The 57,135-nt window shown below is 70.3% G+C and carries 50 protein-coding genes and 1 tRNA gene (1 of these 51 only partly in view); 18 read left to right on the forward strand and 33 right to left on the reverse strand.

Annotated features, from left to right (window positions below):
- Positions 1-207 precede the first annotated feature (207 nt).
- The gene (locus D456_RS0111710; RefSeq protein WP_017576371.1) at positions 208-2,187 is read left to right on the forward strand and encodes an acyl-CoA dehydrogenase family protein; all 1,980 of its coding nucleotides are present in this window, start codon (positions 208-210) and stop codon (positions 2,185-2,187) included.
- A 203-nt stretch (positions 2,188-2,390) separates the two neighbouring features.
- Here D456_RS0111710 and D456_RS0111715 read toward each other — a convergent pair whose 3' ends face one another.
- The 7 genes from D456_RS0111715 to D456_RS0111745 all read right to left on the reverse strand — a co-directional run bounded on the left by D456_RS0111715 (position 2,391) and on the right by D456_RS0111745 (position 10,830).
- A complete protein-coding gene (locus D456_RS0111715) occupies positions 2,391-2,747 on the reverse strand; it encodes an antibiotic biosynthesis monooxygenase family protein (protein ID WP_017576372.1) in 357 nt (118 codons plus the stop codon).
- 60 nt (positions 2,748-2,807) lie between these two features.
- A complete protein-coding gene (locus D456_RS0111720; RefSeq protein WP_017576373.1) occupies positions 2,808-3,404 on the reverse strand; it encodes a hypothetical protein in 597 nt (198 codons plus the stop codon).
- Between the two features lie 127 nt (positions 3,405-3,531).
- Positions 3,532-4,143 carry a TetR/AcrR family transcriptional regulator gene (locus tag D456_RS0111725; protein WP_017576374.1) on the reverse strand — a complete coding sequence of 204 codons (612 nt, stop codon included), beginning with the start codon at positions 4,141-4,143 and terminating at the stop codon, positions 3,532-3,534.
- A gap of 70 nt (positions 4,144-4,213) precedes the next feature.
- Positions 4,214-5,386: an acyl-CoA dehydrogenase family protein gene (locus D456_RS0111730; RefSeq protein WP_017576375.1), complete on the reverse strand. Its 1,173-nt coding sequence runs from the start codon at positions 5,384-5,386 to the stop codon at positions 4,214-4,216.
- Positions 5,386-7,413 carry an ATP-binding protein gene (locus D456_RS0111735; protein WP_017576376.1) on the reverse strand — a complete coding sequence of 676 codons (2,028 nt, stop codon included), beginning with the start codon at positions 7,411-7,413 and terminating at the stop codon, positions 5,386-5,388. The genes D456_RS0111730 and D456_RS0111735 overlap by 1 nt, the downstream gene beginning before the upstream one ends.
- A gap of 67 nt (positions 7,414-7,480) precedes the next feature.
- Positions 7,481-9,082: an acyl-CoA carboxylase subunit beta gene (locus D456_RS0111740; RefSeq protein ID WP_017576377.1), complete on the reverse strand. Its 1,602-nt coding sequence runs from the start codon at positions 9,080-9,082 to the stop codon at positions 7,481-7,483.
- On the reverse strand, positions 9,079-10,830 hold the full coding sequence (locus tag D456_RS0111745) for an acyclic terpene utilization AtuA family protein (RefSeq protein ID WP_017576378.1): 1,752 nt from the start codon (positions 10,828-10,830) through the stop codon (positions 9,079-9,081). The genes D456_RS0111740 and D456_RS0111745 overlap by 4 nt, the downstream gene beginning before the upstream one ends.
- A gap of 150 nt (positions 10,831-10,980) precedes the next feature.
- Here D456_RS0111745 and D456_RS0111750 point away from each other — a divergent pair, with 150 nt between their 5' ends.
- The 4 genes from D456_RS0111750 to D456_RS0111765 all read left to right on the forward strand — a co-directional run bounded on the left by D456_RS0111750 (position 10,981) and on the right by D456_RS0111765 (position 15,362).
- On the forward strand, positions 10,981-11,466 hold the full coding sequence (locus tag D456_RS0111750; RefSeq protein WP_017576379.1) for a hypothetical protein: 486 nt from the start codon (positions 10,981-10,983) through the stop codon (positions 11,464-11,466).
- Positions 11,467-11,545: 79 nt separating this feature from the next.
- Positions 11,546-12,130 carry a hypothetical protein gene (locus tag D456_RS0111755; protein WP_017576380.1) on the forward strand — a complete coding sequence of 195 codons (585 nt, stop codon included), beginning with the start codon at positions 11,546-11,548 and terminating at the stop codon, positions 12,128-12,130.
- A gap of 183 nt (positions 12,131-12,313) precedes the next feature.
- Positions 12,314-13,357: a hypothetical protein gene (locus tag D456_RS0111760; RefSeq protein WP_017576381.1), complete on the forward strand. Its 1,044-nt coding sequence runs from the start codon at positions 12,314-12,316 to the stop codon at positions 13,355-13,357.
- Between the two features lie 610 nt (positions 13,358-13,967).
- Positions 13,968-15,362 (forward strand): HNH endonuclease signature motif containing protein, encoded by a 1,395-nt coding sequence (locus tag D456_RS0111765; RefSeq protein ID WP_017576382.1) that lies wholly within the window; start codon positions 13,968-13,970, stop codon positions 15,360-15,362.
- Positions 15,363-16,070: 708 nt separating this feature from the next.
- Here the strand turns inward: D456_RS0111765 and D456_RS0111770 are convergent.
- The 10 genes from D456_RS0111770 to D456_RS0111815 form a co-directional block, all read right to left on the reverse strand.
- Positions 16,071-17,360 carry a thymidine phosphorylase gene (locus tag D456_RS0111770; RefSeq protein WP_017576383.1) on the reverse strand — a complete coding sequence of 430 codons (1,290 nt, stop codon included), beginning with the start codon at positions 17,358-17,360 and terminating at the stop codon, positions 16,071-16,073.
- Positions 17,361-17,508: 148 nt separating this feature from the next.
- Positions 17,509-17,928, reverse strand: a complete 420-nt coding sequence (locus D456_RS0111775) for a cytidine deaminase (protein WP_017576384.1) — start codon at positions 17,926-17,928, stop codon at positions 17,509-17,511.
- Positions 17,907-19,502, reverse strand: a complete 1,596-nt coding sequence (locus D456_RS0111780) for an ABC transporter permease (RefSeq protein ID WP_017576385.1) — start codon at positions 19,500-19,502, stop codon at positions 17,907-17,909. Before D456_RS0111780 ends, D456_RS0111775 begins: the two co-directional genes overlap by 22 nt.
- Positions 19,499-20,977 (reverse strand): ABC transporter permease, encoded by a 1,479-nt coding sequence (locus D456_RS0111785; protein WP_017576386.1) that lies wholly within the window; start codon positions 20,975-20,977, stop codon positions 19,499-19,501. Before D456_RS0111785 ends, D456_RS0111780 begins: the two co-directional genes overlap by 4 nt.
- Positions 20,974-22,578 carry an ABC transporter ATP-binding protein gene (locus D456_RS0111790; RefSeq protein ID WP_017576387.1) on the reverse strand — a complete coding sequence of 535 codons (1,605 nt, stop codon included), beginning with the start codon at positions 22,576-22,578 and terminating at the stop codon, positions 20,974-20,976. Before D456_RS0111790 ends, D456_RS0111785 begins: the two co-directional genes overlap by 4 nt.
- Positions 22,579-22,778: 200 nt before the next feature.
- Entirely contained in the window at positions 22,779-23,831 is a 1,053-nt protein-coding gene (locus D456_RS0111795) for a BMP family lipoprotein (RefSeq protein ID WP_026115784.1), read from the reverse strand.
- A 369-nt stretch (positions 23,832-24,200) separates the two neighbouring features.
- Positions 24,201-24,935, reverse strand: a complete 735-nt coding sequence (locus tag D456_RS0111800) for an alpha/beta fold hydrolase (protein ID WP_017576389.1) — start codon at positions 24,933-24,935, stop codon at positions 24,201-24,203.
- A gap of 159 nt (positions 24,936-25,094) precedes the next feature.
- Entirely contained in the window at positions 25,095-25,436 is a 342-nt protein-coding gene (locus D456_RS0111805) for a biotin/lipoyl-containing protein (RefSeq protein ID WP_017576390.1), read from the reverse strand.
- A 7-nt stretch (positions 25,437-25,443) separates the two neighbouring features.
- Positions 25,444-26,463 (reverse strand): alpha-ketoacid dehydrogenase subunit beta, encoded by a 1,020-nt coding sequence (locus D456_RS0111810; RefSeq protein WP_017576391.1) that lies wholly within the window; start codon positions 26,461-26,463, stop codon positions 25,444-25,446.
- Positions 26,460-27,497, reverse strand: coding sequence for a thiamine pyrophosphate-dependent enzyme (locus D456_RS0111815; RefSeq protein WP_051049448.1), 1,038 nt, complete (start codon positions 27,495-27,497; stop codon positions 26,460-26,462). Before D456_RS0111815 ends, D456_RS0111810 begins: the two co-directional genes overlap by 4 nt.
- A gap of 598 nt (positions 27,498-28,095) precedes the next feature.
- On the opposite strand from D456_RS0111815, the gene D456_RS0111820 reads away from it, so the two are divergent.
- A complete protein-coding gene (locus tag D456_RS0111820; RefSeq protein WP_017576393.1) occupies positions 28,096-28,590 on the forward strand; it encodes an Lrp/AsnC family transcriptional regulator in 495 nt (164 codons plus the stop codon).
- A gap of 9 nt (positions 28,591-28,599) precedes the next feature.
- Here the strand turns inward: D456_RS0111820 and D456_RS0111825 are convergent, their stop codons facing one another.
- Genes D456_RS0111825 through deoC form a run of 6 tightly spaced genes read right to left on the reverse strand, consistent with a single transcriptional unit; the run spans position 28,600 to position 35,056 of the window.
- Positions 28,600-30,258, reverse strand: a complete 1,659-nt coding sequence (locus D456_RS0111825) for a phospho-sugar mutase (protein ID WP_017576394.1) — start codon at positions 30,256-30,258, stop codon at positions 28,600-28,602.
- Positions 30,255-31,064: a purine-nucleoside phosphorylase gene (locus tag D456_RS0111830; RefSeq protein ID WP_017576395.1), complete on the reverse strand. Its 810-nt coding sequence runs from the start codon at positions 31,062-31,064 to the stop codon at positions 30,255-30,257. Before D456_RS0111830 ends, D456_RS0111825 begins: the two co-directional genes overlap by 4 nt.
- Positions 31,061-31,702 carry a GNAT family N-acetyltransferase gene (locus D456_RS0111835; RefSeq protein ID WP_017576396.1) on the reverse strand — a complete coding sequence of 214 codons (642 nt, stop codon included), beginning with the start codon at positions 31,700-31,702 and terminating at the stop codon, positions 31,061-31,063. Before D456_RS0111835 ends, D456_RS0111830 begins: the two co-directional genes overlap by 4 nt.
- A 42-nt stretch (positions 31,703-31,744) precedes the next feature.
- Positions 31,745-32,674, reverse strand: a complete 930-nt coding sequence (locus D456_RS0111840) for an aldehyde dehydrogenase family protein (RefSeq protein WP_017576397.1) — start codon at positions 32,672-32,674, stop codon at positions 31,745-31,747.
- A complete protein-coding gene (locus tag D456_RS0111845; protein WP_017576398.1) occupies positions 32,667-34,103 on the reverse strand; it encodes an aldehyde dehydrogenase family protein in 1,437 nt (478 codons plus the stop codon). Before D456_RS0111845 ends, D456_RS0111840 begins: the two co-directional genes overlap by 8 nt.
- 5 nt (positions 34,104-34,108) lie before the next feature.
- On the reverse strand, positions 34,109-35,056 hold the full coding sequence (deoC, locus tag D456_RS0111850) for a deoxyribose-phosphate aldolase (protein ID WP_017576399.1): 948 nt from the start codon (positions 35,054-35,056) through the stop codon (positions 34,109-34,111).
- A gap of 299 nt (positions 35,057-35,355) precedes the next feature.
- Here deoC and D456_RS0111855 point away from each other — a divergent pair, with 299 nt between their 5' ends.
- Positions 35,356-36,039, forward strand: a complete 684-nt coding sequence (locus tag D456_RS0111855; protein WP_017576400.1) for a hypothetical protein — start codon at positions 35,356-35,358, stop codon at positions 36,037-36,039.
- Between the two features lie 22 nt (positions 36,040-36,061).
- On the opposite strand, the gene D456_RS0111860 is transcribed toward D456_RS0111855, so the two are convergent.
- From D456_RS0111860 to D456_RS0111880, 5 genes are all read right to left on the reverse strand, one after another.
- Positions 36,062-37,321 carry a heparan-alpha-glucosaminide N-acetyltransferase domain-containing protein gene (locus D456_RS0111860; protein WP_017576401.1) on the reverse strand — a complete coding sequence of 420 codons (1,260 nt, stop codon included), beginning with the start codon at positions 37,319-37,321 and terminating at the stop codon, positions 36,062-36,064.
- A gap of 82 nt (positions 37,322-37,403) precedes the next feature.
- Positions 37,404-39,401: an acetoacetate--CoA ligase gene (locus D456_RS0111865; RefSeq protein WP_017576402.1), complete on the reverse strand. Its 1,998-nt coding sequence runs from the start codon at positions 39,399-39,401 to the stop codon at positions 37,404-37,406.
- Between the two features lie 118 nt (positions 39,402-39,519).
- Positions 39,520-40,194, reverse strand: coding sequence for an HAD family hydrolase (locus tag D456_RS0111870; protein WP_026115787.1), 675 nt, complete (start codon positions 40,192-40,194; stop codon positions 39,520-39,522).
- Positions 40,187-40,921 carry a DUF4126 domain-containing protein gene (locus D456_RS0111875; RefSeq protein WP_017576404.1) on the reverse strand — a complete coding sequence of 245 codons (735 nt, stop codon included), beginning with the start codon at positions 40,919-40,921 and terminating at the stop codon, positions 40,187-40,189. Before D456_RS0111875 ends, D456_RS0111870 begins: the two co-directional genes overlap by 8 nt.
- Positions 40,922-40,996: 75 nt before the next feature.
- Positions 40,997-41,242 carry a DUF2630 family protein gene (locus D456_RS0111880; RefSeq protein WP_017576405.1) on the reverse strand — a complete coding sequence of 82 codons (246 nt, stop codon included), beginning with the start codon at positions 41,240-41,242 and terminating at the stop codon, positions 40,997-40,999.
- A 322-nt stretch (positions 41,243-41,564) separates the two neighbouring features.
- On the opposite strand from D456_RS0111880, the gene D456_RS0111885 reads away from it, so the two are divergent.
- Together D456_RS0111885 and D456_RS0111890 are read left to right on the forward strand one after the other, a co-directional pair.
- The gene (locus tag D456_RS0111885) at positions 41,565-41,855 is read left to right on the forward strand and encodes a metal-sensitive transcriptional regulator (protein WP_026115788.1); all 291 of its coding nucleotides are present in this window, start codon (positions 41,565-41,567) and stop codon (positions 41,853-41,855) included.
- A 43-nt stretch (positions 41,856-41,898) separates the two neighbouring features.
- A complete protein-coding gene (locus D456_RS0111890) occupies positions 41,899-42,555 on the forward strand; it encodes a hypothetical protein (RefSeq protein ID WP_017576407.1) in 657 nt (218 codons plus the stop codon).
- On the opposite strand, the gene D456_RS0111895 is transcribed toward D456_RS0111890, so the two are convergent.
- Complete coding sequence (locus D456_RS0111895; protein WP_040699175.1) at positions 42,546-43,916, reverse strand: NAD(P)/FAD-dependent oxidoreductase; 1,371 nt, start codon at positions 43,914-43,916, stop codon at positions 42,546-42,548. The genes D456_RS0111890 and D456_RS0111895 overlap by 10 nt on opposite strands.
- 297 nt (positions 43,917-44,213) lie before the next feature.
- Between D456_RS0111895 and D456_RS0111900 the strand changes: the two genes are divergently transcribed.
- The gene (locus D456_RS0111900) at positions 44,214-44,636 is read left to right on the forward strand and encodes a hypothetical protein (RefSeq protein ID WP_230480052.1); all 423 of its coding nucleotides are present in this window, start codon (positions 44,214-44,216) and stop codon (positions 44,634-44,636) included.
- Positions 44,637-44,764: 128 nt separating this feature from the next.
- Here the strand turns inward: D456_RS0111900 and D456_RS0111905 are convergent, their stop codons facing one another.
- Positions 44,765-45,337 carry an SACE_7040 family transcriptional regulator gene (locus D456_RS0111905; protein ID WP_017576410.1) on the reverse strand — a complete coding sequence of 191 codons (573 nt, stop codon included), beginning with the start codon at positions 45,335-45,337 and terminating at the stop codon, positions 44,765-44,767.
- A gap of 116 nt (positions 45,338-45,453) precedes the next feature.
- Between D456_RS0111905 and D456_RS0111910 the strand changes: the two genes are divergently transcribed.
- The 5 genes from D456_RS0111910 to D456_RS27090 all read left to right on the forward strand — a co-directional run bounded on the left by D456_RS0111910 (position 45,454) and on the right by D456_RS27090 (position 51,499).
- On the forward strand, positions 45,454-47,064 hold the full coding sequence (locus D456_RS0111910; RefSeq protein ID WP_017576411.1) for a carboxyl transferase domain-containing protein: 1,611 nt from the start codon (positions 45,454-45,456) through the stop codon (positions 47,062-47,064).
- A 5-nt stretch (positions 47,065-47,069) separates the two neighbouring features.
- Positions 47,070-49,190: an ATP-binding protein gene (locus tag D456_RS0111915; protein WP_026115789.1), complete on the forward strand. Its 2,121-nt coding sequence runs from the start codon at positions 47,070-47,072 to the stop codon at positions 49,188-49,190.
- The gene (locus tag D456_RS0111920; protein WP_017576413.1) at positions 49,187-50,344 is read left to right on the forward strand and encodes an acyl-CoA dehydrogenase family protein; all 1,158 of its coding nucleotides are present in this window, start codon (positions 49,187-49,189) and stop codon (positions 50,342-50,344) included. Before D456_RS0111915 ends, D456_RS0111920 begins: the two co-directional genes overlap by 4 nt.
- Before the next feature lie 259 nt (positions 50,345-50,603).
- The gene (locus D456_RS0111925; protein WP_017576414.1) at positions 50,604-51,266 is read left to right on the forward strand and encodes a hypothetical protein; all 663 of its coding nucleotides are present in this window, start codon (positions 50,604-50,606) and stop codon (positions 51,264-51,266) included.
- An 86-nt stretch (positions 51,267-51,352) separates the two neighbouring features.
- Positions 51,353-51,499, forward strand: coding sequence for a hypothetical protein (locus D456_RS27090; protein WP_017576415.1), 147 nt, complete (start codon positions 51,353-51,355; stop codon positions 51,497-51,499).
- 78 nt (positions 51,500-51,577) lie between these two features.
- Here the strand turns inward: D456_RS27090 and thrS are convergent, their stop codons facing one another.
- Positions 51,578-53,551: a threonine--tRNA ligase gene (thrS, locus tag D456_RS0111935; protein WP_017576416.1), complete on the reverse strand. Its 1,974-nt coding sequence runs from the start codon at positions 53,549-53,551 to the stop codon at positions 51,578-51,580.
- Positions 53,552-53,953: 402 nt separating this feature from the next.
- On the opposite strand from thrS, the gene D456_RS0111940 reads away from it, so the two are divergent.
- Positions 53,954-54,268: a PGPGW domain-containing protein gene (locus tag D456_RS0111940; protein WP_017576417.1), complete on the forward strand. Its 315-nt coding sequence runs from the start codon at positions 53,954-53,956 to the stop codon at positions 54,266-54,268.
- A 90-nt stretch (positions 54,269-54,358) separates the two neighbouring features.
- Here the strand turns inward: D456_RS0111940 and D456_RS0111945 are convergent.
- Positions 54,359-54,432: transfer RNA gene (locus D456_RS0111945), tRNA-Val, on the reverse strand.
- Positions 54,433-54,904: 472 nt separating this feature from the next.
- On the opposite strand from D456_RS0111945, the gene D456_RS0111950 reads away from it, so the two are divergent.
- Entirely contained in the window at positions 54,905-55,324 is a 420-nt protein-coding gene (locus D456_RS0111950; RefSeq protein ID WP_017576418.1) for an SsgA family sporulation/cell division regulator, read from the forward strand.
- Between the two features lie 184 nt (positions 55,325-55,508).
- On the opposite strand, the gene D456_RS0111955 is transcribed toward D456_RS0111950, so the two are convergent.
- Positions 55,509-56,351 (reverse strand): aminotransferase class IV, encoded by an 843-nt coding sequence (locus D456_RS0111955; protein ID WP_017576419.1) that lies wholly within the window; start codon positions 56,349-56,351, stop codon positions 55,509-55,511.
- 370 nt (positions 56,352-56,721) lie between these two features.
- On the opposite strand from D456_RS0111955, the gene D456_RS0111960 reads away from it, so the two are divergent.
- Positions 56,722-57,135, forward strand: the 5' portion of a protein-coding gene (locus tag D456_RS0111960) for a roadblock/LC7 domain-containing protein (protein ID WP_017576420.1). 15 nt of this gene lie beyond the right edge of the window; only the first 414 of its 429 coding nucleotides appear in the window; its start codon is at positions 56,722-56,724; the stop codon falls past the right edge of the window.

Here is a 57,135-nt window from a genome sequence, read left to right on the forward strand (position 1 = left end):
CGTCCATGATGGCGGATCTGAGACGAAGAATCAGGAACTTAACAAAGTACTACTAGGTGTGTTGTTCGGTGAGGTTGGTGACGCGGTCGGCTGGGGCCCGGCGCGCGTGTACCACCCCTCCGGCCGGAACCGGCAGGTGGCGGGTCTGACGTCCCAGCGGTCACTCCCCTACCGTTGGGGCACAGGCGCAAGAAGGGGGAGCACATCATGAACGAACAGCCGCTACGAGTCGACGAAGCCGAGCTGCGGGGGCTGCTCGACGGTCAGTGGGCCTATGTGCGCGAACGTGCGCGCGACGTGCTCCAAGGAGAGGACTTCGCTCCCGTGACGGGATTGTCGCTGCAGGAGCACCGGGCGCTGACCACCGAGCGGCTCGGGAAGCTGGCCACGACCGGGATGCAGACCTACGGCTTCCCGGAGGAGGTCGGCGGGTCCGGCGACGTGGGCGCCTCCGTGGTCGCCTTCGAGATGCTGGTCCCGGACCTGTCGCTCATGGTCAAGATGGGCGTGCAGTGGGGCCTGTTCGGCGGAGCGATCAGCGCTCTGGGCACCGAACGGCACCACCGCGAGTACCTTCCGGGCGTGATGTCGCTGGACCTGCCCGGCTGCTTCGCGATGACCGAGACCGGACACGGCTCGGACGTGCAGAGCCTGCGCACCACGGCCACCTACGACCCCAAGACCGAGGAGTTCGTGCTCCACACGCCCGACGAGTCGGCGCGCAAGGACTACATCGGCAACGCCGCGCGCGACGGGCGCATGGCGGTGGTCTTCGCCCAGCTGCACAGCGCCGGCATCGACCACGGGGTGCACGCGCTCATGGTGCCGATCCGTGATGAGGACGGCATGCCCGCCCCGGGCGTGACCATCGAGGACTGCGGCCACAAGGCCGGGCTCAACGGCGTCGACAACGGCCGCATCTGGTTCGACCAGGTGCGGGTACCGCGCACCGACCTGCTCAACCGCTACGGCGACGTGGGGCCCGACGGTGCCTACACCAGCCCGATCGAGAGCAAGAACCGGCGCTTCTTCACGATGCTCGGCACCCTCATCCGGGGCCGGATCAGCGTGGCCGGGGGCGCGGGCAGCGCGACCAAGGCCGCACTGTCGATCGCGGTGCGCTACGGCGACACCCGGCGCCAGTTCACCCGTCCCGGGCCCGACGGGGAACCCGAGCGGGAGGTGCGCATCCTCGACTACCTCGCGCACCAACGCAAGCTCCTGCCGGCCCTGGCCCGCACCTACGCGCTGCACTTCGCGCAGGAGGAGCTGGTCACCCGCCTGCACGAGCTGCACGACTCCGAGGAACGCGACGAACGCGCCCAGCGCGAGTTGGAGTCACGTGCGGCCGGGCTGAAGGCGATGTCGACCTGGCACGCCACCGACACCATCCAGACCTGCCGCGAGGCCTGCGGCGGCGCGGGGTACATGTCGCAGAACCGCATCCCGCAGCTCAAGGCCGACTCCGACATCTTCACCACGTTCGAGGGCGACAACACGGTCCTGCTGCAGCAGCTCACCAAGGGCCTGCTCACCAATTTCCAGGACGCCTTCGGCGATCTCGACCAGATGGGTCTGGTCAAGTTCATGGCGGGCAAGGTGTTCGAGAACGTCATCGAGCGCACGGCCGCGGTCCCGCTCATCGACCGGCTCATCGCGGCCGCTCCGGGCCGGGGAGGCAACAGCAGCCTGTACAACCGCGGCTGGCAGATCGAGCTGCTGGAGGACCGCGAGAAACACGTCGTCGAGGGGCTGGCCGCGCGCATCCGCCGCGCCAGGAAGGACGACGGCAGAGACGCCTTCGAGGTCTTCAACCACGCCCAGGACCACGTACTCCGGGCCGGCCGTGTGCACATGGAGCGTGTGGTCCTGGAGGCGTTCGTGGCCGGGATCGACCGCTGTGGCGACACCTCCACCGCCAAGCTCCTCAACCGCCTCTGCGACCTGTACGTGATGTCGGTGATCGAGGAGGACCGCGCCTGGTTCCTCGAGCACGAGCGCCTGTCCACGGCACGGGCCAAGGCCGTGACCGCGGCCGTCAACGAGCTGTGCCAGGGGCTGCGCCCCTACGCGGTCCAGCTCGTGGACGCCTTCGGTCTGCGCGAGGAGTGGTTGGCCGCGCCGATCGCTCTGGGGCGCGAGCACGACCGCCAGGGGGACCCGGTCCCCGAGCGCGTTCGGAACTGAACCCCCGAACGTGAGGTGTCGGGCGGGCGCGGCCGGTCGCCGGCCGCGCCCGCGGACCGTCGGAGGAGGGGCCTGTCGGTGCCGGCCGTCCGGCTCCTGGTGCTCGGGTCGGTGCGCCAGCACGGGCGGGCAGCCAGTCGGAGTCGGCTACATGGACTGCGGTGAGCCCGCCGCCCCGCAGGAGCAACGGACTCACCCGGATCTCAGTCCCGCGCACCCCGAGGCTCGACCACGGCGGCCACGCGGTAGCGGGGGGACTCTGTCATGCGCAACTCGAGGTGCCCCCCGACCCCGTCCACGGCCCGTCGGATCGCGGCCACACGCCCGTCGGTGTCGGAGTCACGCTCGAAGGCCCGGAAGGCCTCCTCGCTCTCCCAGTGCACGAGATTGAACACACGCCTGCCGTCCTCACTGGCCAGGAACCGGACAGAGAGGAACCCCGGCCAGTGGCTCACCCATTCCCGGGAGAGCTCTTCGAAGGCACGGACATACTCCTGTTGAGTGCGTGCGGAGTCCACGCTGTAGTCGATCACCGAGTAGAAGCCGTACTGGTCGGACACTGCGAGCCCTTCGCCGGGGGTGTGAACGCCTCGAGCCTCACACCTCGAGCAAGGTTGAGGTCAACCTTCCGGCCGGGTCCCCTCCGGCACCGCGTCGACATCGGGGCCCTCGTCCTCGAGCGGCGGGTCGGCTTCCTCCTCCGCACGCAGGCGGATCGGTTCCCACCACCACCAGTGCGAGCGCGGGACCCAGGAGGGCACCTCCTGCTCGGTGGAGATGCCGGCCTCGGCGGCCACCTCGGCCAGGGCCTCGTCGATGCGGGCGATGGCGTCGATGTCCCGGGGGCGCAGGACCGCGCTCCAGGGCACGAACTCGTCACCGAGGATCTGCAGCATCGAACGCCGCCAGCAGGCGGGCCGGTACCCCTCGTGCCGGCCGTTCTCGGCAGCGGTCTGGCTGCGCACCACGTACAGGCCCAGGCGGTCGGGGTTGTTGCCCCCCGCCAGCAGTTCGGCCAGGTCAGCAGTGAATCCGCGGCCGGCGGGGGACTGCCGCTGCGCCGGATTGCTGGCCCGGTACAGGTCGAACAGGGCTGCGAACGCCGAATCCATGAGGGCGTCGCGATCCCTGGTCCGCGAAGCACTCTCCGCGAACGCGTTCAACGCCCGTCCGGCCAGGCCGGGGAGGTCCCTGCCCGTCTCCGCACTCACCGTCACACCGCCTTGTCCAGTTGGATCGCTTTACTCCGCGTTGGGTCGTGCCGACCGGTTCGATGATAAGCCTCCTGGGCACGGCGTACGTCCCTCGGGACCTTCACCCCTGGCGGGACCGTGGGAGGACTTTTCAGGCGTCCGGGCCCCGCCCCAGCTCACGCCCGAGCATCACGGCCCACTGGCGGGCGATGCGGTGCCGGCGGGCCGTGTCGTCGGTGAGCAGGTTGGCCAGCCCCAGGCCGCGGGCCAGGTCGAGGGTGGCCTGGACGGTCTCGCGTACACCGGGCACGGACTCGTCGGCCCCCAGCACCTCGACGGCGGTGCGGTGGGCCTCACGCCCCACCCGCTGCTCCAACGGCACCACCCGGGGATGGAGATCGGGGTCGCTGGCCGCGCCCGTCCACAACTGCAACGCCGCCTGGAACTCGGTCCCGCTGAAGACGTCGAAGAGCAGCACCACCATCGCCTCGACCCGCCCCGGCCCCTCGGGCAGGTCCTCCATCAGGCGGCGCAACCCCTCGATGAGTCCGTCGGCCATGCTGTCGAAGGCGGCCACGAACAGGTCCTCGCGGGTCTGGAAGTGGTGCTGGGCCGCCCCGCGCGAGACCCCCGCGCGCTCGGCGACCGCACCCACCGTCGTTCCGGGCGCCCCCCGCTCGGCCAAGCAGGCCACGGCGGCCTCCAGCAGGCGGGCCCGGGTGGCCCTGCTGCGTTCCTGTCTGGGTTCCCGTTCGGTCCTCACCGGCGCGCCTCCCACGTACGGTGGCCGCCCGGGCGCGCGTCGGTGCGCCCGGGCGGCCCGGTGTCCTCGGTCAGTACGACTTGGGCAGGCCGAGCGACTGCTGTGCCACGTAGTTGAGGATCATCTCCCGGCTGACCGGGGCGATCCTCGACAGACGTGCGGAGGTGAGGGCCGCTCCCAGCCCGTACTCGCTCGCCAGGCCGTTGCCGCCCAACGTCTGCACCGCCTGGTCGACCGTGCGCACACAGGCCTCGGCGGCGGCGTACTTGGCCATGTTCGCGGCCTCGCCCGCCCCCGCGTCGTCGCCGGAATCGTAGCGAAGGGCCGCGAACTGCGTCATGATCCGCGCCTGTTCCGTCTCGATCTTCATCTGCGCCAGCGGGTGGGACAGACCCTGGTGCGCGCCGATGGGGGTGTCGCGCCAGACCGTCCGCTCCTTGGCGTAGTCCACCGCCTGGGCGAGCGCGTTCCGGGCGGTACCGGTGGACATCGACGCGGCCATGATGCGCTCGGGGTTGAGCCCCGCGAAGAGCTGCAGCAGGCCGGCGTCGGGGTCGCCGACCAGGGCGTCGGCCGGCAGGCGCACGTCGTCCATGAAGAGCTGGAACTGGTGGTCGGGGCTGAGCAGGTCCATCTCGATCTGCTGCTTGTCGAACCCGGGGGTGTCGGTGGGCACCACGAACAGCGCTGCGGACAGGCGGCCGGTGCGTTCGTCCTCGATCCGGCCGACCACGAGCACGGCGTCGGCCACGTCGACCCCGGAGATGAAGGTCTTGCGGCCGTTGAGGACCCACTCGTCGCCGTCCTTGCGGGCGGTGGTGGTCAGGCGGTGGGCGTTGGAACCGGCGTCGGGTTCGGTGATGGCGAAGGCCATGATGCTGGATGCGTCGGCCAGCCCGGGGAGCCACCGCTGCCGCTGCTCGGGTGTGCCGAAGCGGGACAGGACGGTGCCGCAGATGGCCGGGGAGACCACCATCATCAGGGTCGGGCACCCCGCGGCACTGAGCTCCTCCAGGACGGCGGCCAGATCGCCGATCCCGCCGCCCCCGCCGCCGTACTCCTCGGGGATGTTGACGCCGAGGTAGCCGAGCTCCCCGGCGGCCTTCCACAGGTCGGTGAGGTAGGCGCCCTCCTTGGCGCGGGCACGGTAGTACCCCTGCCCGTACTCGGAGGCGAAGGCCGACACGGCGGCCCGCAGTTCTGTGCGTTCGGCCGGTTCGGTGAAGGTCATGGCGCCGGTCATCAGTCCTGCCCTTCGTGGTCGAGTACGGCCAGAGGTGTTCCGGCCGCCACCTTCTGCCCCTCCGCGACCGGGATCTCCCGGACGGCACCGGCGGCGGGGGCCGTGACGCGGTGCTCCATCTTCATCGCTTCCATGCGCAGCAGGGTCTGGCCCTCGGTGACCTTCTCCCCCACGGCGACGTCGACGGAAGTGACGGTGCCGGGCATGGGCGCGGGCATAGCGCCCGGGTCCACGAACGCCTCGGGCGAGGGCAGCGGGTCGACCGGCGCCAGGGTCAGGGGGCCGAGCACGGATTCCACGTACACCCGGTCGGACCCGGGGTGGGTGTGCACCTCGAAGGCACGGCGCACCCCTTGGGCCTGCAGGACCACGTGTCCGGGTGCGGCCGAGAGCACCTGTACCGCTTCCTGCTCGGGCAGGTAGGTGCCGCGGGAGGTGCGGTAGGCGGTGGTGAGCTCGTGACCGTCGTCGGTGGTGTGGCGGCGTGTGTGCGCCTGAGAGGTGAGGTTGCGCCAGTTCGCGGTGATCCCGGCGGGCACGGGGGTGTCTCGGCGGGCCGTCTCGGCCGCCGACAGGCTCGCGGCGAGAGCGGACAGGTCCTCGGCGGTGCGGTCGGCCGGCGGCCGGGCCAGATCGGTGAGCCGCGCGCCGGAGAGGAACCCGGTGTGGGGTGCGCCCTCGGCCATGGCGGGGTGGCGCAGGACCCGTACGAGCAGGTCGCGGTTGGTACCGACCCCGTGCACCCGCGCGCCGGCCAGGGCTGCTCCGAGTCGGCGCAGCGCATCGCGGCGGTCGCGGCCCACCGCCACGACCTTGGCGAGCATCGGGTCGAAGTCGGTGCCGACGGTGTCGCCGGCGGCCACCCCGCTGTCCAGCCGTACACCGGGCGTGGTCAGGGGTGTGAAGGCGCAGGTGGCGGCCGGTACCTCGAAGGCGTGCAGTGTTCCGGTGCGCGGGCGCCAGTCGTTGCGCGGGTCCTCGGCGTACAGGCGCGCCTCGACGGCGTGGCCGCTGGGCGCGGGCGGGCCGCCCTCGGGCAGGTGCTCGCCCTCGGCCACCCGGATCTGCCACTCGACCAGGTCGAGTCCGGTCACGCACTCGGTGACGGGGTGCTCGACCTGCAGGCGGGTGTTCATCTCCAGGAAGACCGGGACTCCGGGGCGGCCCTGTCCATCGACGGGGACGAGGAACTCTGCGGTGCCGGCGCCCACGTACCCGATCCGCTCGGCCATGCGGCGTGCGGCACCGTGCAGGTCCTCCCTCAGTTCGGGACCGATCCCGGGTGCGGGGGCCTCCTCCACGACCTTCTGGTGGCGGCGCTGGACCGAGCAGTCGCGTTCGCCCACCGCCCAGACGGTGCCGTGGGTGTCGGCCAGGACCTGCACCTCGACGTGGCGGCCGCGTTCGACGTAGGGCTCGCAGAACACGGCGGGGTCCCCGAAGGCGGAAGCGGCCTCGGCGGAGGCGGCCTCGGCCTCCTCGGGCAGGCGTTCCAGGTCGTGGACGACCCGCATGCCGCGGCCGCCGCCCCCGGCGGAGGCCTTGACGAGCACGGGAAGGTCGCCGGCTCCGACCCGGTCGGCTGCCAGGGCTTCGGAGACGGGGACGCCGGCCTCGCGGGCGAGCTCCTTGGCGCGGGTCTTGGCGCCCATCTCCTCGATGGCTCCGGGCGGCGGGCCGACCCAGGTGAGTCCGGCGTCGATGACGGCGCTCGCGAAGGCGGCGCTCTCGGACAGGAACCCGTAGCCGGGGTGGAGGGCGTCGGCCCCGGCGGTGCGGGCCGCGGCCACCAGGGCCTGCGGATCGAGATAGGCGTCGACGGCGCCGCGCCCCTCGGGCACGGGCAGGCACACGGCCGCATCGGCGTCGGTGACGTGGGGGGCCCGTTCCTCACCGGGGGTGTACACGGCCACGGCCGTGATGCCCAGTTGCCGGCAGGTACGGGTGATGCGGCGGGCGATCTCGCCGCGGTTGGCCACGAGGAGGGTGGTGACGGCCCTGGTCGGTGGGGCGGGGTGTGTGTTCAACTCGTGCTCCCGGACGGGGCCCGGCTGCGGGCCGGGGTGCGGACGGAGGGTCGGGGCAACCTGTGGTTCACATGCGGAAGACCCCGAAGGCGTCGGTGCCCTCCACGGGTGCGTTGTGGGCGAAGGACAGGCACAGGCCCAGGACGGTGCGGGTGTCGCGGGGGTCGATGACACCGTCGTCGTAGACCCGTCCGGACAGGAACAGGGGCAGGGACTCGGCCTCGATCTGGTTCTCGACCATCTCGCGCACGGCGGCGTCCTGGTCCTCGTCGTAGGGTTGGCCCTTCTTCTCCGCCGACTGCCGGGCGACGATGGACAGCACCTCGGCGAGCTGTTTGGGGCCCATGACCGAGGAGCGTGCGCTGGGCCAGGCGAACAGGAACCGGGGGTCGTAGGCGCGTCCGCACATACCGTAGTGGCCGGCCCCGTAGGAGGCGCCGATGAGTACCGAGAAGTGCGGGACCGTGCTGTTGGAGACGGCGTTGATCATCATCGATCCGTGTTTGATGATGCCGCCCTGCTCGTACTCGGCCCCCACCATGTATCCGGTGGTGTTGTGCAGGAACACCAGCGGGGTGTCGGAGCGGTTGGCGAGCTGGATGAACTGGGTGGCCTTCTGCGCCTCCTCGCTGAACAGCACACCGTTGTCGTTGGCGAGGATGCCGACGGGGTAGCCGTGCAAGGTGGCCCAGCCGGTGACCAGGCCGGTCCCGTAGGCGGGTTTGAACTCGTCGAACTCCGAAGCGTCCACGATGCGGGCGACGACCTCGCGCGGGTCGACGGGCACCTTGAGGTCGGGGGGCATGATCCCGGCCAGTTCCTCGGCCGGGTGGAGGGGTTCGGCCACCTCGGTGCGGGCTGGGCCGCCGCCGGCCTTGCGGTGGTTGAGGCGGGCGACGATGCGGCGGCCGATGCGCAGTGCGTCGTGCTCGTCCTCTGCCAGGTGGTCGGCCAGCCCGGACTGTTCGGCGTGCATGCGTGCCCCGCCCAGGGACTCGTCGTCGCTCTGCTCACCGGTGGCGGCCTCGACCAGGGGCGGCCCGCCCAGGAACACCTTGGAGCGTTCGCGGACCATGACGGTGTGGTCGCTCATGCCGGGGATGTAGGCGCCTCCGGCGGTGGAGTTGCCGAACACCAGGGCGATGGTGGGCACGCCGGCGGCCGACAGGCGGGTCAGGTCGCGGAAGGTGCGCCCGCCGGGGATGAAGATCTCCTTCTGGCTGGGCAGGTCGGCGCCGCCGGACTCCACGAGGCTGATCATCGGCATGCGGTTCTGCTCGGCGATCTCCCCTGCCCTGTGGGTCTTCTTGAGTGTCCAGGGGTTGGAGGCGCCGCCGCGCACGGTGGGGTCGTTGGCCAGGATGACGCACTCCACCCCGGAGACCACACCGATGCCGGTGACGACACTGGCGCCGACGTTGTAGTCGCTGCCCCAGCCGGCCAGGGAGGACAACTCCAGGAAGGGGCTGGCCTCGTCCAGCAGGAGTTCGATGCGCTCGCGGGCGAGGAGTTTGTCCCGGGAACGGTGGCGGTCGATGTACTTCCGGCCGCCGCCGTCGACGGCCTTGGTGTGCTCGGCCTCGATCTCGGCGATCCTCTCCAGCATCACCCGGCGGTTCTCGGCGTGCTCGGAGGAGTCCGGGTCGATCCGCGAGGTCAGGACGGTCATGGAAGGAGTGCCTCCGGGAGGTCGGTCTGTCGGGCTCGCAACCATTCGCCGAGCCCCTTGGCCTGGGGGTCCTGGCCCTCGCGGCGTGCGGTGCCGGGGGCGAGCATCCCCTCGATCCAGAAGTTGGCTGCGCGCAGGTTGGGCAGCAGGTGCCGGGTGACTTCCAGTTCGGCGGTCTCGGGCAGCAGTTCCCGGATCCGTTCGGCGGTCAGCTCGTGGGCCAGCCAGGCGAAACCGGCGTCGTCGCGTGCCCACACGCCGAGGTTGGCGTCGGCCCCCTTGTCGCCGCTGCGGGCCCCGAGGACGTTTCCGAGGGCCGCGCGGCGGCGCGGGCCCCGGGGCGGGGGCGGAGGCAGGGGCGGTTCGGGTACGGGTGCCGGGTCCTGGAAGCGGGTCGAGGGGGCGATCGTGACCCGGTCGCCGTCGGGCAGGATCGCGGTGTGCTCGACCTCCTGGACGGGAACGAGTTCGTGGGTGACGGCGATCCCGTCCGGACGGGCCGGGCTCGGGGGCGCGCTCATGTGGAACCCGGCGTACCCGGCGAGGGCGATCTCCACCGCTGCCGCTCCGAACCCCCGGCCGATGGTGCGGGCGTCGTGGTCGCGGGCGGTCACGCGCAGACGTGCGGTGGCCCCGTCCTGGGTCCGGCCTCCGGGGTCCTCGGCCGGACGGAGGTCGAAGTGCAGTTCACCGGGTTTGCGGTGGGCGAGGGCGGCCCGAATCTGGCGTTCGGCCCAGGCGGCCTTCTCCTCCGTCCCGGATCCGGTGATGAGCAGCTCGTACTCGTTGCGGAAGCCGGTGAGCCCGGTCAGCCCGACCTTGAGGGTGGGCGGCGGTGCCTCGCCCCGGGTGCCGTTGATCCGGACCCGGTCGGGGCCTTCCTGGGTCAGTTCCACGGTGTCCAGGCGGGTGGTGACGTCGGGTCCGGGGTAGCGGGCGCCGGCGATCTCGTAGACGAACTGGGCGGTGACGGTTCCGGTGGTGACCGCTCCCCCTGTGCCGGGGTGTTTGGTGATGACCGCGCTGCCGTCGGCGGAGATCCCGGCGAGGGGGAACCCGGGGTGGTCCAGGTCGTGCCCGTCGGCGACCAGGTCGGGGGCGAAGGCGTAGTTGCCGCCGGTGGCCTGGGCGCCGCACTCGATGACGTGCCCGGCAGCGGTGGCCCCGGCCAGGGCGTCGAGGTCCTCTCGTGTCCAGCCGAAGTGGGAGATCGCCGGGCCCACGGCGAGGGAGGCGTCGGTGACCCGGCCGGTGACGACGATGTCGGCGCCGGCGTCCAGGCATGCCGCGATCCCGAAACCGCCCAGGTAGGCGTTGGCGGTCAGGGGTGTACCCAGGCCGAGCTCCTCGGCCCGGTGCAGCAGGTCGTCGCCGGTCACACACGCGATGCGGGGTTGGAGGTCCAGCTGCTCGGCGAGTTCGGTGAGCTGATCGGCGAGGCCGCGCGGGTTGAGGCCCCCGGCGTTGGTGACGACCTTGGTCCCGCGTTCCATGACGAGTTGGAGGGTCTCGCGCATCTGGCGCAGGAAGGTCTTGGCGTAGCCGCGCCCGGGATCGGAGAGCTGATCCCGGCCGAGGATGGCCATGGTGAGTTCGGCCAGGTAATCACCGGTGAGGACGTCGACGGGCCCTTCGGTCAGCATTTCGTGGACGGCGGCGAAACGGTCCCCGTAGAAACCGGAGGCGTTCCCGACCCACAGCGGTGGCGCTGGTGTCGCAGTCATGGAGACGAGAGTGACACCGGCCACACGAAAAAACAAGCACGTGTGATTGTTTTTCTCGCGGACAGGACCGGGGCCGCCCGCACCGGGCAGAGCTGCCCCGAGTGACCGGAAGTGGCCACGGAGCGGACGCCCCCACTCGTCCACGCGCGCCCGGCACCCAGTAGTTTTGGGGCCGTGAGTACCTCCCGAGAAGACGGCGTCACCGACAGCGCCATCGACGAGACCCCTTCCCCCGAGAGCCGGGAGACCGACAGCCCCGAGGAGGGTGCCGTCGAAGGCGGCACCGACTTCCTCCACGGCTCCCACCCGAAGTCCCCGCCCAGGGGCGGCGGTGTGTTCTCCCCCGAGGCCCTGTCCGTGACCGGTCTTCTTCTGCTCCTGCCGGTGCTGGTGGGCGGCCGGCTCCTGGAACGCGTGGCCTGGTTCGGCATCGGCTCCGGCGTTGCCGACGCGGGACAGCTCGCGCTGCTGCGGGCCGAGATGCTGACCACCGGCGCCGTCGCCGCCGTCGCCGTCCTGCTGGCCTCGGTGTCGCTGTTCACGGGCAACGACCGCACACGTGCCTGGGCCCGCTGGTCGGCCTCCGCGGTCGTGCTGGCCGGTGTGCTCAGCCTCCTGATGTGCCTCCTCGCTTTCGTCGGCATCGTGTCGGCGGGCTGACCTGCCCTGGAACGGCGACACGGGCGCGCAGCCCCCTCCTTAGGCGCCGTTTAACCAGGTCGAGGGGTACGTTGGCCGAATGGGCAACGACAACACCAATCCCACGGACCCCACGGACCGTCCGGAGGGGGCCGAGGGCCAAGACCCCGCTTCCTCCGAGGACACGTCCGTCGACACCCCGAACGAGGACCCGCGCTGGTCCGGGCCCCACGACGAGGCCGAGGTCGGTACTGACCAGGACCTCTCCGGAGCCCCGGTCAGCGCCGGTGCCGCCGCCTACGGGCCCCGCCCCGGTGGGCTGCTCGGTTCGGAGACCTTCGCCCTCACCGCGGTGTTCCTGCTCGCTCTGACGCTGCTCTCCAGCCAGATCGTGCAGCTGTTCAGCACCGTCCTGCAGATCGGTGACCAGCCCGTCCCGCACGATCAGGTCGCCCAGCTCTCCAACCAGGCCCTGGTCGGGGGCGGCCTGGCGCTGCTCACCGTGCTCTTCGCCGCCCTGGCCCTGGTACTCACCAACATGGGCACCCGTCCCTGGGCCCGCTGGCTCGCCATGGCCAACGTCATCGTGGGCGTGCTGTTCGTGATCATGGCCGTTCTGACCTACGTCATGATCCCGGCAGGCACCGAACCGCAGATGCCGCAGATGCCCTCCGTCCCGCAGTAACTCCGGCGCTCTGCCCGCCCCTCCGGGCGGGACACGTTCGGTGGGCAGCTCCCTCGTCCGCCGGACACGCCAATGACGGATCTTCGCCCCCGGCGGCCGCGCACGCGGCCGCCGGGGGCGTTCGTGCGTCGGGGCGGGCCGATAGCATGACGCCGTTCCGCCCCCCGTCACGAAGGCTCCTCCGTGTCCGATCCCGACCTGTCCCCCGGCTCCGGGCGCTGCGCCGAGCCCGCCTACGACCCGGATCTACCGCCGCGTGTGCACGAGGAGCTCCAGTTCCGGCACGACGAGCTCCTGCGCGCCGACGACGAGCCGCGGTGGACTCGGGAGCTGGGAGCGAGACAGCGCTACGTCGAGGCAGTGGCAGGGATCATCCTTTCCATCGTGCCCGCCTTGTCCGCATTCGGCATGCTCACACACTTTTTCGTTCCGCTCGTGATCGTCGGCGGGACCGTGCTGGTGGTGGCCGGGTTTTCGTATCACGCATTCGCGGGGCTTCTTGCCTTGGCAGCCGTAGTGCTTTCCGGGGTCTTGGGTACGTGGATGGGGTTCCAGGCGATAGTTCTGACACTTACCACGGGGGTCTGGCTCCTCTGCGTTTTCTTCTCGCTGCGATACGCGTGGCGCAACGCCGACGAACGCATCCCGCACGTCCACAAGAACCGCTACGTCGTGGCCTCCGATCTGTACCCGGCGGAGAACGCCCTGCTGGTGCGGATGCAGGACGTCGTGGACGTCACCGAGGCCGCTCAGGAGGTTCTGGGCGACCTGTTCGACGGTGACACCGCGCTGCGGTCACTGCGTGAGCAGGAGTGGGCGCTGGCCACGCTCTTCCTCCGTCAGAGCCGGCTCGCCGCCGACCTGGAACGACGCGAACGGGAGGCAGTCTCAGAGGTGGTCCTGCGTTCCTTGGAACCGCAGCGCACCTCTCTGGAACGGGTGCGAGGCAACGCCGAGGAGCGGGTCTCGCGCATCGAGTCCTATGGCCGGTTCGTCGCCGACGCCATGGTCAAGCAACGCGAGTGGGAGCAGGTACGGGAGAACATGGACCACGACGACGCCTACAGGGAGCTGTTGCTCGATGCCACGGCCGCACAGGAACAGGGCGCGGCCGGCCCCGGGGATCTCGAACTGCGGGCGGTGCGGGAGAGCAGGGACGAGAGTGTGCAGCAGGCGCTTCGCGAGGTGCGCTGGTTGACGGAGGCCGACGGCGTGGTCGACCGCTAGCTCGTGGTCGGCCGGATCCGGTGGCTCGTGGATCCGGCTTGAGGGCCCGTGGGGGTGTGGGTGGTGTTCGTCGGAGCGTCGAGCCTAGCCCGGCCGGGGCTTCCCGCAACCCGCTTCGGCGCCACCCACACTCCTGTCCCTGGGTGGGGATGGTGGCGGCGTTGTGGTGGGTCGGGGTGGGGCGCCTCGGGGTGTGCGGTCCACCCCTTGACGCCGGGCTGTTGCGCTCTCGCCGCCGAACACCCACCGGCCGGCCCCCTCACCCGCCAAAGAAGCGGGGGTGCCAACTACCGACCCCCTGTGGTGGCCACATTGCGACCACCGGGCCAGGTGTGTGCGCGGCCGCTCGCTCCTGCGGAAGCACTCCTACGGAGGCACAAGCCCGGCCCCGGCTGCTCCCGGTGACGCATTGAGGACAGGGCAAGCCGGCGTGCGCACAGTCCACCCCCTCTCATTTTACTCCGAAAAAGAGAGCCGGTGGAGTTATCCACAGGCCCATTTTCAGGGAATATATAAGGAGAACTCCGATGCGGCTTCGTAGATCAAGGTAAGGGTCTTATGCCCTTGGGGATAGTGCCGTTTCCAGAGATGCTTCTTTTAGAATGGAAGCATGACGGACCACACCGCAGCACCCGGCGCAGGAACGGCCCCCGACGCGGCCGTTGCCGCGCTGGACGCTGCGGCCGAGCAGGTCATCGCCTCCTTCGGCGGTGAGATCCCGTTCGGTGCGGCTGCTGGTGTGTTGGAGCGTATCGAGGCGGTCCACGCCAAGATCGACGAGCTCACGGTCGCGATGCTCGCCCCGCTCGCGCGGATGGAAGCCTCGGGTGAATTGCTCGAAGAGGGCGGCCAGAAAAACGCGGATGCCTACCTGACTCACGCGTGGGGCATCCACTCCGATGAGGCCAAACGGCTGGCCCTGTTGGCCACCGGCCTGCACACCGGGTCCCTGCCCGACACGGCCCAGGCGTTGGCCGAGGGGGTGTTGACTCTGGGCGAGGCCGCAGCCATCGCCTCCGGCGTCGAGCGCGAGGTGAAAAAGCGCGATCAGAAGGCCCGCCCGGACGCGGAGCGCTACCGCTCGGTGATCGAGACCGGTCTGGTGGGGGCCAAACGTGAGCGGGAGGCGATGTCGGTGCAGTCCCTGACCCGTACCGCCAACGCGTTGGGTCTGGAGCTCAACCCGGAGCGGCCGGAGAAGAACGAAGAGGCCGCCTTCGCCGAACGCGGGGCCCGCTTGAGGCGCACCTTCGAGGGGACCTTCCAGTTCGAGGCCTGGGGCCCGGCCGGAGACGCCGAACGCCTGCAGGCCGCACTCGACTCTTACACCGCTCCCTACGACGGTGACGCCCTCACTTCCAAGTACGCGCGGACGTATGACGCGTTGATGGCGGCGATGGCCATGGCCCACGGCCACCACGGGTGCGGGGCAGCTCCGGGGGTCAAGGCGGTCATCAACATCACCGTGCCCCTGTCCACCTTCATGGACCTGAACAACCACACCCCGAACCAGCCCCAGGACCGGGGCCGGGTTTGGGCACAGGACCCGAGCGAGAACCCGGATGCGGACGCGGGTGGTGGGCCGGCTCGGACCCAGGACGGCAACGTGGTGGCCGCCTCGATCGTGCGCGCCATGGCCCCGGAAGCGCAGTTGCGCCGTTTGGTCTTCGATGACCGTACCGGCCTGCCCGTGGATCTGGGCCGGGCCCAGCGCCTGGCCCCCGGCTACTTGCGGACTTTGGCTTTCGCCGAGCACTCCACCTGCGCATGGGACGGCGGCTGTGATGTGCCGGTCTCGCGGTGCGAGGCCGACCACATCACCGAGTTCTCCCACGGCGGCACCACTTCGGCCGCGAACCTGCAGCCGTTGTGCTCGGTGCACAACCGGCTCAAGTACCGCCGCAACACCCGCCACCGGGCCGGGAAGAAGACCGGCACCGGGACCGGGGCCAAGGCCCCGCCGGGCCCGCCGGGTGCGGCCGGCCCGCCGGATTCCACTGGCTAGCACCACTCTCTTCACCCCCGGGAAAAGTGCCCCCCCCCGAGGGCCACACCCCAGCACCCGCACCCCCAGCAGCGGCCCCGGCGGCCGGAGCCTGCACCTGCGGCAAGCGGTCCCCCCCGCCCGGGGCCATTCTCACCCCCGAAAATGGCCCCGGTTGGGGGGGAGCGATCCACCAAAACCCGGTATCAGTGCTCTTACGAGCACCAACACCGGCCTGTAGTGCTACCAGGAGCACTGTCAATGCTCGGGCGGAGCCCGAAGCCTTTCCAGAGGAGCGCACACGCCACTCGCCCCCGGCCTCAATGCCGTCACCGGGAGTGCCGGGGCCCGTAGTTGGCCGTTGCCTCCGCAGGAGGGTTTCCGCAGGAGCGAACCACCACGCACACGCCTCGACCGTTGGTCGCAATGCCGCTACCACAGGGGGTTTGGTAGTTGGCACCCCCACTTCTTCGGCCGGATGAGAGGGGCCGGCCGGTAGGTGTTCGGCGGCGAGAGCGCAACAGCCCGGCGTCAAGGGGCGGACCGCACACCCCGAGGCGCCCCACACCGACCACGCACAACCCCGCACCTTTGAGCAGGTCCCGAGTATGTGGGGGTGGCGCCGAAGCGGGTTGCGGGAAGCCCCGGCCGGGCTAAGCTCGACGCTCCGACGAACACCGCCCCACACCAACCACAGGCCCCGGCCCCTACCCCCGACCCGGTTCCGGGTCAGCCGATGCGGTCGATCACCAGGGGTCCGGGCCCGAAGCCGGGGTCGTCGGCGATCTCGTAGGAACCTGCCAGGGCCTGGGCGGCGCGGTCGAACCGCTCGGGTTCGTCGGCGTGCAGGGTGAACAGCGGTTCCCCCGCCGAGACCTGGCCGCCCGGTTCGGCGTGCAGGCTCACACCGGCGCCGGCCGAGACCGGGTCCTCCTTGCGCTCGCGCCCGGCGCCCAGACGCCAGGCGGCCAGTCCGACCTGGTAGGCGTCCAGGCGGGTGAGCACGCCGGAGGTGGGGGCCAGGACCACGCGGTGTTCGGCCGCCTCGGGCAGCGGCGCGTCGGGGTCACCGCCCTGGGCACGCACGAGTTCCTTCCAGGTGGCCAGGGCGCTGCCGTCGGCGAGGGCGTCGGCCGGGTCCTTCACGCCGCCGGCTCCGGGGGTGAGCCCGGCCGAGGCGAGCATCTCCCGGGCCAGTGCGAGGGTCAGCTCCACGATGTCGGCGGGGCCTCCCCCGGAGAGCACCTCGACCGCCTCGGCGACCTCCAGGGCGTTGCCGACCGTACGGCCGAGCGGGGCGGCCATGTCGGTGAGCAGGGCGCTGGTGCGCACCCCGTGGTCGGTGCCGATGTCGACCATGGTGCGGGCGAGTTCACGGGCCGAGCCGAGGTCCTTCATGAACGCACCCGAGCCGACCTTGACGTCCAGCACGAGCGAGTCGGTGCCTTCTGCGAGTTTCTTGCTCATGATGGAGGCGGCGATGAGCGGGATCGACTCGACGGTTCCGGTGACGTCGCGCAACGCGTAGAGCTTGCGGTCGGCGGGGGCCAGCCCGGTACCGGCGGCGCAGACGACCCCGCCGGTGGACTCCAGGACACCGCGCATCTCGGCGGGGGTGAGCCCGGCCCTCCACCCGGGGATCGACTCGAGTTTGTCGAGGGTGCCGCCGGTGTGGCCGAGCCCGCGTCCGGACAGCTGCGGCACGGCGGCCCCGCACGCGGCGACGGTGGGGGTCAGGGGCAGGGTGATCTTGTCGCCGACCCCTCCGGTGGAGTGCTTGTCGGTGGTGGGGCGGGCCAGGTCGGAGAAGTCGAGGCGGTCCCCGGAGGCGAGCATCGCCTCGGTCCAGCGGGCGACCTCGGCCCGGTCCATGCCGCGCAGGTAGATGGCCATGGCCAGCGCCGCCATCTGTTCCTCGGCGATCTCGTCCCGGGTGTAGGCCTCGATGACCCAGTCGATCTGCTCGGGGCTCAACTGCTCCCCGTCACGTTTGGTGCGGATGACCTCGATGACGTCCATGTCCTGCTCCTCTGTGTCGTCACGGGGTGGAGTCGCGTGGAGTCGCGTGGAGGCGCCGGGTGGGGCGCTCCGTCACAGCTGCCCCCGGTCCCGTATGCCGGGGCCGGGGCCGGGGCCGGGGCCGGGGACGGTCACCGTTCTTCCTGGGTCAGGCCAGGTCGTGCGGCCCGAAGGCCTGGGGCAGGACCTGGCTCATGGTGAGTACACCCTCGGGGGTGTCCATCAGGAGCTCGGGCCCGCCGTGTTCGTACAGCAGCTGACGGCAGCGCCCGCACGGCATGAGCGTGCTGCCCCGGCCGTCGACGCAGGCGAACGCGGTCAGGCGTCCCCCTCCGCCGGAGTGCAGGGCGCTGACGAGCCCGCACTCGGCGCACAGGCCGACCCCGTAGGAGGCGTTCTCCACGTTGCAGCCGGTGACGGTGCGCCCGTCGTCGACCAGGGCCGCGGCACCCACCGGGTACTGCGAGTAGGGCGCGTAGGCGCGGGTCATGGCCTCGCGGGCAGCACCGCGCAGCGCCTGCCAATCGACCTGGGCCGGTGTGGGGTTCATGAGCGGTTCGCCCTCCATTGTTGGCCGATACCGGCTGGTGCCCGCAGTCTCTGTGAGGCCAGCGAGAGCACCAGCAGCGTCGCGATGTGCGGACTGTAGGTGGACAGTTCGCGTGGCAGCGAGTCGGTCCCGAAGTACCAGAACAGCAGGAGCGCGGCGACGCCGACTGTCACAGTGGCCAGTGCGGTGGTGCGTTCCTTGCGGCCCCACATCGACACCAGCGCGACGAGCGCACCGAGCACGGTGCCGGCGACGAAGACGGTGGTGGTCTCCGCGGCGGGAAGTGCGGTGAAGGAGCCGAGCCAGTAGGCCAGCGCCGCCACCGTGACCAGCCCGACCGCGACCGTGGCCAGGACTGGTGTGTCGGAGGTGCGGGTGCCGACCAGGGCCAGTAGCAGGCCCACCAGCAGGAGCAGGCCCGAGGCGGGCAGCAGGATGTCCGAGAATCCGGCCGGCGGCCCGGCGGAGACGAACGCGTACACCAGGGCACCGGCCACGGCCGCCACAGCGCCGGCCCGGCCGATCAGGGAGCGGCGCGCACGCCACACGGCCCAGGCCAGCAGGGCAGCCACGAAGAGCAGGAGCAGCGCGTGGATGGCCGCGCCGCCGCCGCGCACCTGCAGGGCGTCGGTGTAGCCGAACAGGCTCGCGCCCATCGCCAGTCCGCCGGGGCGCCAGTTGCCGAAGATCATCGCGGCCAGACCGATGTAGCCGCGGCCGCCCGTCTGGCCTTCCTGGTAGATGTTGGATGCCACCATCGACAGGAAGGCACCGCCCATACCGGCCAGACCGCCGGAGACGATCACCGCGGTGTACTTGAGGCGGTAGACGGCCACACCGAGGCTCTCCGCGGCGTCGGCGTTCTCGCCGACCGACCGCAGGCGCAGGCCGAAGGTGGTCCTCCACAGCACCAGGTAGCTCAGCGGGATCATCATGATCGCCACGAAGGTCAGCGCGGACATGTTCGTGGTCAGTCCGACGACGAAGGAGGCGGCGTCACTGACGAGGAAGGTGCCGCTCGCCGCGAGCGGCTGGAGCAGGTCGGGCAGCACCGGCAGCGACAGGGTCGGGAAGTCCGGGGTCGCCGGTGACTGTGCGGCACCGGCCTGGGGCACATCCGCGTAGACCAGGATCGACAGGTAGCGCATGGCGCCGAGCATGAGGATGTTGATGGCCACGCCGGAGACGATGTGGTCCACGGCGAAGGTCACGGTGGCCACCGCATGGATGAGGCCACCGGCCATGCCCGCGACCACACCGGCGAGCATGCCCACCCAGGGATCTCCGGTCGACCAGGCGAAGTAGGCGCCGAACCAGGTCCCCAGGATCATCATGCCCTCGAGACCGATGTTGATGATGCCGGCGCGTTCGGCCCACAGACCTCCGAGTGCGGCCAGGAAGATGGGGACCGCGAACACCAGGGTGGTGCTCACCGTTCCGGCGTCGGTGAGCATGTCCTGGCCGGTGACCACACGTAGACCGGACAGGGCCACGAAGACCGCGCCGAGCAGAGTGAGGAAGCGCCACCGGGCCCACCCTACGGGGCGTGCGGGGGTCTTCGCGGTCGGCTTCACGTTGAGTTCCTGGCTCACTTCGCCTCCCCGGGGGACTCGACGGTCCGGCCGAGCTGCTTACCGATCTCCTGCTGCTGGTATCTGCGGCCCCAGCGATGCACCACCTCGTAGACCACCACGACGGTCAGGACGATGGTGGCCTGGGCGATGACAGCGATCTCCTGCGGTGTGTCGTCGAAGGGCAGGATGCCTGCCGACTGGTCGAGGAAGGACCACAACAGCGCCGCGAAGATGATGCCGACGGGGTGGTTGCGGCCCAGGAGCGCGATGGCGATCCCGATGAAGCCGATACCGGTGGGGAAGTCCAGCGCGTAGTGGTGGGAGTGTCCGAGCAGCTGCGGCAGCCCCACGAGCCCGGCGATCATGCCCGAGAAGAGCATGGACAGGAAGACCATCCTCTTGACGTCCACGCCGCTGGCCTCGGCCGCGGTCTTGGACTGGCCGGTGGCACGCAGCTCGAACCCGAACCGGGTGCGGTTGAGCATCCCCCAGTACAGGAACCCCACCACGGCGGCCAGGACGATCATGCCCCAGATCTCGTTGTCGGAGCCGAGGAACCCGGCGGGGATGCCCGGGATCCACGAGGACTCGGGCATGGGCGGGGTGCCGATGTTGTTGGTGCTCAGCTCCACCGCGAGGCGGTCGGTGCTGAGCAGGTAGGCGGTGATACCGGTGGCGATGGAGTTGAGCATGATCGTGGAGATCACCTCGGACACGCCCCGGGCCACCTTGAGGTATCCGGCGATACCGGCCCACACACCGCCGACCGCGACGGCGGTGGCGATGATGACGATCTGGCTGACGACCGGCGGCAGCATGACGTAACCGCCCACCGAGGCCGCGAGCAGGGCCGCGAGCCGGTACTGGCCGTCCACGCCGATGTTGAACAGCCCCATCTTGAAGCCGATCGCCACAGCCACGGCGGCCAGGTAGTAGGTGGTGGAGGTGTTGATGATCTGCACCATGCTGTCGGGCCGGGAGCCGAACTCCAGCATGCGCCCGAAGGTCTCCATCGGGGCGATACCGCTGAGCTGGAGTACGGCGCCGGTGACCCCGACGGCGATGACAGCCGCGGCCAGGACCGCCGCGAAGGACAGCGCGAGCATGGCCGACAGGCGGTGGAAGAGCACGAAGGCCAGCGCGGCGCCGACCATGGCGCCCAGGGGGGCGGCGACCTCGGCGATGAGCTGCAGGTCCAGGAGCCAGGCGGCGGCCAGACCGCCGGCCAGAGCCAGCACCAGCGACATCGGGGCGACCAGCACCTTGTGCAGGGGCGTGCCCTCCTCCTCGGCCCCGGTGGCTGCGAGCCGGCTCTCGTCACGGGTGCGCGGCGCGGTGGCGGCCACCAGTACGAAGGCCAGGCCCACACCGATGAGCAGGGCGGCCCACCAGAGCAGGAACAGGTCGAGAACCGCGGTGGTGGCCACACCCAGGATCAGGGTCAGGCCGAGGACGGCGGAGGGGGCGAAGGTGCGGGGAGCGGTCTCAGTCATGCTCCGTCCTCGCCTTCGGCGTCGCGGGTCCGGTCGGCACGGGGATCACCTTCCGTGTCGTCGGCGTTGTCGAGCCCGGCGCCGGTCATGGCGGAGCCGAGTTGTTCCGGGGTGACGCCGGTGGGGTCGGCCTCGGCGACCAGGCGGCCGCGGAGGATCACGTGCAGGGTGTCCGACATGCCGATGAGCTCGTCCAGGTCGGCCGAGATCAACAGGACGGCCAGTCCGGCGGCTCGGGCCTCGCGCAACTGCTCCCAGATGGCGGACTGCGCGCCCACGTCCACACCCCGTGTGGGGTGGGCTGCCACGAGGAAGCGCGGTCGGCCGCTCATCTCCCTGCCGATGATGAACTTCTGCTGGTTGCCGCCGGAGAGCGCGTCGGCGACGACGTCGATGCCGGGGGTGCGCACGTCGTACTCGTCGACGATGCGTTCGGAGTCACCGCGTGCCCCGGACCGGTCCAGCCAGGGGCCGCGCACGCTCGGGGGGCGGGTCTGGTGGCCCAGGATCCGGTTCTCCCACAGGGGGGACTCCAGCAGCATGCCGTGGCGATGGCGGTCCTCGGGGATGTAACCGACCCCGGCCTCGCGGATGCGCAGGGTGGACCACTCGGTGATGTCGGTGCCCTCCAGGAGGATGCGGCCGGAGCTCAGGGCCTGCATGCCCATGACGGCCTCGATGAGTTCCGACTGGCCGTTGCCCTCGACACCGGCCACACCGACGATCTCGCCGCGGTGCACGTCCACGGAGACGTCGTCGACGACCGGACGGCCCTCGGGGGAGAGGACGGTGATGCCCTGGAGGGAGAGCATCACTCGGTCGGTGACGGTGGACTCGCGCAGCTCGGGGACGGGGAGTTCCCCGCCGACCATGAGCGTGGCCAGCTCACGGGCCGAGGTGTGTACGGGGTCGACGGTGTCGACCGTGGTCCCGCGCCTGATCACGGTGATCCTGTCGGCCACCGACAGGACCTCGTCGAGTTTGTGCGAGATGAAGATGACCGTGAGGCCTTCACGCTTGAGCTCGCGGAGGTTGTCGAAGAGCTCGTCGACCTCCTGGGGCACCAGGACCGCGGTGGGCTCGTCCAGGATGATGGTCTCGGCGCCGCGGTAGAGGACCTTGAGGATCTCCACACGCTGGCGGTCGCCCACGCCCAGCTCCTCCATGAGGCGGTCGGGGCGGATGCCGAGCCCGTACTGCTCGGACAGTGCCAGAATGCGTGCGCGCGCCCGGCGGCCGATACCGTGGCGGCGCTCGGCGCCCAGGACCACGTTCTCGAGCACGGTGAGGTTGTCGGCCAGCATGAAGTGCTGGTGGACCATGCCGATGCCCTGTTTGATGGCGTCGGAGGGGGAACTGAAATGTACGGGTCCGTTCCGGACGAGGATCTCGCCCTCGTCGGGCCGGTGCATTCCGTACAACGTCTTCATCAGCGTGGATTTGCCCGCGCCGTTCTCGCCCACGATGGCGTGCACGGTACCGGGAGCCACGGTGATGTCGATGTCGTGGTTGGCCACGACGCCGGGAAAACGTTTGGTGATCCCCCGCAGCTCGACGGCGGGGGGCGCATCGGTTCCCCCACCCGATGGCGTGCTGCTCATCTCTCTCCTCATGGAAACGGCGACGTGACGGATCGGACCGGGTCACGGCCTTTCGACGCCGACGTCGCGGAAAACGGCGGTGGAGGCGGCACCGGAGGGGTGCGGGAAGGTTCCCGCGCTCTTTCGGCACCGCCCTCGCCAGGACATCGCGGGCGGCCCGTGTGGGGCCGCCCGCGATGGAACGGTCGATCGTGGCCGCCCTAGGGCTCGGTCGGGACCTCGATCTCACCGTCGATGATCTGCTGCTTGAGGTCGTCGAGCTCACCCTGGATCGGTTCGATGGCCTCCTCGTTGGACTGCGTGTAGTCCACTCCGCCGTCGGAGAGGTCGAAGCGCTGGACGCCGCTCTGGGGCTCACCGTCGACGGTGGCCTCGATGAGGTCGTAGACGGCGACGTCGACCTGCTTGATGGCCGAGGTCAGCACGTAGGACTTCTGCTCGTCGTCGGCGTTCTGGTACTGGTCGCTGTCGACACCGATGAAGGTGAGGTCGTTGTCGGCGACGGCCTCCAGGACACCGTTGCCCGAGGCGCCGGCGGCGTGGTAGATCACGTCGGCCCCGCGGTCGTGCTGGGCCTGGGCGGTCTCGCGGCCCTGGGCGGGGTCGGTGAAGCCGCTGATGTCCGGCGGCTGGCTCAGGTAGTCGACCTCGACCTCGACGGAGTCGTCCACGTGCTCGACGCCCGCGAGGTAACCGGCCTCGAACTTCTTGATGAGGGGGGTCTCGACACCGCCGACGAAACCGACGTGGTCCTCCTCGGTGGTCAGCGTCGCGGCGGCGCCGGCCAGGAAGGAGGCCTGCTCCTCGGCGAAGACCAGGCTGGTGATGTTGTCGTGTCCCTCGATCTCCTCGTCGACGATCGCGAAGTTCACGTCGGGGAACTCGGAGGCGACGCTCTCGATGGGCTCCTGGTAGGCGAAGCCGACCCCGATGACGAGGTCGTAGCCCTCCATGGCCATGTTGCTGAGGCGGTCCTCCTTGTCGGCGTCGGACTCACCGTCGGACGGCTCGAAGTCGGCGCTCTCGATACCGAGCTCTTCCTCGGCGCGTTCCAGCCCACGGAAGGCCGAGTCGTTGAACGAGCGGTCGCCACGGCCGCCGACGTCGTAGGCGAGACCGACCTGGACGGTGTCCGTGTCCTCCCCACCGCCGGAGGCGTCGCCACCGTCGCCCTGTGCGTTGTCGCACGCGGTCAGCGCCAGTGCGCTCGCCGCTGCCACGGCAGCGAACTTCGTTGCGTTCGTACGCTTCACTTCGGAACTCTCCCCTTCGCACTCTCGGCGGTCCGGACATTCGCGCTGAACCGGCCTGAGTTCTGCTGCCGGACGATATCTGGTGGCATAAACCACACCTAACGGACGAGCCGAGTTGTTATGAAGGCGAGAGCGGAGCGACACGGGGACTTACCGGCCAGCTACACAAGGCGCACCGAGGCCCGGTTCACGGGACTTCCCCACAGCTTCCAGAAGGGCCGGAAAACGCTCTCACCCGCCATGACGACACGGAGCGCCACAAAAATCACCCACAGTTTCCCCACCAGAGTCATGGGTCGCTGGTCCGTACCGGACCAACCACGCGTCGGCGCACCGGTGCGCCGCACCTCCGGAGGCGCCGATCCCTTCTCAGCGCCGCACCAGGAAGTCCACGACGGCCTGCCGGAAGGTCCGCGAGGAGACCGCGTTGACGTGGTCACGGCCGGGGACCTCCACGTGGCTGCCGCCCCGGTCGCGGGCGAGCTGCTCGGCACCGACGGCGAGCGTGTCCCGGGCCCCCGCCACCAGTAGGAACGGGATGCCTTCGGGGGCCGGGTCGGGACGGAAGGGCCTGGCGGCCTGCCCACGTGCGCAGGCCGCCAGGGCGGCCGCGTCGTTGCCGGGCAGGGCACTGACCGTGCGGAAGACCTCGTCGAAAGGGGTCCCGCCCTCACCCAAGGAGTTCAAGTCTGTTCCGGCAAAGGCATCAGTGGGCCCGAAACCCCCCAGAACCAGGCGCCGCACCCGCTCGGGCGCGCGCAGGGCCAGGTCCCAGCCCAACCGGGAACCCATGGAGTACCCCACGACGTCGACCCGGTCCGCACCGAGCTCGTCGAGGAGTCCGACCAAGTCCTGGGAGAAGCGTTCGGGCAGGTAGGCATCGCCGTGGGTGGGTTTGTCGCTGCCGCCGTGCCCGCGCAGGTCCGGGCCGATGGCACGCAGTCCTCGGCTCTCCAGCTCCTGAGGCCATCCCGCGGTTTTCCAATTCATCTCGAAGTTGGTTCCGAAACCGTGCAGGAGAAGCACCGGAACCGCGTCCGCCGGGGATCCCGGACGCAAATCCGCATAACGCATTACGACGCCGTCGGTGAGGTTCGCAGGCATGAATCCTTCAATCGTTTTCCTGAGCGGAGACCATCCGGGGCGGGCACGGTTTCCGTTCGTGCTTTCCAATGAACAGGGGCAGCAATCCCGGTGCGTTGTTCGTCGAATCACCCGAAGGCGCTGCCGGGGGTGGAGGCACAGTACCCCGGCAGCGCGGGCTCATTCGGAGGGCGGGGTGAGGCGTACTCGCCTGCGAGGCCGGCTCTCCTCCTCCGGGACCGTACCGACGATGCCGGCGCGGGGCCCCTCGGCCGCGGCCACCGCGAAGGTCACCAGGGGCGCACCCACCCGGACGACCTCGTCGGGGCCGGCGTGCAGTTCGACGACGCGCCCGTCGTGGGGCGAGGGGATGATCACCGCCGACTTGGTGGTCTCCACCTCCACGAGGGGGTCGTTGCGTGCGATGTCGTCCCCGGCCTCGACCTCCCACTCCAGGACGGTCGCTTCTACCAGGCCCTCGCCCAGGTCGGGGAGGGTGAAGGTGATGGTCTCTTCCGCCATGTCGGTATCAGTACTCCAGGGTGCGCTGCACAGCGAGCAGCACACGGTCGATGGTCGGCAGGTACTGGGGCTCGAGCGGGCCGGCCGGGTAGGGCACGTCGAAGCCGGTGACCCTCTGCACCGGGGCCGCCAGGTCACCGAAGCAGGCATCGGTCACCCGGGTGGCGATCTCGGCGCCGAGGCCGGCGGTCAGGGGTGCCTCGTGCACGACCACCGCGCGCTTCGTGCGGCGGACCGATGCGGCCAGGCCCTCGGTGTCCAAGGGGGTGAGCCAGCGCAGGTCCAGGACCTCGAGCTCGACGCCGTCCTCGGCGGCCAGCTCCGCGACCTGGAGGCAGCGGTGGACCATGGCCCCCCACGCGATGAGGGTTCCGTGGCTGCCCCGCCGCACGACACGGCTGGTGCCGACCGGTTCTGTGGGTTCGGCCAGTTCCACGGGGCGCTTGTCCCAGTAGCGCGCCTTGGGTTCCATGAACACGACCGGATCGTCGCAGCGCACCGCCTGCAGGAGCAGACGGTAGGCCTCGCCCGGGTCGGAGGGCACCGCGACCTTGAGCCCGGGGGTGTGGGCGAAGAGCGCTTCCAGGCTCTCACCGTGGTGTTCGGGGGCTTGGATGCCGCCGAAGGAGGGCAGGCGCAAGGTGACGGGCATGGGCATGGCACCGCGGGTGCGATAGTTCATCCGGGCGACCTGGTTGACGATCTGGTCGACGGCCGGATAGGCGAACCCGTCGAACTGCAGCTCGGGGACGGGTCTCCACCCGTTCATCGCCAAGCCCACGGACATGCCCATGATGGCCGACTCGGCCAGGGGGGTGTCGAAGACGCGGTCGGCCCCGAACTCCTTCTGCAGGCCGTCGGTGACACGGAAGACCCCGCCGAGGGTACCGACGTCCTCACCGAAGACCAGAGTGTCGCCGTTCTCGGACAGCAAGGTGCGCAGGGCCCGGTTGAGGGCCTGCTGCATGGACAGTTCGACGACCGGACCGGTGGCGGTGTCGGCGGTGTGTTCGATCAACTCGGTCACAGCTCGACCTCTTCCTTCCAGGTACGGCGCTGCCGGGTCAGCTCCTCGGTGTGCTCCCGGAACACGTGCGTGAACAGTTCGCTCCCGTCGGGTTCGTGCGCGGTGGAGACCCCGTCCCGGATACGCCGGGCCTCCTCCAGGGCCTGTCCGTCGATCTCGGCCAGTGCGGCCTCGTCGGCGTGTCCGGCGGCGGTGAGGGCCTCGCGCAGCAGGGCGACGGGGTCGCGGCGGCGCCAGCGTTCGGCCTCGGAGTCGTCGCGGTAACGGCCGGCGTCGTCGGAGGTCGAGTGGGGTTCGACGCGGTAGGTGAGCGCCTCGATCAGGGTGGGGCCCTCGCCGCGGCGTGCGTGTGCGACCGCCTCGGCGGTGGCGTGGTGGACCGCTCCTGCGTCGTTGCCGTCCACGAGCACCCCGGGCATGCCGTAACCCTCGGCGCGGGCGGCGATCGATCCGCCGGCGACCTGGCGTTCGTTGGGTACCGACAGGGCCCACTGGTTGTTCTGGCAGAAGAAGACGACGGGGGCCCCGTAGACACCCGCGAAGTTCATGGCCTCGTGGACATCGCCCTCGGAGCTGGCGCCGTCACCGAAGTAGGCCAGGGCCACCCCGTCGTCACCGCGCAGGCGTTCACCGACCGCCCAGCCGACGGCGTGGGGTACGGGGCCGCCGACGACGGCGTTGACGGCGCCGAAGCGGGAGGCGGCCACGTCGTACAGGCCGCCGTGCCACAGGGCGCGGTGGGTGGCCATGTAACCGACCATGTCGACCCCGTAGGCCTGGGCCGCAGCCATCTCACGGTAGGTCGGGAACACGAAGTCGCGTGCGGGGTCGAGCGCGGCGGCGCTGCCCACCTGCGCGGCTTCCTGTCCGCGTACGGAGACGTAGGCGGGAAAGACGCCTTGGCGCTGCAGTGCGACGGCCTCGGTGTCGAGATCGCGAGCGGTGCGCATGTGACGGTAGAGCTCGCGGGTGAGGTCGGGGGGCAGGTGGTCCACGGTGATGGATCCTCGGCCCACGGACGCGTGCTGTGGCATCTGTAGCGGCTCCCAACATGGCCCCTGAACACGTGGCGTGGGCGGGGCCGGGCTCTTCACTGTCCTGCTCGATTCTGCGTCGCATTCGACACTTTTGGTAGATACACGCCCGTAGTTGATACAGATACGAACGAGATCAGGATTTCGGTCCGCTTTCGTCCAACCCGGTTCGCGAATGGACCGCGAAAACGACACACGACCCTGTACACCGTGAAACGGGCTCACCGCCCCTGGACGGAAACGTGCGGCCCTGAGGATGCGACCGCCAGACGTCGGAATCAAAGCCCCCTGGCCGGACATTCGTCATGGTTCGGGGTCTTCTACAAGACAAACGGCCGATTCGGGCGTGAAGCGGTGTAGGGGTCCGCCGGTACGGGAAGCCCCCACTCGATTCGTCGTGTCCACCGCGGGTACAGTCGTCATCCCACCGGCGACCTCGTTCCCCCTCCCCCCGATCCCCCGTCCCCCGCCCCGTCTCGCCACCTGAGATCCCGATGGACGAAGTCATCGTTTCCCTGGTATTTCGTTGGCCCCGTCCTTCGTCGCCGACGACTGCGAAGGGCCTCCGCGAGCACAAGAGCACACGAGGAGCACGCACATGGCCATGGGCGACCAGCGTCGCAACGGTCGGCGTCCCGACAGCACCGACCAGACGATCCTGAGCGCGCTCGCCAAGGACGCGCGAACCGGCATCACGGAGATCGCAGCACTGGCCAACGTCTCCCGCGCCACCGCCTACAACCGCATCAAACGGCTCACCGACGACGGGGTCATCCGCGGATACTCCGTGGTCACCGACCACACGAAGATGGGACTGGGCGTGACCGCGCTCGTGCTCATCTCCGGCAGCCAGCCCGACTGGCGGGCCAACCGCGAAGTGCTCTCCTCGTACCCGGAAGTGGAGTACTGCTGGTACGTCGTGGGCTCGGCCGACATCGTGCTCCTGGTGCGGGTGGCCAACACCAACCAGCTGCGCGACCTCATCCTGACCCGCCTGCAGTCACTTCCGGGTGTGACCGCCACCCAGACCCTCACCGTCATCGACGAGGTCGTGCACCGACCCGTGGTCGAACCCTCCGAAGAGACCGGCTGAGCCGACCGTTCACCGGCCGCGCACCAGGCCCGATACCGAGGACATCACCTCGGCGAGCATCCGAACGCCGCGAACGCGGGTCGGGCCCGGACGGTCCTCGGCGTCCAGGACCACCTCGGCGTAGGCCTTGAGCTTGGGTTCGGTTCCCGAGGGACGCAACGTCACCCGGCCCCCGCCCTCGAGACGGAACCGGAGCGCGTCGGTGGGCGGGAGTTCGGCGTGCCCGGCCGAGAAGTCGTCCACCCCCTCGACCGCGAAGGGGCCGAACGCCTCCGGCGGGTCCGACCGCAGCCGGCGCATGATCCCGGTGAGCAACGACAGGTCGGCCACCCTCATCGAGAGCTGCTCGGTCAGGTGCAGGCCGTACCGCTGGGCCTGGACGTCCAGCAGGTCCACCAGTGTGCGCCCGTCGCGCCTGGCCCACGCCGCCAGGGCCAACAGCACCAGCGCCGCACCGATCCCGTCCTTGTCCGCGACCGGGCGTCCTTCGTCCCCGCCGACGCAGTACCCGAGTGCCTCCTCGTAGGAGAAGACCCGTTTGCGGTGCCCGCCCGCGCGTGCCAACCACTTGAACCCGGTCAGGGTCTCGTCGAAGTGCACCCCGTAGGCGCGGGCGATACGCCCCAGCAGGGTCGAGGAGACGATGGAGGCGGCCACGGCACGCTCGCCCGAGGTGTGTTCCAGCACGTACTCGGCCAGCAATCCGCCGATCTCGTCACCGGTGAGCATCCCGTGCCCGGGCACCGCCACCGCGAGCCGGTCGGCGTCGGGGTCGTTGGCCACGACCACGTCCGCGCCGTTGGCCTCCCCGTCGCGCAGAGCCCGGTCCATGGCGCCCGGTTCCTCCGGGTTGGGGTAGGAGACCGTCGGGAAGGCCGGATCAGGGTCGAACTGCTCGGCCACGACCTTCGGACGCGGGAACCCGGCCCGCTCCATCGCGGCCATCAGCACCCGTCCGCCCACACCGTGCATGGCGGTGTAGGTGACGTCGATCTCCCTGGGGCCCTCCGGAACCAGGGCCGTGACCGCAGCCAGGTACCGCTCCAGGAGCTCCGGGCCCAGCCTGGCCCACTCCGACCCCAGAGGCAGCTCACCCACCGCACCGACCCGGTCGATGGCCGCGGAGATCTCGGTGTCGGCCGGGGCGACGATCTGGGTCCCTGCGTCCTCCCCCGAGCCTCCGACGTAAACCTTGTAGCCGTTGTCCTGGGGCGGGTTGTGGCTGGCGGTGACCATGACCCCCGCGTCGGCGCCCAGCTCGCGTACCGCGAAGGCCAGGACCGGGGTGGGCAACGCACCCGGCAGGACCGAGACCCGGTGCCCGGCCCCGTCGAGTACGGCGGCGGTGTCGGCGGCGAAATCCTCGGACCGGTACCGGGCGTCGTGTCCGACCACCACGTGGCACTGCCGGTCACCGAGCCAGCTGCCCAGCCCGGCTGCGGTACGCATGACCACCACACGGTTCATCCGGTTGGGGCCCGCGCCCAGGGCGCCGCGCAGACCGGCGGTGCCGAACTCCAGGCGGGAGCCGAAACGGTCCTCGAGGTCGGCCACGGCCCGGGGGTCGTCCGCCTCCGCCTGTTCCAGGAGGGCCGACAGCTCCGCACGGGTGGCGGGGTCGGGGTCCTGGGCGAGCCACGTCCGGGCTTCGGCGAGGACGCCGCTCATCGGGCGGGGCCGATCTCGGCGACGATGTCGGCCAGCATGCGCCCGACCCGGTCGGCGGAGTCGCGGCCGGTGGCCAGGACCTCCTCGTGGTCGAGGTTGGCCCCTTCCAGCCCGGCGGCGATGTTGGTGACCAGGGACAGTCCCAGGACCCGGGCCCCGGCGGCCCGGGCTGCGATCGCCTCCAGCACGGTGGACATCCCGACCAGGTCGGCCCCCATCGCGCGCAGCATCCGGATCTCGGCGGGGGTTTCGAAGTGGGGGCCGGGCATCGCCGCGTACACACCCTCGGCCAGGTCCGGAGCGACCGAGCGTGCGGTCTCGCGCAGTTCGGAGCTGTAGGTCTCGGACAGGTCCACGAAGGTGGCCCCGCTCAGCGGCGAGCGGGAAGTCATGTTGAGGTGGTCGGTGATCAGGACCGGCGAGCCCACAGCGTAGTCGGGGCTGATACCGCCGGCGGCGTTGGTCAGTACCACCGTGCGGGCGCCGGCGGCCACGGCGGTGCGCACCCCGTGGACGACGGCGTCGGTGCCGTGGCCCTCGTACAGGTGGGTACGCCCCAGGAAGGCCAGCATGTGGCGGTCGCCGTCGGAGATGCTGCGGATGGTGCCGCTGTGGCCCTCCACCCCGGGCGGGCGGAAGCCGGGCAGCTCGGCGGCGGGCAGTTCGTGCTCGCACTCGCCCAGCAGGTCGGCGGCCGGGGCCCATCCGGAGCCCATGACGAGCGCGACATCGTAGGCGTCCGCACCGGTGTGCGAGCGCAGTTCGGCCGCGGCCTCCTCGGCGGCGGCCTGAGGTGTGCGGGTCACTGGGTGTTCTCCGTTCGTTCGTCCCGGGGGCCGGCTACCCCGTGCACCCCGGGGTCCATGGGACGGGACAGGATCTGTTGCGGCCCGCTCGGACCGTCGTGGTGGTCACGGCCGGTCGGGACGAACCCCGCGGCCAGATAAGTGCGCCTGCCCGCCTCGTTGGCGTGGTTGACGCACAGCACGATCTCGGTGGCCCGCGGTGCGACCTCGGCGACCAGGGGATCGAGCACCGGAGCCGAACAGGCCGCCCGTCCGATGCCGCGGCCCTGCCATTCTGGCGTGACGTAGTAGGCCCGCAGCAGAGCCGCCCGTTCCGGTGTGTCGACCAGGTCGCGCAGGTGTCCGCGCCGGTCGACGATGCCGAACCCCGCACAGGTGTCCAGGGCCTCGGCCCGGTCCCGGGGCCGGAAGCCGGCCGGCACCACCGCGAACGGGATGCGGTCGGGGTCGGTGTCGGCCTGGGGCAGGGTGTGGACGGCCTCGGTGACGAACCGGCGCTGGTCGGGGGCGACCCGCTGGCGCACCACCGCCTCGCGCAGTACTCGGGCCTCCTCCGTGCCGTGGTCCAAACGGACCAGGCGCAGGACCGCTCCCGTCCCGCCGTGGCCGGACGGGGCACCGGTCGTCGAGGTCGACACACCACTCCTTCCCTCTGGCGGACCGGCAGCGGTCCGCGGCGCTCACACCCCGATCGGGTGCCAGACCGTCTTGGTCTCCAGGAAGGGTGACATACGCGAGGTGCCCGGGTCGGGGTCCAGCCAGGCGCGCTCGCCCGCACCGTCCTCGGGCCCCGGACGCAGGACCCGGGTCAGGGTCTGGGCGGCGGCCTCCTCGAAGGCGGTGGCGTGCTCCCCGGCCCCGGACAGGTCGAGGGCGTCGACGTCGGCGTGCGCAGCCAGGTGCGGTCCGATCTCACCGGTCCGCCCGGTCAGCAGGTTGATCACCCCGCCGGGTACGTCGGAGGTGGCCAGCACCTCGGCCAGGTCGACAGCGGCCAGGGGCCCGGGTTCGGACGCCACCACCACGGCTGTGTTGCCGGTGGCCACGACCGGGGCGACCACCGAGGACAACCCCAGGAGTGGGGCGTCCTGCGGGGCGAAGACCACGACCACCCCGGTCGGTTCGGGAGCGGAATGGTTGTAGTAAGGGCCCGAGACCGGGTTGGAGCCACCGATGACCTGGGCGAACTTGTCGGTCCAGCCCGCGTAGTACACCCAGCGGTCGATGGCGGCCGAGACGATCGTCTCGGCCTCGGTCCGGTCGGTGCCCCGGGCAGCCACGAGCTGGTCGGTGAACTGGGCTCGGCGGCCCTCCATGACCTCGGCGACCCGGTACAGGATCTGGCCGCGGTTGTAGGCGGTACGGCCCGACCAGCCGGCGAAGGCCTTGCGCGCGGCAACCACCGCGTCACGGGCGTCCTTGCGGGAGGAGAGCGAGGCGTTGGCCAGGTGGGCTCCGTCGGCGGAAGTCACGGGGTAGCTCCTGCCCGATTCCGAGCGGGGGAAAGCCCCGCCCAGGTAGAGCTTGTAGGTCTTGCGGACCGAGAGGCGGGCCGGGGCCTGCGCGGCCTTCCGGGCCGTCTTCTTCGCGTCGGTGCGCCGCTCAGCCAAGGTAGGCCTCCAATCCGTGCCGCCCGCCCTCGCGGCCGTATCCCGACTCCTTGTACCCGCCGAAGGGGCTGGCCGGGTCGAGCTTGTTGAACGTGTTGGACCAGACCACACCGGCGCGCAGGCGCTCGGCGGTCCAGAGCATGCGTGAACCCTTCTCGGTCCACACCCCGGCGGAGAGGCCGTAGGGGGTGTTGTTGGCCTTGGCCACGGCTTCCTCGGGTGTGCGGAAGGTCAGTACCGACAGGACCGGGCCGAAGATCTCCTCGCGGGCGACCCGGTGGGACTGGCTGACGCCGGTCAGGAGTGTGGGCGCGAACCAGTAACCGGCCGTGGGCAGGTCGCAGGCCGGTGACCAGCGTTCGACCCCTTCGGCCTCTCCGCTGTCGGTGACCTCGCGGATGCGGCTGAGCTGGTCCGCGGAGTTGATCGCGCCCAGGTCGGTGTTCTTGTCGAGCGGGTCGCCCACACGGATCCGGGAGACACGTTCCTTCAGGCGGGACAGGAGCTCCTCGGCGACCGATTCCTGCACGAGCAGGCGCGACCCTGCGCAGCACACGTGGCCCTGGTTGAAGAAGATGCCCGTGACGATACCCTCGACCGCCTGGTCCAGGGCTGCGTCGTCGTAGACGATGTTGGCGCCCTTGCCGCCCAGCTCCAGGGTCAGGCGCTTGCGGGTGCCGGCGACCGCGCGGGCGATGCCGCGCCCCACGGCGGTGGAACCGGTGAAGGCGACCTTGTCCACCCCCGGGTGTTCCACGAGGGTCCGCCCGGTCCCGCCCGCGCCGGTGACGATGTTGACCACGCCGGCGGGCAGGTCGGCCTCCTGGCAGATCTCGGCGAAGACCAGCGCGGTCAGGGGTGTGGTCTCGGCCGGTTTGAGCACCACGGTGTTGCCGGTGGCCAGGGCCGGGGCGATCTTCCACGCCAGCATGAGCAGCGGGAAGTTCCACGGGATGACCTGGGCGGCCACACCGAGCGGGCGCGGGTCGGTGCCCAGGCCCGCGTGGTGGAGCTTGTCGGCCCAGCCCGCGTGGTAGAAGAAGTGCGCCGCGGCCAGAGGCAGGTCGACGTCGCGGGTCTCCTTGATCGGTTTGCCGTTGTCCATCGTCTCCAGGACGGCGAGCTCACGGGAGCGTTCCTGGAGGATGCGGGCGATCCGGAACAGGTACTTGCCGCGTTCGGCCCCGCTCATGGGGCCCCACACGTTCTCCTGCGCCTGCCGGGCCGCGCTCACGGCGCGGTCCACGTCGGTGGGACCGGCCACGGCGACAGTGGCGAGTGCGCTCTCGTCGGCCGGGTTCAGGCTGGTCAGGCTCTCCCCGCTCTCGGCCGGGACGAACCCGCCGTCGACGAAGAGGTCGTAGTTCTCGCGCAGTGTGACGACGGAGCGGGACTCCGGCGCGGGCGCGTACTCGAGGATCTCTGCCACGTCTGTCAGTCCTGCGTGTAGTGGTCGGGGCCCGGGTAGGTGCCCGTGGCCAACCTGGTGCGCTGCATGAGCAGGTCGTTCAGGAGGCTGGAGGCACCGATGCGGAACAGGTCGGGTGTGAGCCAGTCCGGCCCGGCGGTCTCGTTGACCAGGACCAGGTTGCGGATCGCGCCCTTGGTGTCGCGGATCCCGCCCGCGGGTTTGACCCCCACCCGGCGGCCGGTGTCGCGGTGGTGGTCGCGGACGGCCTCCAGCATGACCAGCACCACGGGCGGGGTCGCGGCGGGCGAGACCTTGCCCGTGGAGGTCTTGATGAAGTCGGCGCCGGCACGGATCGCCAGGTGGGAGGCGCGGCGCACGTTGTCGAGGGTGGCGAGCTCGCCGGTCTCCAGGATGACCTTGAGGTGCGCGTCCCCGCAGGCCTCCTTGACCGTGGTGATCTCCTCGTACACCTTCAGGTAGTCGCCGGACAGGAACGCGCCCCGGTCGATGACCATGTCGATCTCGCTCGCGCCGTCGGCGACCGCCGCGCGGGTGTCGGCGAGCTTGGCCTCCAGGGGCGCGCGGCCCGACGGGAAGGCGGTGGCCACGGAAGCCACGCCGATGCCGGTACCGCGCAGGGCCTCCACGGCGATCCCCACCCGGTCGGGGTAGACACACACCGCGCCGGCGGAGGGGACCGTGCGGTCCTCGGGGTCCGGGCGGGCGGCCTTGGCGCACAGGGCCCGGACCTTGCCCGGGGTGTCGGCGCCCTCCAGGGTGGTCAGGTCGACCATGGAGATGGCCAGGTCGATCGCGCGGGCCTTGGCGGTGGTCTTGACCGACCGTGTGGACAGGTCCTTGGCACGGGCCGCGGCGCCGACCTCGTCCACGCCGGGGAGTCCGTACAGGAACGCCCTCAGTTCTCGGTCGGTCACCGCCTCGGGCGCGGATGCTGTGTTGGGCACGGGCACCTTCAGGGTCGACGGTGTGCGGGACTCCGGCGCGGCCCGGCGGAGTGTCGTGCACCACGTCCGGCGTCGCCAGGCAGCACCCTAACGCCGGGGTCGGCGGCCGTCAGCACACGTACGCTCCGCACCCCCAAGGTTGGACTCTTCTCCAACCCCGGGACCGCCGCGCGCTTGTGCATTCCTCCAAATCGAACGCCGAAATCCCCCGAAAACCGGAGCTTGTGGAACGTACTCGGGTCGCGCCGCACGGGACCGGTCCAGACCGGACCACCGCTTCCCGCGTCTGACCTACGCTTGGACGCATGGCGGAGTTCCGGATCAGCAGCGACGACGACCAGGTCGACCTGCGCAAGTTGGCCACGGCCCTGACCGAGTCCCAGGGGTGGGCCCGCGACGAGGTGAGCATCTGGGACACACGGCGCGGCGAGGTCATCGTGAACGTCGACGACACGCTGTTGCGTCCCCCCGAGACCGATCCCCTGCACCGCCCGCGGCACACCCCCGCGGACGTGCACCGGGCCTGTGAACACCTGCGTCGGGAGGAACCGTCCCTGCGCGGGGTGGACTTCGTGTTCCTGCGTGAGGAGACCGCCCGCTTCTTCTCGGCGGGGTGGACCGTCGCCGACGTCCTCCACGCACTCGCCCACCGGCCCGACCACGTGGTGTGGCCGACCGGCCCCGAGCACCACGGCGACGCGTGGCTGCGCCACCGCCTCACCGCCTGGCGCACACCCGACGGCGACATCCGCCCCTCCCACTCCCAGGAGGCCGCGCAGCTGCGTGTGGTGAGCCGCGCGGGTCTGCCCATGGAACTGGGCCTTCCCGAGGACGCGGAACTCTCCCAGCGCCCCGTCGCCAGACCCGAGGTCGCGCGCTCGGCCGCCGACGACGCCCGCCGTCTGATGCGGCAGAACTCCCGCACCACCACCAACTCCCTCACCCACCAGGACCGGACCTCCGAGAACATCCACCGTCCGGGGCACTGACGCCGCGGGGCCCGGACCGGGCTCAGGAAGCGGACGGCCCGTACCGGTCGCGGCGGTTCTCCTGGTAGAGGAGGGCGAAGTTGTCCGCGCACAGGCCCAGGAACCTCTCCAGCGGGCCACGTCCGAGGAGGAGCCGCCAGAGTACGGCGAAGACCACCGCACCGAGCACGAGGCTCTCCAGGAGCCACGGCGTGTACCAGTCCATGGGCCCGAGCGCAGCGACGACCACGGCGAGCACGAACAGGTGTCCTGCGTAGATCGTCAACGGCATACGCCCCACCGAGGTCAGCGGATACATCAGGATGCGCGCGCGCTCGGCGAGCCACAAGCACACCACCAGCACCAGGAGGGCCTGGCCCACGGACTCGGCCATCTCGAAATGGGTCCCGGTGTGCGGGGTGCCGACCGCCAACCACCACCAGGAATCGGTGGGGACCTGGCCGGAGATCGAGTACGCCTCGTCCATGACCTGTTCGTGCAGGTTCTCGCGCAGCTGTGGGTCCTCGGTGATCACCGCCGGGTAGCCGAGGGAGGAAACGGACTCCTGCGCGAGCCGGTCCAGCCCGCCGAACACGTGCAGCGCGATCCAGGAGCCCGCGTACCCGAACGCGGTCAGCACGGCACCGGTCACCAGCAGCCGCACCCGGGTCGCGGCCGCGCCCAGGTCCAGCCGCCCCACGGCCATGCCCGCGAACACGTACACCATGAAGGTGATCGCCGGGTAATAACCGGTGAGTAGGAACTCCGGCAGCGACGAGAGCGCACCCTGCGGGGTGCGCGGAGACACCAGGTCCTGTCGCAGCAGGAAGGACAGCGGCGGCCCCACGGCCGCCAGGCCCGCGGCCGCCCACACCAGAGCACCCGCCCCCAGCTTCACCAGGGGCAGCGCGAGCACGAAGAATCCGGCGTAGTAGGCCAGGATGACGGCCACCGGCGCCGCCAGCACGTCCAGCACCAACCCGAGCAGGCCGAGGACCAGCGCCCGTGTCAGCACCTTGACCACGACCAGGCGCAGGGGTTCACCGGAGAGCGGTCGCGTGCGACCGGTCATCAGCGCCAGGGACAGTCCCGCCAGGAACGCGAAGAGCGCGGAGGAGTTGCCCCGCACCAGGTCGTGCACGGCCCTGCCCGCACCGTCCGGGTCCAGCAACCCGAACGAATCCGCACTGACGTGGACCACGAACATCCCGAGGACGGCCAGGGCCCGGGCAGCGTCGATCCCGTCGATGCGGGCCCGTGCCGGTCTCTTCGGGGCGTCGGCGCCCGTTCGGTTCTCAGCCACGACGGCCAGCCTATGCACACGTCCGTGTCCCGGTACCCGGCGGTCCCGGGACACGGGTCCGGGCTGCTCCGCCCGGCCGGCCCTACTCGCCGGCCGCGAGGGAGCTGAAGTGGTCCAGCGCCTCCGGGTTGGCCAGGGAGTCGCGGCTGGCGACCTTCTCCGCGGGCTCACCCATGAGGATGCGTTTGACCGGCACCTCCAGGGTCTTGCCGGAGAGCGTGCGCGGCACCGACCCGATCGCCCGCACCCGGTCGGGTACGTGGCGCGGTGAGCAGTCGGTGCGGATACGCCGGGCGATCTCCTTGGGCAGGTCCCCCTCCAGGTCGGCGCCCTCGCGCAACACCGTGAAGAGCTCGATCCTGGAGGAGCCGTCGCCCTGTGGCACGTCGACCACGAGCGCGTCGAGCACCTCATCCAGGGCCAGGACGGCGCGGTAGATCTCGCTGGTGCCCATACGCACCCCGCCCCGGTTGATCGTGGAGTCCGAGCGCCCGTAGATGACCGCGGTCCCGCGCTCGGTGATCTCGATCCAGTCGCCGTGGCGCCAGATGCCGGGGTACATGGAGAAGTAGCTGTCGTGCAGCCGCTCCCCCGACTCGTCACCCCAGAAGAACACGGGCATGGACGGCGCCGGCTGTGTCACGACGAGCTCACCGACCTCGCCGGTGAGCGGGCGCCCCTCGGGGTCCCAGGCCTCCACAGCCATCCCCAGCCCGCGGGACTGGATCTCGCCCTCGTGGACGGGCAAGGTGGGGGTCCCGCCGACCAGGCAGCTGCACACGTCCGTACCGCCGCTGGTGGAGAACAGCCACAGGTCCGAGCCGAACTCCTCGTAGACCCACGAGAACGCCTCGGGGCTGAGCGGGGAACCGGTGGAGCCGATCCCCCGCATCCTCGACAGGTCGCGGCCGCGGGTGGGGTGCACGCCCTCCTTCATGCAGGAGGACAGGAACCCGGCACTGGCGCCGAACAGGGTCACCCCGGTCTCGGCGGCCAGGTCCCACAGCCCGTTGAGGTCGGGCGCGGCGGGGCTGCCGTCGTACAGCACGATGGAGGCCCGGGTCAGCAACACGCTCACCAGGAAGTTCCACATCATCCACCCGGTGGTGGTGTACCAGAAGACACGGTCGTCGGAGCGTGCGTCCAGGTGCAGGTGGAGGTTCTTGAGCTGTTCGAGGAGGATCCCGCCGTGACCCTGCACGATCGCCTTGGGCAGGCCGGTGGTGCCGGAGGAGTACAGCACCCAGAGGGGGTGGTCGAAGGCCACGGGGGTGAACTCCAGATCCGCGCCGGCACCGGAGGCCTCCAGATCGGCCCAGGGGATGGTGCCCTCGGCGTCCTCCCCGGGGTGGAGCTGGTCGAGGAGGACGGTGTGTTCGACCGTGGGCATGGCCTCGCGCAGTTCGGCGACGACCCCGCGCCGGTCGAAGTCCTTGCCGCCGTAGCGGTAACCGTCCACTGCCAGCAGGACCTTCGGTTCGATCTGCGCGAACCGGTCGATGACGCTGCGGACCCCGAAGTCGGGCGAGCAGGAGGACCACACGGCGCCGAGGGAGGCGACGGCGTAGAACGCGGCGACGGTCTCGGGCAGGTTCGGCAGGTAGGCGGCGACCCGGTCGCCGGGGCCCACCCCCTTCTCGCGCAGCCCGGCGGCGATAGCGGCGGTACGCCGGCGCAGTTCACCCCAGGTCCACTCCCCCACCGGCCGCAGTTCGGTGGCGTGACGGATCGCGACGGTGTCGGGGTCACGTCCCTCGAAGACCTGCCGGGCGTAGTTGAGGGTGGCTCCGGGGAACCATTCGGCGCCGGGCATGACCCGTTCGGTGAGTACCTGTTCGTAAGGGGTCTCGGACTCGACCCCGTAGTACTCCCAGATCGCAGCCCAGAAGTCCTCGATGTCGGTGGTCGACCAACGCCAGAGGGCGTCGTAGTCCAACGTTCCCTCCGCGCCCGCTCGTTCACCGAAGGCGCGCACACCCTTGGTGCGCTCGGCCCAGCGGGCGAACTCGACGATGTTGGCGGACTCGAGCATGCTCTCGCCCGGCTCCCAGAGCACGCGGGGCACGCCGCTCTCCGTCATTGGTACGCCTTCCGTTCGACGTGGCATGTCGTGTTGTGAGACCTGTCTGACAACACATTATGGTCACGCTAACGTTCCGTCCTGCGCCGTCGGCGACCGGGGTGGACGTCGGACCTGGTCAGGCTCCCCGCAGTGCTGCGACGGCGGCGACAGGGGTGTCCACCACGGGGGCTCCGGTGGCCACGAGCCGGTCGCGCGACATGAGCCCGCTGGAGACCAGGATCGGCTGTGCCCCGGCTTCCTGTGCGGCGCGGGCGTCGTCGTCGATGTCACCGATGAGCACGACCTGGGCGGGGTCGATGCCCTGGTTGTCGAGGTGGTGGAACAGGTGCTCGGCCTTGGAGTCGTGCTCGGTGGTGAAGCGGCGACCGTCCATCCGGGTGAAGTGGTGGGCGAGGCCGCGTTCGGTCACCAGGGGGACGAGGTGGTCGTGGCCGGCCATGGACAGCAGCGACTGGGTACCGCCCCCGCCGGCCCAGGTGTGCAGCACGTCGGGGACCCCGTCGGCGAGCTCGCAGGTGGGCAGGTGGTGCCGGTAGCCCTCCTCGTAGAGCTGCTCGACCCGTTCCCATTCCCCGTCGGCGAAGGGACGGCCGAGGAGCTCCTCGTAGCAGGAGACGAGAGGGCGGCGGAACACCGTGCGCCAGTGGTCCATCTCCACGGGTTCGCGGCCGAAGGTCGAGCAGACGGCGTTGACGGCGGCGAGGTTGGCGTGGTTGTCGTCCAGGAGCGTGCCGTTCCAGTCCCAGACGATGTGTGTGATGTTGCTCCGGTCGAAACTCAATTCAGTCATCGGAGGAACTGTACGGCCCGATGGCCGGGTGACGGTATGCGCTGTCAGTCACCACGCTCTCCCCGGGGCCCGGCCCCGGGAGCCAGGGGCCGGGGACCTCGGGGTCCTCGGGAGCGGGGACGCCGGTCGGACGGGGCGCGCGGGCACGGCGCCGCCGCAGGAGGAGGAACCCGCCGAGCACCACGAGTGGCAGGATCACGAGGACGAGCAGGGGAACCACCACCGCGAGCAGCGAGGTCGCGAAGCTCACAGCGTCCTCCACGGCCGAGAGCACGGGGGCGGCGCAGCCGAGCGTGGCGGTGTTGGCCATGGGCCGGGCGAGGGTCTTGACGGCGTGGAGGGCCAGGGCGACGAGGCAGCCGGCGAGGAGCGCGCCCCATGCGGGTCCGCCACTGCCCTCGGCCCCTGCCGAGGCCTCCCCGGCGATCTCGCCGAGCGGTACGGCCGTGCTGCCCGCGGCGAAGGTGATGCCGCCGGAGGTGGGCCGCACGAAGGTCTGGAGCGTGTCGTTGAGATGGTCCAGGGCCGGGACCTTGTCGGCGATCAGTTCGACGGCGAGGAGCACACCGAGGACGGCGAGGGTGGCGGGGTGTTCGATCCACTGCCAGGCCTGTCCCAGAGGCACGGCATCGGTGTAACGGGCCATCAGGCCGACCGTCAGGAGGGGGATGTAGGCGTTGAGCCCGGCCGAGGCGGACAGGCCGAGGCCGGTGAGGGTGGCGAGCATGCGGGTCCTTCGAGCGCTCCGGAGCGTGCACTGGTGACAGACGCCTGCGGAGAGGAGAAGGTTCGCCGCCCCCGGCTATTGCCGATAACCTTCCACCTCGGAGGCCGGACGGCTGCGGGTGTCGTCGGGGTCCTGCCCGTACTCGGCGCGGGCACGGCGACGGCGCAACAGGTCCCAGCACTGGTCGAGCGCCACCTCGACCTCCTGCATCCGGCGCCGTTCCTCGTCGTCGAGGCCCTCGGGGTCGGAGCGCAGGGTGTGCTCCTCGTCGATCAGGCCCCGGATGGTGGTCATGATGTCCTTCTCGCCCGTGTCGCTCATAGGGCCATGGTCGGCAGGCCGGCCGACCCGGTCAAGGATCACTGTGGCGCTGTTACCCGCCCCGCACCGAACGTTTACGTGCGGGCGGTCCGGCCGCGGCGGGCCCTGTGCCACGCACCGGCCCGCCAGGGCCGGACGCCCCGCCCGATCCGAGGCCGGATGCCTCGCACCGTCTGACAAACTCCTCCTACGGACGGATTCGGTGGAGAAGCACTCGAAAAGCGACCGGCTGCCCGCGGAACAGGGCCGGGACCTCCGTCGTTTCATACCTTGAGGGGGTATTGTTATGGCACCTGAGCAGGAACAACAGGGAAGCGAGACCATGGCGGGCAAGCACGGTTACAGCGACGACAAACAGAAGCACCTCAACCGGCTGCGTCGGATCGAGGGGCAGATCCGCGGACTCCAGCGCATGGTCGAGGACGACCAGTACTGCATCGATGTCCTCACCCAGACCTCCGCGGTGAACAAGGCCCTGCGTTCGTTCGCGCTCTCCATGCTGGACGAGCACCTCAAGCACTGCGTCGCCCACGCAGTGGCCAACGGCGGCGACGAGGCCGACGAGAAGGTCCGCGAAGCCTCCGACGCCATCGCCCGCCTCGTGCGTTCCTGACCCGAACAGGGCAGAGACACACGAGCGGCGTTAACGTTGTTGTATGCCCCCTGAGCAGCGCCCTTCCCCCGAAGAAGCCAACCACCTCTCACGCGTGTTGCAGCGCCGGTTGGCCACCCCCGTCCTGATCGCCGCGATCGTGTCCGTCCCGGCCGTGCTGCTGACCGTGTGGGCCGAGGGCGTGTGGGCCCGCATCGGTTCCTGGGCCAATGTGGCCGCCGGTGTGATCCTGTGGGCCGAGTGGATCCTGTTGATCGTCTTCGCCGAGGACAAGCTCAAGTGGCTGCGCGCGAACCGGTGGAGCACGTTCGTGGCGGCCGTGACCCTTCCGGCCGTGGTCTTCACGCTGGGGCCCGCCCAGCTCCTGCGTCTGTTGCGTGTTGCCGGAACCCTGCCCGTCTTCCGGATGACCAGGATCATCGAGGCCGGAGGGGTGGTGCGCCGCCGCCTGGGCCTGTCCGGTGCCACGAAGACCGCCGTGTTCGCCGCCACCGTGGCCCTGTGTGCCCTGGCCGTGGGGGCTCTCCTGCTCGATCCGGAGTCCGCGACCCGGCGTTTCCTGGCAGACCTCGAGGGCCGTTTCGAGCCGTGGCAGGTGATCACGGCCGTGACCGCACTAGGCGTGTCGACGACCGTCATCATCCTGCTGTCCCGGAACGCGCGGCGCCGGCAACAGTCCGAGGAGCAGAACTACCCGTAACGCTCCTTCATGTTCTCCAGCAACCGTGCCCCCTCGCTCCGGGCCTTCTCGGCGTCCATGTACTCCACGTCCTCGTTGGCCACGAACGAGGCGGGTTGCCCGTCGTCGGCGAAGCCGAGCCGGGAGATCTCCCCTCCGGTGAGGCCGCGGATCGCCCAGTTGGCCATGATGCGGGCGCGGGCCGTGTTGGAGGGGGTCGCCAACAGGTGGTACCCGCGTGTGGCCGCCAGGGCGGAACAACCGCTCAGCTCCAACTTGAGGATCCGCGCGAGCGCGTCCTTTCCGCTGAGGTCCACCACCAACCCGAGGTCCTTGTGCCGGAACTCCTTCAGCGGACGGCCCAGGATCGAGTTGACGACGTTGTGCGCGACCGTGTCGGCCTGGCGGGTCGCGTACTGCGCCGTGGGCGGGCAGTACGACCCGTTCGGCTCGGCGACGTTGGGCACGGCGGCCGCGTCCCCGATCGCGAAGACCTCCGGCAGCCCTGGGACACGCAGGTCGGTGTCGACCTCCAGACGGCCGCCCTGAGTGGGTTTGTCGAGTGTGCCCATGAGCGGGCTGGGCGAGACCCCGGCGGTCCAGATCAGTGTCCGGGACGGTAGGGCCCGGCCGTCGGTGAGTACGACCTTGTCGGGGGTCACCTCACGCACGGTGACCTTGAGTTTGACCTCGATGCCGAGGTTGCGCAGGAGTGTGAGCGCCTTGCGGCCGAGGCGGTCACCGAGCTCGGGTAGGACCTTGGGGGCGATGTCCACCAGGTGCCAGCGGATCTCCGAACGCAACTCCGGGTAGCGAAGGGCCGCTTCTTCGCACAGTCGCTTGAGGGAGGCTGCGGTCTCCACCCCGGTGTAACCGCCGCCGACCACGACGAACCGGCAGCGTTCCTCGCGTTCGACCGGGTCCCGGCTGTCGTTGGCCAGTTCGAGCTGGCCGAGCACGTGGTCGCGCAGCAACACCGCCTCGGCCAGGGTCTTGTTGCCGTAGGCGAACTCGGTCAGGCCCGGGATGTCGAAAGCACGGGTGAGGCTCCCAGGGGCCAGCACGAGGCGGTCGTAGGGTACCGGCGCGAACTCCCCGGTGGGCCGCTGTACGACCACGGTCCGGTCCGAGGTGTCGACACCGACCGCGTGGCCGGGGATGAACTGGCTCTCCCGGGTCATCCTGTGCACGGACATGGCGACCGACTGCGGGGTGAGCATCCCGGACGCCACCTGCGGCAGCAGGGGGCTGTAGAGCATGTAGTCGTTCGGCGCGATCAAGGAGAGATCGGCCGCCCCGCTCGGGATGCGACGTTCGAGATGCCGGAGCGCCTGCAGGCCACCGAAGCCCGCTCCGACCACCACGATCCGAGGCCGAGACATATGTACACCGCTCCTTACTCATCGGGGGCGGGACGTCGTCCTGGGCGGCTCGTGTGAGGCCGCTGGGACCTGGTGTACCCACCGGGGCCGAATGTACGACCGGGGCGGCCGTTCCCTTTGCTCCCACACAAGAGGTTCCACAGACTTTGCCCCCGGTTGCAGGACGCCCGGAAAACCGGACGGCTTCTTGACCCGTCCGGTCCATGGAATTGGCCGGGAACACACACGCCTGTGTCACCCTATGTAACGGGGCGATAACTTATCGCGCTGACTCGAGTAGTGAAGGACTGGAGCACCATGCGTGCTTTTAGCAAGATCACGGCCGCGACGATGCTGGCCGGTGGGATGAGTGTCTTCGGCGCCGGTGCGGCCTACGCGGCCCCGCAGGAGTTCGACGCTCCGTCGGTGAACGACGAGCCGGTCAGCCAGGAAGCGGACGAGCAGTTCCTGGAGGCGCAGGAGGGCGGGGAAGGGGCCGAGAACCCCGGCCCGGCCACGGAAGCACCGGCCGAAGAGGCTCCCGCCGAGGAAGGAACCCAGGCCGGGAACCCGCTCGAACAGCTCCCGATCGCACAGGAAGAAGCACCGGCCGAAGAGGCTCCCGCCGAGGAAGGAACCCAGGCCGGCAATCCGCTCGAACAGCTCCCGATCGCACAGGAAGAAGCTCCCACCGAAGAAACACCCACCGAGGGCGCTGACACCGACCCGGCCGGGCAGTGAGGAATCATCCCCGCTCGTGAAAGGGGCGGTCGACCCGCGAGGGCGGCCGTCCCTTCTCTCATGGGCGCTCCCGGTCCTGCACGTCCTTCCGCGGGGCGCAGGCCCTCCCCGCCGCCCCGGTCTGCGTGTCAGCGGTCCCGGACGAGCGCCGCGCGCCCCATGGCGAACAGCAGCTCGGCCATGGCCTCGCGCCCGACCGTGCCGCGGCTGTGCGGGGTGGAGTTGAGCAGCCCGAAGGCGGCGTGTACCGAGGCGCGCAGGACGGACCGGGACTCCTCCGGGAGCAGATCGGCCAGGACCCCGACCCACTGCTCGACGTAGCCGCGCTGCAGCCGCCGCACCCGGGCACGGTCCTCGGGTGTGAGGTTGCCCAGCTCCCGGTCGTGCACGGTGATGAGCGCCGGCTCGTCGAGCGCGAAGGCGATGTGTCCGCGCAGAAGCAGATCGAGTGCGTGGTCGGGACCGACGGCGCGGGCGAGGAGCTCCTCGCCCTGGCGGGACAGGCGCGCGCTGATCTCGACCAGGACCTGCCCCAGGAGCGCCTCCTTCCCGGGGAAATGCCGGTACAGGGCCGGGCCGGTGGTGCCGACGGCGCGCCCGAGATCGTCGATGGTCACACCCCGGTAACCGTGCTCGGCGAAGAGTTCGGCCGCCGCGACCAGGATGTCCGCCCGGCGTCCGCCCGTGGGTCTGGCCACCATGTGCTCCCTGTTCTCGTCCGTCCAAGGCCTGGACACCTATGTTAGTAATCATTAACATCACCGCTGTTAGTGATCGTTAACACCCTCCCCGAGAGGAAACCATGAGCAGGGCACCTGTGCTCGGCTCGGCGGTCGACCCCGCCGGGCCCGCGTTCGCAGCCAACGACGCCGCGAACCGCGCTCTGGCCACGCAGCTGCGCGAACGCATCGCCACCGCGGCCCTGGGCGGACCGGAAAAGGCCCGTACACGCCATGTCGAGCGGGGCAAACTCCTGCCTCGCGAGCGCGTCGACCTCCTCCTCGACCCCGGTTCGCCGTTCCTGGAGATCGCTCCCCTGGCCGCGCACGGCATGTACGGTTCCGACGGCAACGACGCCCCAGGCGCCGGGATCATCGCCGGGATCGGCCGGGTCGCCGGGCGTCCGACCGTGATCGTGGCCAACGACGCCACCGTCAAGGGCGGCAGCTACTACCCGATGACGGTCAAGAAACACCTGCGTGCCCAGGAAGTGGCACTGCACAACCGGCTCCCCTGCGTCTATCTCGCCGACTCCGGTGGGGCATTCCTGCCGATGCAGGACGAGGTCTTCCCCGACCGGGAACACTTCGGCCGCATCTTCTACAACCAGGCGACGATGTCGCAGCTGGGGATCCCCCAGGTCGCCGCGGTCCTGGGCTCGTGCACCGCCGGCGGCGCCTACGTGCCCGCCATGAGCGACGAGGCCGTCATCGTCCGGGAACAGGGAACGATCTTCCTGGGCGGCCCTCCCCTGGTCAGAGCCGCCACCGGGGAGGTCGTCAGCGCCGAGGAACTGGGCGGGGGCGACCTGCACACGCGGGTGTCCGGGGTGACCGACCACCTGGCCGACGACGACGCCGACGCCCTGCACCAGGTCCGCCGCATCGCCGACACCCTCGGCCCGCCCGACGAGCCCGCGTGGGAGACACGTACACCGGTCCCGCCGAAGCTCGACCCCGAGGAGCTGTACGGGGTCGTGCCCTCCGACACCCGTACCCCCTACGACGTGCGCGAGGTCATCGGCCGTGTCGTGGACGGCAGTGAGTTCACCGAGTTCAAGGCCGAGTACGGCACCACCCTGGTGACCGGGTTCGCCCACCTGCACGGGCACCCGGTGGGGATCATCGCCAACAACGGGATCCTGTTCGGCGAGTCCGCCCTCAAGGGCGCCCACTTCATCGAACTGTGCGACCGGCGCGGCATCCCGCTGGTATTCCTGCAGAACATCTCCGGGTTCATGGTCGGGCGCGACTACGAGGCCGGGGGTATCGCCAAGCACGGCGCGAAGATGGTCACCGCCGTGGCCTGCGCCCGGGTCCCCAAGTTCACCGTCGTCATCGGCGGTTCCTTCGGCGCCGGCAACTACAGCATGTGCGGCCGCGCCTACTCGCCCCGGTTCCTGTGGATGTGGCCCAACGCCCGGATCTCCGTCATGGGCGGGGAGCAGGCCGCGTCGGTGCTCTCGACCGTGCGCCGCGACCAGATGGAGGCGCGCGGGCAGGAGTGGTCGACCGAGGACGAGGAGTCCTTCAAGGCCCCCGTCCGCGACCAGTACGAGGAGCAGGGCAGCCCCTACTACTCGACCGCCCGCCTGTGGGACGACGGTGTGATCGACCCTGCCGACACCCGTGACGTGCTCGCCATGGCTCTGTCGGCCGCCCGCCACACACCGCTGGAGCCCGTGGGCTACGGCGTCTTCCGGATGTGATCCCCATGACCGAACCGAGCCCGCAGCGCCGCACTGGAGACAGTTTGAGCACGACGTCCCTGCCGACCGTTCTGGTCGCCAACCGGGGAGAGATCGCCCTGCGCGTGATGCGCACCCTGACCCGTATGGGCATCGGCACGGTGGCGGTGCACACCGACGCCGACGCCGACGCCCCGCACACCCTCGCAGCCGACACCGCCGCCCGGGTCCCCTCCTACCTCGACGCAGCGGCCGTGGTGGCCGCCGCACACGAGACCGGGGCCGGTATGGTCCACCCCGGTTACGGGTTCCTGTCGGAGAACGCCGAGTTCGCGCGTGCGGTCGCCGACGCCGGTCTGGTGTGGATCGGTCCGCCCGCCGAGGCGATCGAGGAGATGGGCGACAAGATCCGGGCCAAGGAGACGGTGGCCGCCGCGGGGGTCCCGGTGCTGGGCGGTTTCACCGAGGACCCCGGTGAACCCCTGACCGGCGAGGAGCTCCTGCGCCGTGCCGAGGAGACCGGGTACCCGCTTCTGCTCAAGCCCTCCGCCGGCGGCGGCGGGAAGGGCATGCGGGCCGTGCACTCCTCCGAGACCCTGCTCGCCGACGCCGCGGCCGCCCGCCGGGAGGCCCGGGCCTCCTTCGGTGACGACACGCTGCTCGTGGAACGCCTCGTGCAGCGGCCACGCCACATCGAGGTGCAGGTGCTCGCCGACACCCACGGCAACGTTCTGCACCTGGGTGAACGCGAGTGCAGCCTGCAACGGCGCCACCAGAAGGTCGTGGAGGAGGCGCCCTCCCCGCTGTTGACCGAGGAGCAGCGCGCCCGGATGGGGCAGGCGGCCGTGGCCGCCGCCAAGGCCTGCGGGTACGTGGGCGCCGGCACCGTCGAGTTCATCGCCGACACCGGCCCGGGCGGCGAGGTGTCCTTCTCCTTCCTGGAGATGAACACCCGCCTGCAGGTCGAGCACCCCGTCACCGAGGAGGTCGTGGCCGTGGACGGCGTACGCGGGGTCGACCTGGTCGAGCTGCAGGTGCGGGTCGCCCGGGGCGAGCCGCTGGCCTTCGGCCAGGATCAGGTGTCGATGCACGGGCACGCGGTGGAGTGCCGGGTCTACGCCGAGGACGCCGATCACGGGTTCCTGCCCAGCGGCGGCCCGGTGCTGTCGCTGGCCGAGCCCCGCGGCGAGGGGACACGCGTGGACTCCGGGATCACGGAGGGCACCGTCGTCACCTCCGACTTCGATCCCATGCTCGCCAAGATCATCACGTGGGGCCCCGACCGCGCTGAGGCGCTGCACCGCATGGACGGCGCCCTGGGTTCCTACCTGCTGTTGGGGTGCGTGACCAACACCGCCTACCTGCGGCGGTTGCTGCGCCATCCACGGGTGGTGGCCGGCGATCTGAGCACCGACCTCATCGAGACCGACCCTCCCGAGGCCGCGCCCGGGCAGGCACCCGAACACGTCCAGGCCGCGGTGGCGTTGGACCTGCAGTTGGACCTGGAACCGGAGGGGGAACCGCCTGCCGACCGGTTCTGCCTGCCCGACGGCTGGCGCATGGGTGGGAGCGCCTGGACCCCGTGGCGGTTGCGGGCACCGCGCCAGGACTCGACCGTGGTGCGGGTGCGGCGCAGCGGCGACGAGTTCGAGGTCGGGGTGGACGGCGGTGAGCCGGTCCCGGCGCGGGCCCGCCGCAGCGCCGACGGCACCCGGTTGACCGTGACCCGTGCCGGACGCACCCGCACCTTCGCACGGGCGGCCGATCCCGAGAGCGCCCACCGCTGGGTGGGCGCCGGCGGTGTCGCCTGGACCCTGCACGAGGAACCGGTCGCTGCGGCGTTGCGAGAGGACGAGTCCGCAGCCGACGGCACCGTTCGCAGCCCCATGCCCGGAACCGTCCTGGACGTGCCGGTCGAGACCGGCCAGGAGGTCACTGCCGGGACCACACTGGCCGTGGTCGAGGCGATGAAGATGGAGCACGCGGTGCCTTCCACCGTCGACGGAACCGTCACAGCCGTGGCGGTCGCCCCCGGCGCCCCGGTGCCCATGGACGCCGTCCTGGTCACCGTCACACCCGATCCCGCCGCCGGCGCCCACGAGGCGTCGGCGGCCCCTACCCCCGCCACCAGCGAGGAGCAGCGTTGAACCGCCACGAACTGTCCACCGAACACGCCGACCTCCGAGCCGCCGTGGAGGAGTTCGCCCGTACCGAGGTCGCCCCTGTCATCGGCGACTTCTACGAGCGTTCGGCCTTCCCCTACGACATCGTCGCCAAGATGGGGCAGATGGGCCTGTTCGGTCTGCCCTTCCCCGAGGAGCACGAGGGCATGGGCGGGGACTACTTCGCGTTGTGCCTGGCCCTGGAAGAGCTCGCCCGGGTCGACTCCTCGGTGGCCATCACCCTGGAGGCCGGGGTGTCGTTGGGCGCGATGCCGATCCACCGGTTCGGGACCGCCGAACAGAAGAAGACCTACCTGCCGGACCTGTGCTCGGGCCGGGCCCTGGGCGCGTTCGGGCTGACCGAGCCCGACGGCGGCTCCGACGCCGGGGCCACCCGCACCACCGCGCGTCTGGAGGGCGGCGAGTGGGTCATCAACGGCACGAAGTCCTTCATCACCAACTCCGGGACCGACGTCACCTCGCTGGTGACGGTGACCGCGGTGACCGGGCAGCGCTCCGACGGGCGGCCGGAGATCTCCTCGATCCTGGTCCCGGCGGGCACCCCCGGGTTCAGCCTCGGCCAGAAGTACTCCAAGGTCGGGTGGAACGCCTCCGACACCAACGAGCTGGTCTTCGAGGACTGCCGCGTGCCCGAGGCCAACCTCTTGGGTGAGCGCGGGCGGGGCTACGCCCAGTTCCTGCGCATCCTGGACGAGGGCCGTATCGCCATCGCCGCACTGTCGGTGGGGTTGGCTCAGGGCTGTGTGGACGAGAGCGTGCGCTATGCCCACGAACGCGAGGCCTTCGGGCACCGCATCGGCCAGTACCAGGCGATCCAGTTCAAGATCGCCGAGATGGAGTCCCGTGCGTACACAGCACGCCTGGCCTACTACGACGCGGCCTCACGGATGTTGGCGGGCGAGCCGTTCAAGAAGGAAGCGGCCATCGCCAAGCTGGTGGCCTCCAACGCCGCCATGGACAACGCCCGGGACGCCACTCAGGTCTTCGGCGGGTACGGGTTCATGACCGATTACCCGGTCGGCCGCTTCTACCGGGACGCGAAGATCCTGGAGATCGGCGAGGGCACCAGCGAGGTGCAGAAGATGCTCATCGCCCGGGAGTTGGACCTGCCCGCGTAGGGTCAGGCGCCCGTACAGCACCGCCTGTACAGCACCGTGCAGGCCGGGGCGGACCGCTGCGCCCGCCCCGGCCTTCGCTGCCCCGCAGCCGGAAGGGGACGGCCCGGGCCGTCCCCTTCCGGCCACTTCCGAGGGGTGACAACAGTGCCCGGCCGGAACAGAATGGAGGCGAAGACCGATCCGGGTCCCTTGCCTCCGAGGACCCGCCACCCTCCGGGGGTTGCCCGCACCCCACCGCTCCCCAGCTGCAGGAGTACCGATGGAAGGCGTCCTGCCGACGATCGCGCTGGTCGTGGTCGTGGCCTCCGTGGGTGCCATCACGATCGCCGCACACTTCCGCAAGGACCGGGGCGGCGAGCTGCGCGCCTGGGCCCGCGACAACGGTTGGGACTACACCGACCGGCACCCGGCGCCCCTGGGCGAGGCCGCGCTGCCCACCGAACCCGGGGTCCGCAGAGCACGCCACCAGCACGTCCTCGACGGGCGGCAGGGTGTGTACCGGGTGACCGCCTTCGAGCACGTGCAGAGCGTTCCGGTCGCCACCGAGCAGGGCGTGGCCCACGTCGAGCACACCCACCGCGTGGTGGCCGTGCGCACACCCGGGGTCGGCACCGACCTGGAGATCCGGCGGCGCCCCCCGCAGCCCGGGACCGCCGACGGGGCCGCACCCTTCGGGGCGGCCTTCCAGACCACCGGTCGCGACTCGGAGTTCGCGCGATCGGTCCTGGACGGGACGCTGACCTCCTGGCTGCTCTCCGACACCAGGTCACGTTCCCTCCCGGTACGGTTCACCGGCGGTTACGTGCTCACCTGGGCACCCATGCGGTTGTCCCCCGACCGCGCCCTCATCGCCGCCGACTACCTCATCGACCTGCTCGAGCACATTCCCCGACAGACCTGGGAACGGTGTACCGGACACTGAGCGGTCCCGGGCACAGCGACGCACGTCCGGTGTCCGAAGGGAGCGATAGGATCCGGCATGCCACGATCCACAAGGAGTACGAGCTGATGAGTGACCCCAACGCGACGCATCGCATCTCCCGTGAGGACCTGTTCCGCGACGACGAGGAGCAGGAAGAGACCCCCGACCCCAACGCCACTGCGCGGATCTCCCGCGCCGACCTGTTCGACGACGGGGACAGCGCCGAGAAGTAGACCCTTCCCCCTCACGAACACGAGAGCGGGGCGCCCACCCGGGAAGGTGGACGCCCCGTGCCCGTACGGGACGGACGGTCAGCGGTGTTCGCGCACCGCCGCCACGATCTCGGCGACCGCTTCGTCGACCGGCACACCGTTGTTCTGCGTCCCGTCACGGTAACGGAAGGACACCGCGCCCTTGGCCACGTCGTCGTCGCCGGCCAGCACCATGAAGGGCACCTTCTGTTTCTGGGCGTTGCGGATCTTCTTCTGCATCCGGTCGTCGCCGGCGTCGACCTCCACCCGGATGCCCTCGGCGCGCAGCTTCGCCCGGACCTCCTGCAGGTAGGGCACGTGCTCGTCCGCGATCGGGATACCCACCGCCTGCACCGGGGCCAGCCACGCCGGGAACGCACCCGCGTAGTGCTCCAGCAGCACTGCGAAGAAGCGCTCGATGGAACCGAACAGGGCACGGTGGATCACCACCGGCCTCCTGCGGCTGCCGTCGGCTGCGGTGTACTCAAGGTCGAAGCGCTCGGGCATGTTGAAGTCGACCTGGATGGTGGACATCTGCCATGTGCGGCCGATGGCGTCCCTGGCCTGCACCGAGACCTTCGGGCCGTAGAAGGCGGCCCCGCCCGGGTCCATGACCAGTTCCAGGCCCTGTTTGTCGGCGGCCTGGCGCAGAACCCGGGTGGACTCCTCCCAGATCTCGTCGCTGCCGACGAACTTCTCCGGGTCCTTGGTGGACAGCTCCAGGTAGAAGTCGTCGAGCCCGTAGTCGCGCAGCAGATCGAGCACGAAGGTGAGCAACGAGTCGAGCTCGTCGGCCATCTGTTCGCGGGTGCAGTAGATGTGGGAGTCGTCCTGGGTGAACCCGCGGGCCCGGGTCAGGCCGTGCACCACGCCCGACTTCTCGTACCGGTACACGGTGCCGAACTCGAACAGGCGCAGCGGCAGCTCACGGTAGGAGCGCCCGCGCGCGTCGAAGATCAGGTGGTGCATCGGGCAGTTCATCGGCTTGAGGTAGTAGTCCTGGCCGCCGTCGAGCTGCATGGGCGGGTACATGCCGTCGGCGTACCAGTCCAGGTGTCCCGACTTCTCGAAGAGCGCGCTCTTGGTGGCGTGGGGGGTGTAGACGAACTCGTATCCCCCCTCCTCGTGCCGCTTGCGGGAGTAGTCCTCCATGACCCGGCGCACGACGCCGCCCTTGGGGTGGAAGACCGCCAGCCCCGAACCGATCTCGTCGGGGACGGAGAACAGGTCGAGCTCGGAGCCGAGTTTGCGGTGGTCGCGCTTCTCGGCCTCCTCCAGGAAGGTCAGGTACTCCTTGAGCGCGTCCTTGTTCTCCCATGCGGTGCCGTAGACCCGCTGGAGCTGGGGGTTGGTCTCCTTGCCCCGCCAGTACGCGGCTGCGGTGCGCATGAGTTTGAAGGCAGGGATGGACTTGGTGGTGGGCACGTGCGGCCCACGGCAGAGGTCCTTCCAGCACAGTTCGCCCGTGCGCGGGTGGACGTTGTCGTAGATGGTCAACCCGCCGGAACCGACCTCGGCCGATGCCCCTTCGGCCGCCTCGGCGGCGCCGCCCTTGAGGCCGATGAGCTCGAGCTTGTAGGGCTCTGTGGCCAGTTCGGCACGGGCGTCCTCGTCGGAGATCTCGCGCCGGTCGAAGCGCTGTCCCTGCTTGAGGATCTGCTGCATCTTCTTCTCGATGGCCTTGAGGTCGGCCGGGGTGAACGGTTCGGCGACGTCGAAGTCGTAGTAGAAGCCGTTCTCGACGGGCGGGCCGATGCCCAGCTTGGCTTCGGGAAACAGCTCCTGGACGGCCTGGGCGAGGACGTGCGCGGTGGAGTGGCGCAGGATCGCACGCCCCTCCTCCGAGTCGATCGCGACGGGCTCGACGGTGTCGCCGTCGGTGAGCTCGTGGGCGAGGTCATGCGGTTCTCCGTTGACCAGGGCCGCGATCACGGTCTTGCCATCGGCTTCCAGCGCCTGCCCTGCGGTAGTCGTGGCCGCCACCGCACGCGGGGTTCCGGCGAGGGTGATGTGCAGCTCAGGCGCGGCGGACACGATAACTCCTAGGGATCCGGAAACTCTGGGAAACGCACGTCTGCCCGGGCCTCGGCGGGGGCCGGACGTGCTCCTTCGATGCTATCGGCTCCGCCACGGGGTGCTGATCGGTTGTCCACGGACATCCCGGCGATCGCATGCGGTCACAGCAGACAAAATGAGACAAAGTGGGATTAGGTCGTCTTGGAAGAGCGTTGATCACGGCCAGAAGATCAGTAACAATCAACAGACGCCGATCTTCCCTTCAGCCGCTGCGACCGGCCACCGGCTTCGACTGAATGTGAGCGCATGTCCTCGAGCCCACCCCATGAGCACCCGCCTCCGGAGAGAACAGCGGTACACCATGTACGCCGCCGCCGCTGGCGGCGGCTGAGGGCCCGGCTCCGGCTCTTCCGCCGACGGATGCACACACACCCGGCTCTGCACCTTCCCTGGCGCGTCCTCGTGGGCACCGTGGGCACTGTCGTGGCCCTGGCCGGGATCGTCTTCCTGGTGACCCCCGGCCCCGGGGTCGCGGCCGTGCTGATGGGTCTGCTCATCCTGAGCACGGAATTCCGGTGGGCGTACCGGCTGTTGCAACCGGCGCGGACGTGGGCCTGGCGCGCCGAGCAGTACGCCGAGCGCCGCAAGGAGGAATTCCTGCGCCGCCGCCGAGAGCGCAAGGCAGCCAAGGACCGGCCCGCCTCCACCCGGAAGAACGGCCCGGGCCCGGACTGAGACCGTCCCGGCCCCACAGGAACACCAACCCGACCGTACACAGAAAAAAGTCGGGCCACCGTCTCGAACGGTGGCCCGACCCCCTGCTTGTGGGCGATACTGGACTCGAACCAGTGACCTCATCGGTGTGAACGATGCGCTCTAGCCAACTGAGCTAATCGCCCGAGCTGCTGCTCCGTCCGCCCTCTCGGTCGGACATGTAAAACTCTAACGCATGTTTCGGGGTGCTCGTTCCATCGGACACCACATGAGAGAACCTCGTGGTGTGATGGAGGTCACTCAAGACTTCACAGGGCGGGTCAAAACCCCACCAGAGGCCCCCGAAGTCCTGGTTGCGAGGCGGTTCACGCTCCAGTAGCGCCCCTCGGCCACCCCCGCGACATGACCATTACGTGACGTGGGACACCCAATATGGGGAAATCTTTGGTTTCCCCTGGTCATTACAGTGACGAAGGATCTGGAGCCGCCCTGCGGCGCACGGGCCCGGACCACGGACCCGTAGGAACCGGTCCCCAACGACCGAAGAAAGTCTCCGTACTCACGTCATGATCCGCGAACGACCGCGTTGGAGCGAGTGAGACGGCACCACCGACCCGCGCCGCACAGCAGGGCCGGACAAGAAGAGGTTTGGCGAACATGAACAGTAGCGACACAACTGCCACCGCCGAGCTGGGTCTGCGGCTCGTCGTCCCCGAGCGCACCTCGGTCCCGCTGGTCGCGCGGCTCGACTACAACGCCGACGACCCCTACGCGATCCGCGTGGCCTTCCACACCGGCGAGGACGAGCCCGTCGAGTGGATCTTCGCCCGTGAACTGCTCACGGTCGGGATCGTGCGCCCCGTCGGTGAAGGGGACGTCCGTGTGTGGCCCTCGAAGGACGACAGCGGAGAACGCAGCGTCAGTATTGCGCTCTCCTCCCCCTTCGGCCAGGCCGAGTTCGACACCCATGTGTCCCCGCTGGCGGAGTTCCTGCACCGTACCTACGAGATCGTTCCCGCCGGCCAGGAGGCCACGTACGTGGACCTGGACGAGGAGATCGAGCGCTACCTGGCCTGAGCCGGAGCGCATCGGAACCACAGCAGGGGGCGGCACTCGCCGCCCCCTGTTTCTGCTCCGGACCACCGCTGTATCTGCTCCGGTCCCGCATTCGGCTCGGGCCCGCCCAGCCACCCGCGCCTGCCCGCGTCGGAGAGCTCCGGCTCGGCACCCTGCGGACGGGGCCCTCGCCGCTGCCCGACGGTCAGGGGTCGCTGTGACGGGCCGCGTACTCGGCGAAGACCTCTCCGGCCTTGCGCGAGATCGGACCGGGCCCGGCCGAGACCCGCCGTCCGTCGATGTGCATGATCGGCTGCACATCGCGCCCGGTGGAGGTCAGGAACGCCTCGGTGATCTCCGGAAGGCGTTCCATCGGCACGTCCTCCTCCTGGGCGCCGTACCACTCCAGGACGAGCTCACGCGTGATCCCCGCCAGGGCGCCCGAGGACAGCGGCGGCGTGACCAAGCGGCCCTCCAGAACCACGAAGACGTTGCTGCCCGTGCCCTCGCACAGGTTCCCGCTCACGTTCGGGAAGACCGCCTCGCTCGCCCCCTGGGCGCGCGCGTAGGCGACGGCGCGCACGTTGTCGGCGTAGGAGGTGGTCTTGAGACCGGCCAGCGCCCCGAACTCGTTGCGCGGCCACGGCGAGATCACCACATCGGAGTGCTCGGGGATGTCCGGGAATTCACTCAGGGCCACGATCACGGTCTGCTCGCCCGGGATGCGGTCCGAGCCCAGCGGCCCGGCGCCGTCGGTCACCGTGATGCGCACACGTGCGTCGTCCAGTTCCGGGTTGGCGGCGATGGCCCGGGCGACCCCGTCGGCGACCAGGTCCAGGTCGGGCTCCGCCATCCCCAGGCCTTCGGCCGAACGTGCCAGGCGCCCGAGGTGGCGGGTCAGAGCGAAGGGACGCCCGCCGGTCGCCCGCACCGTCTCGAAAACCCCGTCGCCCACCGTGATCCCGTGGTCCGTGACGGGCACACGCGCCTCGGCCAGGTCCACAACGGCACCCCGGCCGAAGCCCGCGCCCGCGATCCACACCTTCATTGCACACCCCTCCATCGGTCATCTGCACTGGTCGAAGCAGCCAGGCCTCGATCCTCCCACCCCGACAGGAACGGCCGCCCCAGCAGGGAATCTCCGCGCTACCCGCAGCACCCTTGTCCTGGCAAGGGCTCTGTCCAGCACCGGCCGCAGGCTCCAGTTGTGCCGATCATCCCTACTGGTCAGGGATACGGGAGATGAGGACGGTCCGCCGGGGCCATGTTGTGGGCCGGGCAGGGATAAGTTACGAATGACTATCATCCGGGCAACGCTTACGCGGGGACGGTGGAAACCGACCGGTGCCACCCCTCCACTTCGGGCATCCTCCCTGCGCGACCCGCCCCGCCCGCCCACGGACAGAGCGAAGAGAGACATGACCCCACCGAGCACCACCCGCGGAGAACTGAGCTGGCTGCTGGACGACCTGCTCACCCGCGCACCCGGGACCCAACACGCCGTCGTCCTGTCCACCGACGGCCTCCTCATGGCGACCTCCAGCGGCCTCGACCGTTCCGCGGCCGAGCACCTGTCGGCGATCGCCTCGGGGTTGCACAGCCTCGCCGGCGGAGCCAGCAAGCAGTTCTCCGCCGGCAACATCCGCCAGAGCATCATCGAGATGGACGAGGCCTTCCTGTTCGTCGCGGCGGCCGGCGACGGCGCCTGCATGGCACTGATGTCGGAGTCCGACAGCGACGTGGGTCTGATCGCCTACGAGATGAACAAGGTCATCGAGCGCGTCGGCCAGTACCTGTCCGCCCCGCCCCGACCGGACATGCCCTCCTCCGCA

Source organism: Nocardiopsis kunsanensis DSM 44524 (genome assembly GCF_000340965.1).
Lineage (GTDB): Bacteria > Actinomycetota > Actinomycetes > Streptosporangiales > Streptosporangiaceae > Nocardiopsis > Nocardiopsis kunsanensis.

What these genes read in the sequence shown, in the direction of transcription:
- D456_RS0111710 (WP_017576371.1), top strand. Translation starts at nt 208, where the DNA reads ATGAACGAACAGCCGCTACGAGTCGACGAAGCCGAGCTGCGGGGGCTG.
- D456_RS0111730 (WP_017576375.1), bottom strand. Translation starts at nt 5,386, where the DNA reads ATGACCGGCGCCATGACCTTCACCGAACCGGCCGAACGCACAGAACTG.
- D456_RS0111740 (WP_017576377.1), bottom strand. Translation starts at nt 9,082, where the DNA reads ATGACCGTCCTGACCTCGCGGATCGACCCGGACTCCTCCGAGCACGCC.
- D456_RS0111755 (WP_017576380.1), top strand. Translation starts at nt 11,546, where the DNA reads ATGGGCAACGACAACACCAATCCCACGGACCCCACGGACCGTCCGGAG.
- D456_RS0111765 (WP_017576382.1), top strand. Translation starts at nt 13,968, where the DNA reads ATGACGGACCACACCGCAGCACCCGGCGCAGGAACGGCCCCCGACGCG.
- D456_RS0111770 (WP_017576383.1), bottom strand. Translation starts at nt 17,360, where the DNA reads ATGGACGTCATCGAGGTCATCCGCACCAAACGTGACGGGGAGCAGTTG.
- D456_RS0111775 (WP_017576384.1), bottom strand. Translation starts at nt 17,928, where the DNA reads ATGGAGGGCGAACCGCTCATGAACCCCACACCGGCCCAGGTCGATTGG.
- D456_RS0111785 (WP_017576386.1), bottom strand. Translation starts at nt 20,977, where the DNA reads ATGACTGAGACCGCTCCCCGCACCTTCGCCCCCTCCGCCGTCCTCGGC.
- D456_RS0111790 (WP_017576387.1), bottom strand. Translation starts at nt 22,578, where the DNA reads ATGAGCAGCACGCCATCGGGTGGGGGAACCGATGCGCCCCCCGCCGTC.
- D456_RS0111800 (WP_017576389.1), bottom strand. Translation starts at nt 24,935, where the DNA reads ATGCCTGCGAACCTCACCGACGGCGTCGTAATGCGTTATGCGGATTTG.
- D456_RS0111805 (WP_017576390.1), bottom strand. Translation starts at nt 25,436, where the DNA reads ATGGCGGAAGAGACCATCACCTTCACCCTCCCCGACCTGGGCGAGGGC.
- D456_RS0111815 (WP_051049448.1), bottom strand. Translation starts at nt 27,497, where the DNA reads ATGCCACAGCACGCGTCCGTGGGCCGAGGATCCATCACCGTGGACCAC.
- D456_RS0111820 (WP_017576393.1), top strand. Translation starts at nt 28,096, where the DNA reads ATGGCCATGGGCGACCAGCGTCGCAACGGTCGGCGTCCCGACAGCACC.
- D456_RS0111825 (WP_017576394.1), bottom strand. Translation starts at nt 30,258, where the DNA reads ATGAGCGGCGTCCTCGCCGAAGCCCGGACGTGGCTCGCCCAGGACCCC.
- D456_RS0111855 (WP_017576400.1), top strand. Translation starts at nt 35,356, where the DNA reads ATGGCGGAGTTCCGGATCAGCAGCGACGACGACCAGGTCGACCTGCGC.
- D456_RS0111865 (WP_017576402.1), bottom strand. Translation starts at nt 39,401, where the DNA reads ATGACGGAGAGCGGCGTGCCCCGCGTGCTCTGGGAGCCGGGCGAGAGC.
- D456_RS0111870 (WP_026115787.1), bottom strand. Translation starts at nt 40,194, where the DNA reads ATGACTGAATTGAGTTTCGACCGGAGCAACATCACACACATCGTCTGG.
- D456_RS0111875 (WP_017576404.1), bottom strand. Translation starts at nt 40,921, where the DNA reads ATGCTCGCCACCCTCACCGGCCTCGGCCTGTCCGCCTCGGCCGGGCTC.
- D456_RS0111880 (WP_017576405.1), bottom strand. Translation starts at nt 41,242, where the DNA reads ATGAGCGACACGGGCGAGAAGGACATCATGACCACCATCCGGGGCCTG.
- D456_RS0111885 (WP_026115788.1), top strand. Translation starts at nt 41,565, where the DNA reads ATGGCGGGCAAGCACGGTTACAGCGACGACAAACAGAAGCACCTCAAC.
- D456_RS0111890 (WP_017576407.1), top strand. Translation starts at nt 41,899, where the DNA reads ATGCCCCCTGAGCAGCGCCCTTCCCCCGAAGAAGCCAACCACCTCTCA.
- D456_RS0111895 (WP_040699175.1), bottom strand. Translation starts at nt 43,916, where the DNA reads ATGTCTCGGCCTCGGATCGTGGTGGTCGGAGCGGGCTTCGGTGGCCTG.
- D456_RS0111900 (WP_230480052.1), top strand. Translation starts at nt 44,214, where the DNA reads ATGCGTGCTTTTAGCAAGATCACGGCCGCGACGATGCTGGCCGGTGGG.
- D456_RS0111905 (WP_017576410.1), bottom strand. Translation starts at nt 45,337, where the DNA reads ATGGTGGCCAGACCCACGGGCGGACGCCGGGCGGACATCCTGGTCGCG.
- D456_RS0111915 (WP_026115789.1), top strand. Translation starts at nt 47,070, where the DNA reads ATGACCGAACCGAGCCCGCAGCGCCGCACTGGAGACAGTTTGAGCACG.
- D456_RS0111925 (WP_017576414.1), top strand. Translation starts at nt 50,604, where the DNA reads ATGGAAGGCGTCCTGCCGACGATCGCGCTGGTCGTGGTCGTGGCCTCC.
- D456_RS27090 (WP_017576415.1), top strand. Translation starts at nt 51,353, where the DNA reads ATGAGTGACCCCAACGCGACGCATCGCATCTCCCGTGAGGACCTGTTC.
- D456_RS0111940 (WP_017576417.1), top strand. Translation starts at nt 53,954, where the DNA reads ATGCACACACACCCGGCTCTGCACCTTCCCTGGCGCGTCCTCGTGGGC.
- D456_RS0111950 (WP_017576418.1), top strand. Translation starts at nt 54,905, where the DNA reads ATGAACAGTAGCGACACAACTGCCACCGCCGAGCTGGGTCTGCGGCTC.
- D456_RS0111955 (WP_017576419.1), bottom strand. Translation starts at nt 56,351, where the DNA reads ATGAAGGTGTGGATCGCGGGCGCGGGCTTCGGCCGGGGTGCCGTTGTG.